Origin of the sequence: Pedobacter petrophilus (assembly GCF_009674725.1) — a bacterium.
In the GTDB taxonomy this organism is placed as follows: domain Bacteria; phylum Bacteroidota; class Bacteroidia; order Sphingobacteriales; family Sphingobacteriaceae; genus Pedobacter; species Pedobacter petrophilus.
Genome location: NZ_WKKH01000012.1, coordinates 1 through 57671 on the forward strand (window position 1 = coordinate 1; position 57671 = coordinate 57671).

Sequence of the window (57671 nt, forward strand, 5' to 3'; positions counted from 1 at the left end):
GGACCTTATTAAATTAACTCGGCTAAGGGGGGCTTTTTAAAGTGGTGAAGAGGGGTCAATTTGAAGCGGTTTATCCAAATATTGCATCAGCAGATAATAAAAAAGCAGTACCATAAGATACGCCCATTTAAAGTCACCTAAACTAATATCCAGGTGCCATGCACGTTGGACTAGCAATCTCAAAGTTTCTGGAAAGCTTAAAATGGCCTGTTTGTAAGTGGACCATATTAGTATCATATAGAGCAGCATCACTGCATAGTTCACTACGCCATAAGCGATGAGGAATGTATGCTTTGAGAAAAGATTTTTCATCCCCGCAGACTTATTATCTTGGTTCGTTTTGAATGCTAGTTTTAATGCTCCCCTTGCTTTGGCAAGCAAGTTTGGAGTTGATGTGAGGTCTGACAGTACCCAATACCCATCGAGCCTGATGAACGGATTTAGTTCCAAAATGGCTTTAGAAGCTATGATAACATGAGCAAGTAAGAATGTTGGATTACCTGTTACGCTATATATCAGAAGCAATGCAAAAGCATATAAATATTCGCAAAAGATTCCTCCAAGATTGGCCATAATCCGTTTATTTCGGGAAGCTTGCCAAATATTACTAATATCTGCGAATGCTACCGGTATTACGGCGTAAATTCCAAAGCCTATCGCTCCATGGCGGATGTTGTATCGCCTGCAAGCTGCAATATGCCCCAACTCATGTACCAACATGGTCATGCAGATCAATAAACTTAACATACTGAAATTGGGAGTTATTACTTTCAAATGCTCGACAAAAAAGTATTTGATAGTGAACACACTAAACATCAACATAAAAGATAGAAGTGTATAGAAAAGTATCGGTTTAAAAAAATAAGTAAAAGGAGCAGAAAGTTTTCCAGCGACATTAGCCGGTATAATGTTGATTCTTGCCTTCAGGTAACTTTGCCCAGAAGTTTTGTTTGTAATCGGATCTTCATTTAGTAAGATGCCATATCCACCCAAATTTTGGTTGACCAAAGTTGTGAATTCATCTAGGTTTAGGGATACATTGAGATTCTTATTAAAACTTGTGCAAGCTTCTTCAATGGATCTTTCATTGCGTAGAATATCCAACAGTTCGATGGTATTGCCATCCACCAGGATGTTCCGGCCACCCGCGGTATTGACCACAAAACGATGATCGTCATAATTACTGATATTGATCGCTGATATTAACATTAGTTTACCGCGGCCAAAAGGTTCAAAACTGTTGCAGTAGTAAATATGCTATTATGATCATCCACTATTACCCCTGTGCCAAAGGACCCATGCTTCCATTCATTCACTTCTTCTGGATCAACCACATCTGGATCTGGAATCCTCAATATATAGTCGGATGCCCACCTTCCATCCTCGAATTGTTCACTTAAAAGCCAGTTGATGCCTGCTGATATTTCAACATTATAATTTTCTTTCAATTCCATAAGTGACCTTAATGCTAATGCAGTATAAAAAGCACTAGGTTTGTCTGTGGCAGGATTAGCCCAGTAATCCTGTCCTGTTTCTTTTTTAGACATTATCCAGGCGCAACCTAGTTTTTTCTGATTGAAGCCTTCGCTGCTAAGCGCCCGTACTGCATATGAGGTTGCATAGATGTCACTCGACCACCAGTATGATTTCCAACTGCCATCAGCCTGTTGAGTGTTCATTAAATGATTTGATGTTCTGGTATATGCTTCATTTAAATGGTTCATGGATTTTAAAGCATAACCTGCAGCAGCAGAAACACAGTTTTTTTCTTTAATCCAACCATTAACGTTATGGTGTTCGGAAAGGTGAAGAAGTTTTCTCAGTCCGTTTGCATCTGTATATGTTCTCCAACTTCCTTCATGTTCAAAACTCAACCAATTTGAATGGTCGTAAGGGATACCCACTAAAGCTGAATACAGAGATAAAAAATTGGCACTGTCACCATCCATAAATATATTCTCATTGAACGAGGCATGTTGATGATTAGTAAAATATTCAGATAATGCCGTAGTGATGTTTTTACCTAAACCCTGTTCTGCCAGCATGCAGCCTACGTAGGCACTAACCCAAATTGTTCCAAATCCGGCAGTAGTTAGGAAATCGGATAAAAGACCATTCGACTCTTGCTGGTTTTTAAGATAAGCTAATGATAAGTTGGTGGCCTTAGGAACAGTATTCTCTAATCCTACAATTTTTTCACTATTGTCAGCTTTGGCCTGTGTTTTGATGAGAAGGTAATTAATTTCCAGCAGCCGGTCTTTACACCGATGCTGTTCTTTTAGAAGATATTGGGAAAGCGAATCAAGATTTAAGGTAGTTGCAATTTCTATAGCATTCTGATAATGATCAATAGCATTCTTTATGCTGATCTGAGCCAATTCCGTCAGAAATAAATATTTATAAGCTAATGGTGAATGTAAAGAAATACTAATTTTTCTTTCACTTAAAATACGTTCCAGTTCACTAATAATATAGGTTCTTTGTCCCCTATCATAATCAGCTTTAAAATCGTCAAGATCGTCAAGGTACTGAAACGCGATATGGATTTCATTTACCAGTGTCTTCAGAAGAGCGTCATATTTATTATCATCCCCTAAAGAAGATAATGCATCTACTATGCTTAAGGCCATAGCAGACTTTCCTTTAGCTAAAGACTGAAAAGTATGTTGATCTATGAAGATACTTTTTTCAGATATTTTTTTTTCAAGTGCATATGATTCCAAATAGGAATGCTTGTGCAAAGCAAAAGACGTCCAGAATTTATCTTGTCTGTTAAATAGATAAGCCAAACCTTTTATATTTTCTTCAAAAGAGGAAAGCCGGACAAAGAAATTCCTAAAATCTAAATCTCCTCCATCGGCTATCGAATCCAAAGAAAGCAGGAACTTAAAGTACCCATAAGATGTGTCCTTAAGTGCTATAAGCTGTTCTTTACTTACCTTAGGGTATAACGGAACCAGATACTCAGCTATATTAATGTAGAACTCATGGTTTTTCTTAATTTCTCTGGTCGTTTGTTCAATCATAAAATAAGGGATGAGAGCGTTAATCAGGATTGCAATTTAGATGGTTAGAGGGATTATGACAACAACCTGAGGTTATAACTAAAAAAAGTTAAATCCATTGCAAGGTCAAAAAGCTGCTAATGTTAATTTGAGATTATCCACGCAATTTTCGGCTTGGGTATCATACTTCAAATTTCAGAAATGAAAAGATTTTGATATTTTTATTTTTAAAACCTGGTCAACGTATTCCTGGCTTATAAGAACCGTCAGCTGATCTGTTTTCTTAACCAGTTGTCTTTTTTTGTGCAGGAGAATAAAAAAAGTTGCCCAACCTTTGGATCGACATTGAATGATCCGGATTCCTGATCGGTGTAGAAAGTTACTTTTTTGGCTGAGGTGGTATATACATCCAAATTTTCTTTAGGCATGACCGTCCAGGCGTTCTTTCTGACCGGGTAATCATCATCTTTGATATCGACACTAGTAAAAGATGCCTTAACAATTTTCAGCTGCTTTTGTGCGAATGTAGTGCTTACTGAGAAAAGGAGTAAGGATAGAATAGCGAATTTCATTTTCAATTGGTTTAGGGTTCAGGCTTAAAACAAAAACGCCCGAAAACTTCCGGAGGTTGCATTGAATCAATAATATAACTGCCTGTCTAAAAACAAGATGACCGAGCAGATTTAAAAACAATCCAAAGCCATTTTTAAAACATGCGACCAGTACGGTTTCGAATTTTACAGTAATATTCTTTAAATCCCCCTTTAAACAAAAAAAGCTACCCCCATGGGCAGCTTCAACTTATCTGATTTTATTTTCTACTTTGCTAAAACCATTGCATTTTGTTCCACTTCCATAATGCTTTCAGAAGCATAAGATTCCGATTTTAGGCTGGCAAAATCAGCTAATTTTACGTTTTTCATGTTGCTTGCGATCATTGTACTTTGATTAGCAGTACCATTTAATTTTAATACCGCATCATCCTTAACGATGTTATATAAACTGCCTGCTGTAGTTTTAATCCTCGCTGTAGCACTCTGGCTCAAGAATAACTGCAGGTATTTTACATCGAAATTATTGCTGGTGACCACAACTGATTGACCGTAAGCTTCAATCCTTTCTAAATCCTTCACGGTAATATTAAGTATGACCTGACTGGTTTCTTCTGAATTGATAAACAAGGTTTTTCCATCAGTTGATACAGAGGTTTTCGCAGCTTCATAGTTGCTCTCGCTTTCTATATTTTGTTTGTCACCTTGTGTCAAGATGATTTTCACGTTCCCCGCTCACCCAGATCCTGTTGAATTTTGATAATGAAGAAGTTTTTGTTTCTGCTTTAACTGGCTCAGCGGCAAAAGTTGCCATTGCTGATGAAGTAAATAATACTGCTGTTAATGCTGCTGCGAATAATGTTCTTGTTAAGGTTTTCATATCTTTTATTTTTTAAATTTTTGCTGTTGTTTTGTTATTAAGACGCAGCTTCCCGACAAACGTTGCAGGCAAAAACCCTGTATTATACCATCGTTAGTAACCACTAGACCAACGCCGGTAATTTCTAGACGAACTGTTGCGAGTTCTCTAACTAGATTTGCATAAATCTATCAATTGTGGCAATACAAGTTTTTTATTGGCTTTTCAAGGATGTGGAATGTTCATTTTATTTGCCTGTTCATGTATCATGAACAGGGTGATTTGTTGAACACATCAGGCTATACTTGTCAGGGTACATTTTGGGGCAGTAAGTTAAATTTATACCCTGTAGAGTATAATCATGAATAATTAGTTGTTTACATTTGTAAACATTTTAACTGCAATAACCTCATGAAATTTAAAACGCTTCTCACATTGCTTATATTTAATGGCTTGGGTTGCCTTTTTGCCCAGGCGAATGGAGCGCAAACTCCTGCATCCCCTTATTTTTTGATACCCTACCGGGTAAAAAATCTCTGGGGTTTTTCTGATCAGCAAGGAAATATCAAGATCAAGCCTGTCTATTCGGCTGTCGGAAAGATTAGTTATTACTGGACAGATGGAAAAGAATTCAAAAGCTTGATGGAGGTTGTTAAAGAGAATCGCAGGTTTGTCATCAACCACCTCAATGAAACGGTCGTCCCCCCTGAGAAGGAATTTGACAGTTTTCTTTTCGATTCTTATAGCTATGAGACTATTATAGCTACGAAGAAAGGTAAAAAAGCGCTTTATTATGATGGAAAAGAACTGCTTTCATGTGCTTATGATGATATTGAAAGGATTCAGAATCTGAGCTTTAAAATGCGAACAGGTAACCTTGTTGGTCTTGTTAATTCTACTGGTAAGGTTATCATACCTCAAAAATTTTACTCCGTTTATGCTCAAAGAATAGAGGATGAGAATGTTACCTGGGGAGCCAGCATCGACCTGAAGGGGAAGAAAGAATCTTTTACAGAGATAAACATTAGAGATACTGTGCCGAACACGCATGACCTTGGTAGCGTGAGCCTAAATTCGACGCTATCCCTAATTACTTCAGGTGGATATCTGAATCTGGATAGTACTATAAAGGCATTGTCTGTGTTTTATCAGGATGCTAAGCCAGACGGAAATTACAGCTTTTTAATTCACATCTCAAAAAATGGAAAAAAAGGGCTTTATAATGCCATTACCAAAAAGGTTATTATCCCCGTTGACTATGAGCTTATCAATATAGACCGCGGACTTAACGCGGAGATAATTATCCTGGTCAAGAAAAATTTTTATGGCTTTTTTAATGATTGGGGAAAAATGATTGTCCCTCCTGTTATAGAAGCAGTGTATGAAAAGCGGTTGCCATTGACCTTGGTGAAGGATGGGCTGGTTGGTATGCTGACCGAATCCGTTCATTACATAAAACCAAAATACAAAAAAATGGCTTACGTTGCTACTCTGCGTGATTTCAATGCTGGGAAGATTTTCAACCTCTATGAAATTGAAACAGCAACTGGACAAAAAGGCTTTGTCGGAAACAATGGACTCGAGTATTTTCAAAATTGAATGTACTGACTTAAGAGTTTATATCTTTGACACCCCCGAAAAATCGGCCTAGCATTTTACTTTTAATTTGTTTGAGTTTAGGGAAGTGCACAGAGCACATCGCCCCCCTAATTATGTTTCCAATTTTCGTTTACGCTAAAACCATGAGAGCAAAGTTTAAATAAGGGCATGTTCTGTTTATTTAGCTCCCGAAAGCACATTCAATCGCCAATCTTAGAGAAATTTTGGTTTAAGCTAAAGCATTCGCAAGTTTCCTTAGTTCGAAAAGTTAATTTTCTTTTTGAACGCTTTTTTAATTCCGATCACTATCACTCCGTTAGCATCCTTTGCCCCATAAAGTGCTGCCGCTTCCGCATCTTCGAGTATATCTATCTTTTCAATCCAGTCTGGGGAAATCTGGCTGAGCCTGACAGGATCGATCGTACAGCTTATATTTCCGCTGGACAAAATATAAAGTGGCTGTCGTGAATTAGAAATAAAGGAGACGCCCCCGAGCATGACATGTGTAACCTTTTTTAAACGAATGACCATGCTATCGCTAAGACCCGCTTCTGCTGGAGAAAAACCGGGGAGAAGAAAAGTATAAGTAGATAACGTGTCGTGGTCATTTATCCTAAACTCAAAACGGCCAGCTGAGTCTGTTATCGCCAATACGTTCTCAAATCCCTTTTTCCGGAGTTTTACCCCTACCAAAGCAATACCTTTCAAATCATCAACCACACTCCCGTTTAAAATAGTATTCAAAGGAGGGACTACGCTTGAAGATTCTCTTGATGAAGGCAGCATTTTTGGCGCTTGATCGCTTCTGATTACTGGAGATTTAGCATTTTGAGCCTGAGCAGAACTGATCATTACTGCGGCCAAAGCCACTGGCATCATCCAGTACCAGTTATTTGTGGAGGGGAGAGCGAGGTTTCTATTAAGCTGGCTGGAAAGCAATCTCCCACATACCTCGCTGGTTTTATGCTGAAAAAAATGGAATAGTTCCTCATCTGATTTACCGGTCAGATCTACAATACTTTTTTCACATTTGTTACAAAAATGCTCGCCGTTTTCTTTTTCAATTTCACTCCATTGCTGTGTGCAGGGTTTGGTTAACATCAGTTGCAACTTTTTCATATTTACCGTTTATAGCAGGATGATCGGAGATTGATAATTCCATAAAACACATCAGCAAAAATAAGAACGATCATCAAGTGAGCAGTATAGTAAAAGCCCCGTTTACACCCCTTTAATAGATAGGAGTAATTGTGCCCCGGGCTTTGTTTCATTTTATTAAGACAAACACAATGAGCCGTACAAGCAAATCAATTGAGCTATGTTTAACTCTGATAAACAAATGGTTTTTTGAACACGGGTTTATCTATACCATTTAGGGTACATTAACCGCAATAGGTCGGCTGAAATCCCACTTATCAAGTTATTCATCTTGATCGAACTGACCGACATCTATGTCGGTCAGTTATGATGCAATACCTTCAAATCACCTAAATAAGCCTAGCTAGGCCTTCGTTTTTTCTCGGGACTTGAACAAAGAAACTAGGCCTTCAAGCCAGATAAGTTGAATCAGGTAATGAAGTATTTATGGCATTCCTCTGTTCAAATTCCGTAATAGCATAGTACGTTCTGACTGTATTACCTGGAGGATTTATGCCACCCAAGAGCCGGTACAAGAAGTATGTGTAAATTTTTTATTGTATCATTGAACTTCTCACTTATCGGAAAGGAAATCAAGTAAGATTTTATTAAAAAGCCCAGGGTTTTTCAGTGGTAGATAATGATCCTCACCTGCTATGATTTCTACTCTCGAACTTTTGATAAGCGCATGGATCAATAGGGTATGTTCGGTTTTTATCACATCAGATTCTCCAGCGAGGATAGGTGTAGGCATGTTTATCCTATCCAGGTCATCGGCATTTATCTGCGGTTCCTGCAATACCAATTGAGTGAGTCGCAATTGGTTATTAGATCCTGCATCATTAAGATTCATCAGGCTATCTCTACGTTTTTCAAACATTCGGACAATATCTTCCTTTATCGCCCTAGTGCCCGGAAAAATATTTGCACCCATCAGTACCATTTTATCTATTTTTTCAGGGTGTTTTAAGGCAAACTCAATGGCTGTATTTCCCCCATCACTCCAACCCAGTAAACTCGCTTTTTGGATATGGATGGAATCCATTACCGCCTTTAAGTCATCCGCAAAAAGCCTATAGCTATAGGCCCTTGTATTTCTATTGATGCTGTTGCCATGTCCCCGGGTATCCATGGCAATGACCTGATAATGCGCAGATAGCGGCCCTATCTGGTTTCTGAACGAGCTGATACTCTCGCTGTTTCCATGTAGCAGAATGAGTGGACTACCTTATCCGTATGTCTCATAGTAGATTTCTCCGTCTGCTACCTTGATGCGCTTTCCGTTGTTGTTTCCATACAATGCCCTGGATATCTCCGGATCAACTTTCGTTATTTCATCCTGGTTTTCCTCTTTTTGTTCTTCTTCCACAACTTTTTTTGCTTTCATGGTTGACACTTCTATGCCAATAAGCAAATGGGAACTGGAAACTTTTTGCCATGACGCTTCACTTTTCATCCTGTAAAGGCTTGAGCGCAGTGTGGTGGGGAATGAAGGTATAAAAAATGTCTGCCTGCTCGTATCTCCGGGTAAAGACTGGAGTTCAAGAATGGACAAGGAGACCGCAATTTCTTTTCTTCCCTTTATCTCTATCTGATAAGGGCGCAAATCTATGGTCTGAACCTTTGGCATTCCCTGCTCAGATGAGCCAGACACATCGAACACTACATCTTTATCCAGCAAAGAGTGATCGGGAATTCCATTTTTAATTCCGTATACATTCAATCTAAGCTTTATCCTTTTAAAATGTCTTCTGTTAATGCCGAAGTTAAGTTTCCTTAAGTAAACATCCGGGTCTATTTTGAGAATGGACGCCTGTTCACGGCCCTTTTCGTCACTAAATTTAGGTATTGTTTTGTACATCGCAGGAAAGAAAACAAGACTAGCCGACCAGCGTCCATAGCTTTTCATTTTTCTTGGCTCAGCCTTTATCTTTACCGTTTTAAGCTGCTGCTGTAGTTCTTTTAAAATAATGGTCTTGTTCCCGTTCAAAAATTGCTTGAGATCCATCTTTACCGTGCGGAAACCAATTGCGGAAAAAATGAGAGAATCTGTCTTTGAGATTTCATCTTGGCGGTAGCTCAGGATATAATGTCCTAAAGAATCAGAAACAGTACCAATAGCCTTGTTTTTAATGCCAATACTGACAAAAGGAACTGGCAGCCCGGTGAGTGCGTTTATAGTTTTTCCAGGTAATTCTTCGCCCTGGGCACGAACTTTAATTGCAAAAATAAAAAAAGAAGCGAGGATAAAAAGGACAGAAATTTTTAATGTCGAATACCGGGAAGTGATATTTTTTTGCATATTGAAGGACGTTTCAATAAAGATGAGATATAGGGTACAAAGGTTGCAAGCATATGAATTATTAGCATGTTGTATTCCAAAAATACGCTGCGGGAAAGTGTTGTTTAAATAGAATCCTAAAAAAGCAGAATAGCCATGAAAACTATATTGAAACTGACCTTGATTTTTATAATCCTTATCATCAACAATAGTAAAGCACAAAATGTAAAGAAAACAAATTCCAGTGAGATCACCCCAAATGTGACAACCAGCGATAGGAGTAGTAAAGATGAGCTCTATATTGGAAAAAAATTTTATTCAGACGACGAGCTCAACACTTATACTTTTATAACCTCAAAAAAAATCAATGATGAGGATAGTTTAACATATTCGATTTATAAAAAAAACGGTACGGAACGCTATTCATTCAGCATAGAAAAGCTAGTTTCAAATGAGGATAAGGAATTGTATCAAATTTTGGACTTGTTTTTATTTACCCATTACAAACCTGAAAATCATCGGGTTAAAATATTAGATACTACAAATGGGTATTCAGTTTTATTGGTAAAAAAAATGAAATTTTAAAAAAATGGCAATTTGACTTAGATAGTAGCAAAGTAAATAATATTTGGGCAGGCAAATATAAATGCAATTTTCTTCGGATCAGGGAAGAGTCTGCAGATCCACGTGCTTATGCAATGATTGTGATCACCATCAAAGGCAACAACGCAACATTTCAATTAGAGGGCTATAATGAGGTCATAAATAAAAAATCACTGGTTTTAAGTAGCGGCCCAAACAAAATCATTTTATATGAAAAAAATCAAAAAGAATCCAAATTTACCATCACAAAGAGTAATAATAAATTAATACTAACCAGTGATTTGCTAAATAAAATCACTGGTGAAGTTGAAACGTATAAATTGGAAAAGAATTAGCTTGTAGCCAGCATAGGTCAAAAAATTACTCCAGACTCAACTAACCAAGCTTAATAATATTGTATGAGCATAGCTATTTCTTAAATGCCTTAAAAAATGATAATAGCTTCGTCATCTCCTTAAAAAGTGAAAAAACATATATAACAGCAATCCGCCTTTTAGTCCATCCAATAATCATTTAACCCTCTAAAAACAATGTCTCGCAATCAATATATTACAAGGCTTTTAGTTATAAGTTTATTTATATTAACTCACAATCTAACATATGCTCAAATAGATAAACCCTTTAAAAATGATTGGGCTAGAGATGAATTGAGAGGTAAGGTTAAACAAATTGATCATTACACCGATAAAAAGCTTCAAAAAAGAATAACCTATAACTTATCTGGATTTCAGACGAAATACCAATCTTACAGTCAAAGTATGCCACAAGAGGTTTTCTCTTCTTATGAATCATTTTATGATACCAAAGGAAATTTAATTAAGGATATTGGAGGTGATTTCACCACTATTAATAAATACGATGAACTAGGAAATCTAATCGAGAATAGAGTCCTTATGACAGGTAATCAGAAAACACGCAGCCTGCAAACTTTTCAATATGCAAATCGAAATATAACCTATTCTAAGCAGACTAATTTTTTGTATAACAGTATTGAAATTGATTTTATAAATGAGATCGAATATTTATATAATGAAAAAAAGCTCCTGATTGAAGAAATAGTAACTTTTACAAGAGCAAATAAGCTACTTTTAAACGAAAAGATTTTATATGGTTATGACAATTTAAACCGCCGGAGGAGTAAAACGAAGTTTAATGGAAGAGGCGATACCACACAGAGATTTGAATATGATAGCGTAGGGCGAACAATATTAATGGGTTCAAGATTTCCTAATAAAATTCAACGAACTAGTTCATCGGATTATAATGAATATTACAAATACGATAAAAATGGTAACCGAGTTGAGATATCCAACTTTAGCACCAAAGGAATTCCAATTTATAAAGGTGAATATAAATTTGATGTGAGTGGAAACTGCATTAGTCATGCACATTACATGAAGAATCAACTTACCGGAGAAACTACTTATTTATATGATAGCAATGGGTGGCTAACTGAAGAGATCGGGTATACTTATGGTGAGCTAAAAGAAAAGATTTTATATACCAGGGATAACCATGGGAATATTATAAAAAGAATACATTTTGATGGAAAACAGAAACAGACCTTATTGCTAGAATATCGTATTATTTATTATTAATAAACAAGAAAAACTTATGTAGGAATGGTCGGAAGAGAAAGCAAATAACATTTCCAAATTTCAGTCAAATAAGAAAACATAGAAATTATGGGCAGGAACACGAGAAGCGACAAATAGGACGGGAGTGTCACCTGAGCTGTGTCAGATTCTAAATTAATGCTTCTCTGTCATGGTTATATAGGTTATTTTTGGAACATCCCTTGTCTTTATCGGTTCACTTATAAACACCATCTCTAATTAATAATCTACGTTTACAACTTGTAAACCATGTTTATTGCCAAAACCTCTAATTAAACTCTAATAGTTAGCCTAGCTATTAGTACCAACATAAATTCGGCTTAACAGGACTTTTGTATCGTGAAGGATTTAAAGATATTGTTCAGTGTATCCATGCAAAGCACTGTCCATCCAGATTGCTCTCAAGGTCAAGGATTATTTCGATCTAATTTAAATTCTTGTTCGCAGCAAGCATTATCGTTATCAGATTTATACGCATACAAAAACCAAAAAAACTTTTGTATTGCTATCGGATCATCTTCGGCTCTTATCGGATCATATCGGCTCACAAGTGCTGATTTTTTTATTAAATTTGTATATGAGCAAAGTTAATGTGCATACGCAAATCCTGGGCCTGAACTGGAAACTAATCGGTTTGATAAGCGATATCGACAGATTTGATGCGGCTTGGCAGGCGATCGAACGTAAAGAGGGGCAAACCTTAAAAGAATTGAAGTACATTGCTACAGTTAGTAGTGTTGGAGCCTCTACACGTATCGAAGGATCAAAACTTAGTGACCAGGAAGTTGATGTTCTCTTAAGAAACATGGATATATCTAAACTCGAAGATCGAGATCAGCAGGAAGTTGTTGGGTATTTCGAGGTATTGGATGCGATCGACGAAAGCCATCAGTATATGAATATTTCAGAGACCGAACTGAAAAACCTGCACAACCAGCTTTTGAGGTATAGCGAAAAAGACAAATGGCATAAAGGAAATTATAAGCAACATACGAATTCAGTAGAGATGACATTGCCTGATGGGAGCAAACAGATCATTTTTCAGACAACCCCTCCGGGTTTTGCGACAGAGGATGCGATGCGAGCATTGATTGATTGGTATGAAAGCGATAAGGACACCCACTCATTGGTGAAAAGTGCATTATTCTGTTATGAGTTTCTATCTATACACCCATTTCAGGACGGGAATGGAAGACTGAGCCGTCTGCTAGCTACCTTGCTTTTGCGCAAAAATGGATATCAATGGATAAGATATGTAAGTTTTGAGCACGAGATCGAAAGTAAAAAAACAGAGTATTATGGTGTACTTAGGTCTTGCCAAGCGTTAAGGCCAAATGAAGATATATCTGCATGGGTATCCTTTTTCTTGGAAAGTCTTAAAAATATCCAAGAAGCATTGATGCGTAAACTTGAAAGTCGAAACGTCATCCAATCACTATCACCAAAAGACAAGATACTGATTGCTATCATTGAAAGCAATCCTGGGATCAAAACCGGCGATCTAGCCGTAAAAACCGGTTCATCTGGTTCAACTATAAAAAGGATGGTTGAGAAATTGATTAAACAAAAACTTATAGAACGTCATGGGGTTGGACCTGGATCTTATTATACGCTATTGTGATCGGATCAGAATCGGCTCGTATCGGTCCATATCGGATCATAATCTAACCACTTGCCCTTCAAAAAGCGAAATCTCAATCTTGATCGAACTGACCGACATCAATGTCGGTCAGTTGTGATACCATATTTAAAATTTTCTTAATCTGATTGTTACTTCAATCAAATACATCAGAAATGATTGAAATAACAAACAATTAGATTAAGTTGACAAGACAAATTACAACTGATTTCCGTTTACATTGCCAGCAATCTACCTAAAGAGCTTCATAACTTTCACATCACCAGTATCCTCTTCATCCTTATTCCGTTCTAACAGTTTCTCCTGTAATGCAGACATCTCAGTACTAACCTTCGTATCGATCACCTTCGCATAATGTTGGGTTGTTTTCAGGCTATTGTGCCCAAGCATCTGGGATACAGTCTCAATCGGAACACCATTTGAAAGCGTAATAGTGGTTGCAAAAGTGTGCCTGGCAAGATGATACGTAAGCACCTTAGTGATGGTACAAAGATCTGCGATCTCTTTGAGGTACCCATTCATTCGCTGGTTGGTGAGCATTGGCAACGCCACTTTTCTCCATCGGCATATCCTGTGGTTTTTATACCTGTCAAGAATTACTTTTGCCTCATCCAACAAGGGGATGTGACAGGGTGTTTCCGTTTTCTGTCTTTTAATGAAAATCCATAAATTACCGTCATCACCTTTTGAAATCTGATCCAATCGAAGCTGCTTCACGTCTATATAAGAAAGGCCGGTATAGCAACTGAAAATAAAGATGTCGCGAACGATGTTTAATCTTTCAAGCGGAAACTCCCTGTTTTTAATTCGATTCAACTCTTCCATATTCAGAAAAGTCCTTGCCTTAGCTTTAGCAGTATTTCGATAATTTAAAAATGGATTCCCGACTATCCACCCGGCGCCAAGGCAATACAGCATGATTTTTTTCAGGTGAACAATATATTTCCTGGCAGACATTGCATTATTTCCTCGATCTATTCTAAGAAATAGCTCATAATCGGTGATAAATTTAAAATCAACCTTTTTGATGTTGATGTCCTGAACCTCATATTTGAGCTGAAGAAATTGTTTAACATGCCTGATGGAACTCTGATAGGATTGAAATGTGCTATAGCTATACCCTTTACCAATTAGTTTTTCTAGATTATCATTGTGTTTTTGATAAATTTTAAGGAGCGTGTAGTTTGATGAATTCTTTCCGGTAAGATGATCCCTCAGCACAAGTGTGGTTACCTCTTCCTCTTTTTCAATAAGAGCTGTGTGAAACCGACAGACTTTCGAGGCGAGCGTATCAAGGTAATCGTTAAGCTCTTTGATTTCGTCTTTTTGACCGATTCCCCGACCTTTAATCGTGGACCAGTAGGTTGGAATAATTTCCCTGCCGACTGAATACTCCGAATGTTTTCCGTTCACGGTAATCCGCAAATAAATGGGCATCACCTCGCCCTTCAATAATTTTTTTGATCTTTTCAAATAGAAAAAAGATGGAAATTGTAACTCATAATGATACATTTAAAAATTAAACAAATGTACATTTGAGCCAGTGAGTCATTAAGATGTTCGTCAATCGAACAAACTATAAATCAATCATTTACGATGATAAACTCGAACATTCCAAAATGTTCTGGTTTCGACTTTTCCATTAATCTACTGGCCGTTAATGCTTTACAAAAATTAGTCAATTTCCGACTCACTAAACTAGTCATTCAGAATGAACAACCATGGGTCTTAATGTGTTATTAAACCAGAACAAAGTCTTGAAAATCAACGATTTGCGCGACAATGTTCTGGTTTTAATCTAAGGAAGTGGTCCCGACGAGAATCGAACTCATATCTAAAGTTTAGGAAACTTCTATTCTATCCGTTGAACTACGGGACCGATACTAATATGGATGAATAAATTAGTGAGGCAAATATAACAAAAGTTTTTAGCTGTAAAAGTCTATTATTCTCTTGAATTTTTTGGCTTATCTGTATGGAGTTACGTTCTTAATCAACAGCATTTATCCGGATTTTGTGGTCAAAAATGCCATCTCTAATATACCATAATGAAGATAGCGTAGCAAGAAAGGGATATCCTGCTACGCTATCTGATCTGAACCCTGGTTTAACGAATAATGCTGCCTTCGTTAAACTTTTCTACCGGGGCTACAAAAGTAAGTTTACCTTCGGCATTCTCTGCCATTAAAATCATCCCCTGAGATACAATACCCTTGATTTCGCGAGGGGCTAGATTAACAATCATGCTTACCTGTTTACCCACAATATCTTCTGGTTTATAATGCTCAGCAATGCCCGAAACAACTGTTCGTTCATCTATCCCGGTATTAACGGTAAGCTTTAACAGTTTTTTTGTTTTTTCTACTTTTTCTGCAGCAACAATTGTGGCTACGCGGATATCCATTGCAGAGAAATCATCAAAATTGATGTTTTCTTTTGCTGGTGTAGCTACAGCATTATTTGTTGCATTTGCTGATTTGCTCTGGTTCAGTTTTTCGATCTGAAAATCGATTTCTGCATCTTCAATTTTCTCGAATAATAAAACGGCATCACCGATTTCATGACCGCGTTTTAATAAATCTACAGCGCCCGCATCATCCCAATCGTGACCACCGTTTTTAAGCATATTCATTAGTTTCTCTGCTGTAAAAGGCAGGAACGGTTCGATTAGCACCTGAATATTAGCGGCGATTTGAAGGGAAAGGTGTAAAATGGTACGAACCCGGTCTTCATCTGTTTTAATTAATTTCCAGGGCTCTGTTTCGGCCAGGTATTTATTGCCTAAACGGGCCACGTTCATTACTTCTGATAAAGCTTCTCTAAATCTATAGTGCTCTATCGAAGCAGAAATCTTTGCCGGATAGCTGGCTAACTCCTCTATTACGGCCTGATCTACTGGGGTAATTTCCATACAGGTAGGTACCACGCCATTGAAGTATTTATGGGTAAGCACCATTACACGGTTAATAAAATTACCTAAGATAGCCACCAGTTCATTGTTATTTCTGGCCTGAAAATCTTTCCAGGTAAAATCATTGTCTTTGGTTTCTGGGGCGGTTGCCGTAAGTACATAACGTAAAACATCTTGTTTTCCTTCAAACTCGCGCAGGTATTCGTTTAACCAAACCGCCCAGTTTTTTGAAGTCGATATTTTCTGACCTTCGAGATTTAAAAACTCGTTTGCCGGAACATTATCTGCCAGGGTATAATCGCCATGCGCCATGAGCATAGCAGGGAAGATGATGCAATGGAAAACGATATTATCTTTCCCTATAAAATGCACCAGTTTAGTTTCATCACTTTTCCAATATTCTTCCCAGCCACATTTATCGCTCTCGTAATTGCTGATGTAATATTCTTCGGCCTTTGGATTCCAGACATCTAATTTGGCATAATTGCAAAGTTCTTTAGTAGCCGAGATATAGCCAATTGGCGCATCAAACCAAACATATAATACCTTTCCTACGGCATCGCGAAGGGGAACACGCACCCCCCAATCTAAATCGCGGGTCATGGCACGGGGCTGTAAACCGGCATTTAACCAGCTTTGGCATTGCCCGTAAACATTTGGGCGCCATTCTTTATGGCTTTCTATATAAGTTCTTAACCTTTCCTCGTATTTATCCAGCGGCAGGAACCAGTTTTTAGTCTCTTTTAAGATGGGCTGATCACCAGAAAGGGTAGATTTTGGATTAATCAGATCGGTTGCATTTAGGGTTGAACCACAGTTTTCGCACTGATCTCCATAAGCATTTTCGTTACCACATTTCGGGCAGGTACCGGTAATGTATCGATCGGCAAGAAACTGTTTTGCCGAAGGATCATAATATTGTTCTGTAACTTCTTCTGTAAAAACGCCTTTATCGTAAAGTGTTTTAAAGAAATCTGATGCGGTTTGGTGGTGCGTATGTGATGAAGTACGGTGGTAAATATCAAAAGAAACCCCAAACTCTTTAAAAGAATCGCCAATAATTTTATGGTATTTATCTACCACTTCTTGTGGCGTAATCCCTTCTCTCTTGGCTTTTAACGTAATTGGCACGCCATTTTCATCAGATCCGCAAATGAACTTTACATCGCGCTTGTTCGATCTCAGGTAACGGACATAAATATCTGCAGGAATGTACACACCAGCCAGGTGCCCGATATGAACAGGCCCATTGGTATAGGGAAGTGCTGCCGTTACGGTATATCTTTTTATTTTACTATTATCCAAAACAATTTTTATTAATTTGGCAAAGATAAGTGTTTTGAAGATGATTAAGCAGCCCCCGTATTTAAAAAAAGGAGATAAGATTGCCCTGGTTTGTCCGGCGAAGAAATTACCGAAGTCTATTGATAAAGCCATAGCGCTTTTAACTAACTGGGGGCTGGAAGTAATTATTGGTAAAAGTGTTTATGCAGATTACCATCAATTTGCAGGAACAGATGAGCTGAGGGCTTCAGATATTCAACAATTTTTGGATGATCCTGCTATTAAAGCCATTATTGCAGGGAGGGGTGGCTATGGTACGCTGCGGATTATTGATGAACTAGACTTTACACAATTTAACTTACAGCCTAAATGGGTGGTTGGTTTCAGCGATATTACTGTTTTACTCTCTCATATTATTTCGCAGAGCGGGATGCAATGCCTGCATGGGCAGATGCCTTATACCTTTGAAGAAAGTACACCTGAAGCTTTGGTTTCTTTGCAAAAGGCGTTATTTGGAGAAAAACAGCATTATACATACGAGAGTGAATTTACCAATCGTTCTGGAGAGACGGAAGGGATATTGATTGGCGGAAATTTAACGCTTCTGACCGTGCTGCAAGGCTCTGCCTCGGAAATGGATTTCGATGATAAAATTCTTTTCCTGGAGGATGTTGGTGAACACGAATACAGCATAGACAGGATGTTGCGCATGCTGAAGCGTGCGGGCAAGCTTGCAAACTTAAAAGGACTAATTATTGGTGCTTTTAATGAAATTGAGGAAGAAAAAATCTCTTTCGGACAAACTGCCGAAGAGGTGATCTGGGATATTGTGGAGGAATATGATTATCCGGTTTGCTTCAATTTTCCAACCGGACATATTGAAAATAATTTAAGTATGGTTTTAGGTGCACGGGTAGCCTTAAAAATTGAAACAAATAACGTTCACTTTAAATATTTATAACATGGCAATTTTTGATAATTTGGGTAAATACCGCAACACAGGCTTGCTATTAATGCGCATTGGCCTTGGCATTATGTTCATTGTTCACGGCTTCCCTAAGCTGGCTGGCGGCCCTGCCGGCTGGGAGCAACTGGGTGGAAGCATGAAGGTAGTAGGGGTAAACTTTTTACCCGTGTTTTGGGGATTTATGGCCGCCGTAGCTGAAACATTTGGTGGCTTTTTATTAATTGTGGGCTTGTTCTTTAGACCGGCCTGTATTTCGCTTGTATTTACCATGATTATTGCAGCTTTAGTTCACTTTGGTAAGGGTGATGGCTTAGGCGAAGCAAGTCATGCCATTGAGTTAGGTATCGTATTTCTGGGCTTAATTTTTATTGGCCCAGGAAAGTATAGTGTGGATAAGAAGTAAAGAAAATATTCTAAACGCAAAAAGCCAGCAAATGCTGGCTTTTTGCGTTTAGAATGGCTGCTAATCAAATCAACCTATACTATTTTATTAATACCCTGGATTCTGTTGTCCGGCTAATACCGGGTTAGCCTGAGTTTCTACCGTTGGGATTGGCCAGATAAACCTAAAGCTTGTTGCAGCACCTGTATATGGTATAGCGGCAATTGATCTTGCGCCTGTATACCCTGCAGCTGCATTATAGGCAGAAAATGCCACAGTAGAACTTGTTTTGGCAGGAACACCATTAGGACCGTATAAATTTTCTTTAGCCAGACGGTGAATATCCATCCAACGTTTACCTTCGCCTAAAAACTCTATTCTTCTTTCGTTAATGATGCCTTGGATTAGACTCGCTGCAGTTGGGAAACTGGCAGCAGTATACCGATCTGCGGCGAGAACTGATCTGTTTCTAACCGCATTTAATAAGGCTAAAGACTGAGTGGCATTTCCTGTTCTGGCATAAGCCTCAGAAACGTTTAGCAATACTTCTGCATACCTGATAATTGGATTTGCATCTGTCCAGGTTGCGGGATCTTTATATTTAGAACTGAAGTAATATTTAGCCGCAACTCCGGTTGCAGCATCAGTTGTAGCTAATAACGTTCTGCGGGTATCTGTTGCTTTCCATGATGGATCATTCCAGATAATTGGAGAGATTACTGCTAAAGCCCTGCCAGGAGCTTTTGAATACATGGTACTTAATGATCCATTGGTTCCTGCGCTACGGATTGTGGAGTTTTCAATGGAGAAGATTGATTCTGTGTTACCGTAATTCGCACCTACACTTGCGAACGGTCCATCAGGAGTAGCTGTCAAAGCATACCCACCAAGTGCGGCTGGTGCTGTGAATGTAGCAGCAGCTGCTGCTGTTCCTAACTTTGCACCTTCGGTAATTACACCCGCATAATCGCCCATATGTAGTTTGACTCTGGTTTTTAAAGCTACCGCCGCTCCTTTTGTTCCTCTGGTGATTCTAAGAGATGCCGATGATTGCGCAGCTAAATTAGTTTCAGCGAAATCAAGATCTGAAAGGATTAAATCATATCCTTGTTTAACTGTACCACGTCCTTCATTTTTAAATTGATCTACCAGTTCTGGCGTGTTAATGCCTACTGTTCTAAGTACTACACCCTGATGTGTTGCACCTGTAGTTTCGTTATAGGGACGGGCGAAATGAATTAACAATTCATGATAACTTAATGCTCTTAAGAAACGGCATTCGGCTTCACCCGCAGTGGCAACATCAGCAGTAATTGTACCTGCAGCAGCAGCTTCCTTTAATTTAGTAATTACGATGTTAGCACGGTTAATTGTAGCATACAAACTTGTCCACAAAGCGGTGTTGTTTGCGGTAGTGGCGTCATAGCTATTTTCATAGGTTACCAGGAAGAATGAAGGGATGGCCATCATGTCTTCACCTCTCATATCGCCCTGAATGGTATTGGCCGCTCCAAATGGATAGCCCCGGTTACTGCCATCTGTATACGGGCTTGATTGAGCAGCACTATATACTCCAGTAATTGCTAAAGCGGCACGTTGCGGATTTGAATAAGCATCATCTTCAGCAAAAGTATTATCTGGTACAATTTCTGTATATTTTTTGCATGATCCTGCAAATAACATTAAGCCTAACAAGGGCAATACCCAGGCTTTTTTATTTTTGAAATATCTATTTTTCATCATTAATATCTTTAGTCAGTTAAAATCTTACGTTAGCGCCGAACGTAAAAGTACGCTGTTGAGGGTTTCCGTTGAAGTCTGTTCCGTATCCTGCAGTGGCCGAAGCTGTTGTATTTGTTTCCGGATCTAACCCTTTATAACCCGTAATTACAAATAAATTTTGCGCTGAAGCATATATTCTAATACCGCTAACTTTTAATTTGCTTACAATATTTTCTGGTACTTTATAACCTAATGCAACATTATCAAGTCTTAAGAATTTACCATCCTCAAGGAAACGTGTTGTAGCATCTCCATCTCTGTTGATGAATGTAGATCTTCCAAACCATTGTCTTGGCGTAACACCATCACCTGGATTAGATACACTTTGCCATCTACCTAAAATTTCGGCACCGTTATTTACGAAGTTTTGGTTTAATTGATCAACACGTGTTCTGTTGTAAATTTTGTTTCCGCCCTGGAATCTTAAAAATACATTTAAATCAAATCCTTTGTAAGTGAATGTATTGTTAAATCCTCCAAACCATTTTGGAAGTGAACTACCTAACACTTTTTTATCTGCTGAGGCAGATAGCGTTGCAGTAGCACCAGTCGCACCTGGGTTCGCGGGATCGTAAACATTATACGTTTGATTACTTACATTACCCTGGATAATCTGACCATTTCCTTTCACATATAGGGGATTACCATTCGCTGGATTAACACCGCCATATTCATAACCATAGAAAGCATTTAACGATTCTCCTACACGAATAATGTTGTAAGTGCTAATCTGATCCTGACCTTCTCTTAAAGATTCTACAATATTCTTTTGAGTAGTAAATGTAAAGTTTGCATTATAACTGAAATCTTTGGTTTTTACTACCTCTCCGCCGAGTGAAAATTCAAAGCCAGAATTTACAATATTACCAACGTTTTGAGTGATGGTATTCGAAGGAACGCCTAATGATGGTGCAGTTGGTGCATTCTGAACCAGACCATCAGTATTTTGTCTGAAATAATCTGCTGCGAAATTAACTTTGCCCGCAAATAAACCTAACTCTAAACCAACATCAACTTTCTTTTGAGATTCCCATTGTAAATTATAGTTACCAATGTTACTAAATCCAATACCTGGCTGAGCACCATAAACGGCTGCATTATATTGGCCTAAATATCTAAAATTTCCAATATTCACATTTCCTACTTCAGCATATGATCCACGGATACGCAGATCTGAAATAAAACCTAAAGCGGAAGAGTTTTTAAGGAATGATTCTTCAGAAATACGGTAAGCTGCTGATACACCCGGAAAATACCCTACGCGATTTGCTGCCGGTAGATTTGAATTTTTATCAGAACGAATAGATCCGCCAATGTAATATTTGTTCTTATAGTTATAGTTAACGCGTGCTAAATAAGACTCTAAGGCAGTTCTAGCTAACCCTCCGGATGCAGTCGGTGTTACGAAAGTTCCACTTATGATATTTTGGTTCCAATAGATATCTGTTAAATTGGAAACAGATGCTTGATAAAAAGATGTTCTATCATTTTGAAACTCCTGTACCAATGTTACACTTAGATTGTGTGCATCTGCAAAGCTTTTGTTATATGATAAGACGTTTTGAAGATCCAACCTGATACTTGGAGTAAATGCCTGAGACATGCTTCCATTACTACTTACCCCATCTCCTGCACGAGGATCTGTGTAACTAAAATCATCTACATTCTGATTATCAACACCTACCTGGGTTCTAAATTTCAAACCATCGAAAAGATTAACCTCTGCATAAGCCGTTGCCAATAAACGATAGGTTTGAGATCTTCTGATGTTATTATCCAATACGAAACGTTGGTTACCAATGTTATCGGAAATTGTAATTAAGTTATTTCCTCTGCCTAAAGCCGTTCTGTTTGGTGCAATATTGTAACCTGTTACATTTGCATCATCATAAACAGGCACGTTAGGTAACATACGTAAACCGCCGAAGATATTTCCTGACAATGTATTACTCCCTGTTTGAGGACCTGTGTTATCCTGATAAGTAAAACCAGATGTTAAACCGAAGCTAAACACTTTGTTCACTTTTTGATCAAAATTGGCTTTCAAAGAATATCTTTTTAAGGAGTTAGAGATGATTACACCCTCCTGATCGCTATATCCTAATGAGAAATAATATTTTGCTTTTTCTGTACCGCCAGATGCAGATACATTGTGGTTTTGCTGAGTAGCTGTTCTAAAAAGAAAGTCCTGCCAATCTGTATCTACAATTCCTCCTTGTCCATCAGGCATAGAGAAAGCCTGAGGTGCATTTCCTGCAGCAACCAAACGCTCATTTGCAACTTCAATAAATTCCGTAGCATTTAACTGATCATATTTTTTAGACACCTTACCTACCGCATAATAACCATCATAAGTGAAAGTAGCTTGTCCGGCTTTACCTTTTTTAGTAGTAATTAAGATAACACCACCTGCAGCTCTTGATCCGTAAATAGCTGTTGATGCTCCATCTTTTAATACTTCGAATGATTCAATATCATTCGGATTAATATCGGCCAATGCATTTGAAGAGGTGAAACCGCCCACATCACCTGAGAAGATTGGAACCCCATCAACAACATATAATGGTCCCTGGCCGGAAGTGATTGTATTTGTACCACGAATACGAACCTGAGCTGGTTGACCTAATAATCCATTTGCAGTAATTACCTGAACACCGGCTGCTTTACCTGCTAAAGCCTTATCAAATGAAGGGATAGCTCTATCTGTAAATTCCTGAGCAGATACACTTGATTGAGAACCTGTAACATCTTTTCTGTTTACCGATCCATAACCCACTACTACAACATCAGATAGCGATCTTGCATCGTTAGTTAAAATTACATTGAGCACATTTGAATTGGTAACAACACGAGATACAGGGGAATATCCTATAGATGAGAATTCGATACTTGCACCTGTTGTAGCCCTGATAACGAATTTGCCATCCGCAGCTGTAGTGGTTCCACCAGCTGCACCTTTAATTTTTACACTTACACCAGGGAGTGGTAAACCATCTTCCTTGCCTGTAACTGTTCCAGTGATTGTTCTGTCTTGAGCCATAGCACTCCCTGCTAGCAACAAGAACATGAACAAACTTTGTAAAAGTTTTTTCATAAATTAGTTTAGTTTAGTTAATAATTCCTCTAATATATGACTTGAAACCTGTAATGCAAATTTTACAAACAAATTTAAATTTGTTCATAAAACACAAGAAAGCCCAATGAGGTTAACATTTTATGGCAGAAACTCATAATAACGCTCCTTTGCGAGTTTTTAAGGATAAATCAGCGCTTATATGGCTATTTTTTTAACTGAAAAGATACAATTACATTAAAACGAGATAATAGAAATAAGTGTTATGTAAAGGCCGGAGGAAAGGAAATCATTGCATTATGATCTTCATTCTCGTTTTATTACACAAAAAGATTATTGAAAACCAGATTAAAGCAATGAAATAAAATGATTCCAAAGATCTTTAGCTATTTGTTAATTATAAAAATTTTCCAAAAAAAAAGAGGCTGTTAAAAAAACAGCCTCTTTAAAAGGATAAAGCAAACTTAGACTATGGGTTTTGTGGACCAATATTCGGATTAGCATTAATTTCATCACGGGGAATCAGAAATAGAAATCTTGGATCACCAGCTGGAATCTGCAGCACGTTAGCTACTGAAGTTGCAACAAAATTTGGAACATTTGTAATTGTTCTATCCAAGGGTAAGTTTAAGCGCTTAAGATCTAAGTATCTAAAACCTTCACCCCAAAGTTCAACTCTACGGTTCACCATTATCTCGTCAACTAAAGCAGTACCCGTTTTTGCACTCTTAACTGCACTTAAATCTCTTTTGGAAACTAAAGTAAACAAAGCTGTTTGTGCCAAACCATCTTGTCCGCTTCTGGCGTAAGCTTCAGCCAGGATCAAATGCATTTCAGCACTCCTCATCCATGGCACATCACCCAAAGAAGGGTCGCCTACAACTTTAACAGAGAATTTTCTGGTCATGAAATTTCTTCTCACGAAAGTGGTTAAAGGCAAAGGGAAGTTTGTTGCAGTTGGTGCAGGCTCCCACATTTTCTTTCTTACATCTGTTGCAGAAATTAAATTATACAAATTTGAATTGATCATTTTCGGCGTTGCACGCTGATAACTGGAATTTGCGTTATAGGCAATTTGTGCATAGAATGATCCAAAAGTATCACCTTGTTCAGTTGTAGGATTAGATCCCCACATGTACTCTGACAAATTAATATTATTAAAACCGGTTTGATAGTCTGCCTGACTCATTAACGGAAATGCATTGCCATCAACAACTTCTCTGGCGTATTTTATAGCATTAGTATAATCTCCCATTGTTAGCGCTACTCTAGCTCTAAGTCCTTTTGAAACCCAAATACCTGCATGCGTTTTATTTGGAACAGTAGTTGCATTTAAAGCGATAGCAGCATCTAAATCGGCTAGAATTGCTGCATAAACTGTTTCCACACTCACCCTTGGCATCTTAGTATCTGTAGATTTTAAAGGTAATGGAACTGCAAGCTGGTTATTAGGCTTAGCTGCCGGATTGTATCTTGTGCCATAAAATTGCACCAAATAAGAATAGGCATATGCCCTTAAGGTTAAAGCCTCAGCTTTAATTCTTGCTTTTTCAGCAGGAGTACCATCAGCAGCATCAATATTATCGATAATGTAATTTGCATTGCCAATCATCCTGAAGAATGTACGGTAATAATAGAGGTTACTAGCTGCGTTATCAGTACGGGCAGCCACATAATTACCTTCACCGGTTGAAGTAAACCAAGTTGCTGCGGCCTGATGTAAATCTTCACCCATAAAGTCTATGCCCAGAAGAATCCCGGCAACACCTGGTTTTCCCTGCGCGTTGGAAGTTGTCTCGGAAGTTCTTTCAAACATATAGCGGTAAATACCATTTAAGGCTACACTTGCGTTTGCTGTTGTTGAAAATATCGATGTATTATCAACCCTATCCGTTGGTGTTGTTTGAAGAGAATCCTTTTTACAGCCCGATCCACCTAAAATCATAGTGGCGAAAATCGCTGAGTAAAATATCTTTTTCATATCTGTTTTGATATTAATAATTAAAAATTAAAAAGAAGCATTTAATCCTACACTCAAAATTCTCGCTTGTGGGTATACATTTGCATTCGTACCGTCAAACGATTCTGATGGGTTTAAACCTTTTCTTTTTGAGAATAAGTGGAGGTTTTCTGCGGTTACAAATAATCTGGCATTGTTTACATCAATTTTGCTCAACCATTTTTTAGGTAAACTGTACGATAAATTGATGTTGCGGATAGCCAGATAAGATGCATCAATTAACCACCTGGTGGATGTTGCGTTGATGTTCGTAGAATTACCAAAATCAGCTCTTGGGATATTGCTTGTCGTGTTGGTTTGCGTCCATGCATTTAACAGATCTTTATGCAATGCTGTTCCATATGAGCTGGTACTCATTAAACCCTGGTAGTTACTATCAAAGAATTTACCACCGATCTGGTAGTTAACCAATACCGATAACGACAAGTTTTTGTATGAGAATGAGTTAGTAAAAGAGCCCATTAGATCAGGAATAGCAGATCCTGAACGATCAAAGACAGCATTTGACTGGTTAGTTGTGTATTCAACACCATTAACTATCCTCTTATTAACAGCCGCAATTGTTTGTGCGGGATCCGGAACATATAAAGCTGCACCATCTGCAGGATCTACACCAGCATATTGCCTTAACCAGAACTGATAATAATCATAACCAACTTCTCTTCTTTTTGTACCACTTACGATAGTAGGTGTTTCTACAGGGAGCTTAGTTACTTTATTTTTAAGGATTGTCCAGTTAGTGATCAAATTCCAGTTGAAGTTTTCTGTTCTAACAATATCAGCACCTAACATTAATTCTACACCTGAATTGTACATAGCACCAACATTCTGGTTAATTCTTGTTACAGGATCAGATAGTGGCTGAGGTACACTAAATAACAAATCGTTTACTGTTTTTTTGAAGTATTCGAACTCGCCGTAGACTCTTCGTTTCAGGAACGAAAAGCTAAGACCAGAGTTGAAAGTATTTTGAGATTCCCATTTCAAAAGTGGGTTTGCAGCAGAGGTTAAAAGTGCGCCTGGTTCCAATCCACTATTATAGCCTAAATCGTAAAAGGCTCTATCTGGATAATAATCATTATTACCTGCATTAGTACCTGTGGTGAATAATATTGCATTATTACCTACCTCACCATAAGATACTTTTACCCTTAAATCATCAAGCCAGGAAACATCTTTTAAGAAATCTTTATTAACAGACCATGATCCACCTAATGAATAGAAGGTTCCCCATCTGGAATCTGGTGAAAATCTGGAAGAACCATCACGTCTTAAAGATGCATCGAAAAAATATTTCTCTTTATAATTATAACTTGCTTTTGAAAAATAAGACTCTATCTTATCATTATCAGCCTGTCCGCCTGAGCTATTTGCTGTTACAAAATTGGCAAATTCTGTATTACCCTGTAAAATCAAACCTGTTCTACTTGCACTGAAAACCCGATAATTGTAATCATAATTTTCATGCCCGGCCAAAACCGAGATTGTATGATCACCCAGTGTTTTATTGTAATTTAAAATTTGATTGAAAGTATATGATCTGATGGTATTATTACTTTGCGATTTATAACCATTTTGAGTTACACCATCTCCAACAGTAGGATTCTGATAAGTACTTCCATTATTATTTCTTAAATCGATACTAAATGTAGGCGTAAATGTAAAGTCCTTCAGAAATTTAATCTCTACGTAAGTTCTTGCACTAACCTGATTTCTTCTTGTAAGGTATTCATTTAGTAAAGTCTCATAAACTACATGTCTGGCAGGAGACGCTCCTTGAGGACGGGCAACCGCACCTGGATGGTTTCCATAATCATACCATTGCTCACCTGTTAAATTGTTCATAATTGGCTGGCCGGCAGCATCAAAAGCATGAACCGGGTAAATTGGACCAATACCTCTGGTAAATGAAAATGCATTAATGAAGCTTGCACCGCTACCCGTAAAAGAGTCATTTGCTGTATTTGCCGTAGTCATCGATCCTGCAACATTCAAACCAGTTTTTAACCAAGTTTTAACTTGAGTATTTACATTAACACGTGCATTAAACCGTTGATAATCTGATTTAATATTAAAACCCTGATCATTTAAATATCCCATTGAAACAAAGAAATCTGATTTTTCCGTTTTTCCTGAAAAATTTAAATTTGCATCTGTTCTTTTTCCTTGTCTTGACATGGCATCATACCAATCGAAGTCATCATATAATAATGATGCATTAGGATTAAGTTTCCCATTGGCACCTACAACCTGGCCACCTGGTACATTGAATGGATTATAAACTAAGTTAGTAAAAACATCAGCTGAAGCTGCCGTTGATGCTGCAGCATCTGATAAAGCTGGAGATGCATTATACATCAGGTTATTTTTAATCCCTTGCCAAACTAAAGGATAATATTCTTGCGCATTTACACGCTCATACTCCGGAATACCCCTTTCCGAGAATCCCTGAACAATGCTAGCATTGATTGTTGGTTGTGATGATTTACCTCTTTTAGTTGTAATAATTACAACACCATTTGCTCCTCTTGAACCATACAAAGCTGAAGACGATGCATCCTTTAATACAGAGATGCTTTCGATATCATTTTGGTTGATATCGCCGATACTACCATCATATACTGAACCATCAACAACGTATAACGGTGTATTAGATGCTGAAAATGAGCCAAAGCCACGAATCCTAATGGTTGGAGTGCTTCCTGGCTGACCATTAGACGCACCAACACTAATACCAGGAGCTGACCCCTGTAATGCTGCTACTGCATTTGTTACCGTTCTGCTCTCCAGATCTTTAGCACTTAAAGTGGCTATTGAACCTGTAATTGCTTCTTTCTTTTGCGTACCATAAGCAACAACAACTACATCTGACAATGCCTGAGAATCACTCGCCAGGCCAACGTTAATGATAGCTGAAGATGTTACATTAATTGTTTTAGTTACAAAGCCTAAATAAGAAAATTGTAAGCTTTGTGCTGAAGATGAAGCTCTAATTGAATACTTACCATCTGTACCTGTCACGGCAACATTTTGTGTGCCGAGCGCTTTAACGCTAACGCCCGGAAGAGGAAGACCATCATCCGAAGACGTTACTGTTCCACTGATTGTTCGGTCTTGAGCTGCGGCACTGAATGCGACAAACAAAAGCACGAACAAACTTTGTAAAAGTTTTTTCATGAATTTAAATTAGTTTGTTTGATTAGTTGAATTAAATCGCAATTTATAATATCTCTGAAAGTTATGCAACGGCTCCAAACAAATAAAAGCATTTAGCGTCTACCTGAACAGGCATTTTACATTAAAATGATAATTTTATTAAAAGATTTCCTCAATGCTTAAATTTTACGTAGAATATTACCTTAACACCTAATTTATCTCACAAAAAAGCGCCAACTTTCTGGTGAAAGTTGGCGCTTTGCATGGCTATAGTTTCTAAGCTATTTATTAAGGTTGGGATTATTAATAACCTCTGCCTGTGGTATGGGAAAGGTTAGTTCGTCAGCATCGTAAGCGAATGTGTCTCCTGCAAAAAACAAGTGATTCGTACCTCTGGTAATTGAATGCTTATTACGTTTCATTGCCAAATAAACTTTTCCTTCTCCCCAGAGTTCAATACGGGTTTGCTTATATATCTCTTCTTTTAAAGCCGTACCACTTAATGCATCAACAAAGTTAGGATTAGCAACACGTTCCGTTAACAGCTTCTTAATTTCAGTTCTGGCAAGTGCATCTTGATTTAATCTCGCTTTTGCCTCCGCATTTAAAAGAATCATTTCTTCTACACGCATATATACATAATCGGTGATTACTGTTCTCTGCCCACCTTCAATCCTTGCAGGATCGAAGAATTTTCCTGTTGGTAAAAGGCCACCGTAGTCTGCATTATCGTCAAACTGTTCTTTACGAGCATCGTCTGCAGGGATAGAGGCGTATAACTTATCATCTATAAATTTAGGGTCTCCAGCCCATGCGTAGCTATAAGTAAAGATATCAATTTGTCCCCACCACGAAACTAAGTCTAGGTTACTTGAAATCTGAAGATCGGCTCCCCACATCCAATTCGCGCTATTAGGTAGATTGTTAAATCCATCAGTAGTTACATTTGCTTTGGCTAGTACAGGAAATTTAGGAATGACCTGGTCTGTTAATGACACTACTTGTGCCAAGTCTGCAGTAGTACCTCTTGCTGCATAAACATAGGCCAATAAGCCTTTAGCAACATCAGCATTTATTTCGCCTTTACTTCCTCTGCCATAATCAGCCAACAATATTGCTGCATCTGTTAAATCTTTGATCATTTGATCGAAGATTACAGCAGAAGTTGCCAATGGCTGGTTAGTAGTTTTCGCATCTGTATAAAGTGGAAGAATTTTCTCACTTCCAGTACCATAACCCTGTGCAGCATAAAATTGAGTCAAGTAAAAATATGCATAAGCCCTCATTGCTTTTGCCTGCCCCATACTGTATGCCAAATTTTTATTGGTGAAGGTTGCATTATTACCACCTAAAATATCAATTAATGAATTGGCGCTAAAAATAATCTGATAATAGTAACGCCAAGGAATATACGCAGCATTTTGAGTAAAATCTTTCGTGGCCTGATACCTGATTACAGTGCTATACCAACCGTAATTAAGTGATCCAAGCGCCATATCTGAAGCTAACATATCTGAAAAGATATCGTAACCCTTTTGGCCAAAATCATCATGACCAGTTGTACCACCTGTTCCCGTATTATACATACTCGAGTATAACCCCCTTGTATATGCGTTCAAAACTGATGGATCTCGTAAAGCTTCTTCACTGATCTGTTCCGGAGAAACTTTTTCACTTGGTTTTTCATCCAAGAAACTTTTCTTACACCCACTTGCTAACATCAAAAGTGCAAATGCGATATATATGTATTTAGTATTTTTCATTTTAGTAAGTTTATATTAAAGCTTAACTCTTAAACCAGCAGAAATAGTAGACAAAGGGGAGTATCTGTAAGTATCACTACCTCCGGTTTCAGTACTGTTAGCTGGTTCTGCAGTCATAGGATTTAATCCTGCACGTGCTGTACCTAAATACAAGTTATCGCCAGAAACCCAAACACTTAAACCTGCTAAACCTAATTTGCCTGTAATTTTTGTAGGGAAAGTATAACCTAAGCGCACATTATTGAGCGAAAAATAATCAGCTTTTGTAATGAAACGAGATGATGACGAATTTACATTTGCATCCTGATTGTTCGAAATTCTTGGAACAATTCCATCTCCAGGCTGACTTGGGGATTGCCATCTGTTTAGAATATCCTTGTGCCAGTTATTATTTGCAATCAAACCATTGCCCATTAAACCTGCATAAGCACCGTCATAAACATAACCACCCAAACTATAAAGCATTTGAACACTTAAATCAAATCCTTTATAACCTGTACTCAAATTAATTGCGCCCCTTACATCAGGAATTGCAGACCGGCCATCATATTGCTGAGTAGCATTTTGATAGGTTTTAGTCGTTGTTTTCTTCAGCTGACCTTCCTTATCTGGGTTAGCAGCCAAATAAGAACCTAATGAACCAATATACTCACCCGCTTGATTTTCTAACAAGCCACCATCTGGAACACCATTGTTGTTCGCATCGAGATAATAAGCTTCCCAGGTAGATTTACCATCAGCAGCATCTACTCCCGTATATTTACGCACGTAAAAATCATAGATAGAGTGGCCGACAGACCATGCATAGTTACCTTGAACATCAATTGGTTTTGCTAAACCAGTTGATGGATCAATTGGCATTGCCGTCATTTTGTTTGAGAAAATCTCACCGTTGATTCCTAAATCTAAATAAAAATCTTTCTTTTTAAAAATGTGACCAGTAAGATCAAACTCTAAACCTTGGTTTCTTAATGAACCACCATTTACCTTAACTATCGCATACCCGCTTGATGGGCCAATTCTTCTGTCAAAAATTAAATCATCCGTATTCTTCAAATAATAATCAACAGAACCTGTTAAATAAGTACCTAAGTTAAATTCAACTCCGGTTTGGAACATTTTTGAAGTTTCCCAAGTTAAATCAGGATTACCCACTAAATCAATTGAAAGTCCTGGTTGGTCATTTACGTTATCAATATTAAATGTGTTATATCCTGGATAATAACCAACACCTCCTTGATCACCAATTAAACCGTAACTTGCTTTTAATTTTAATGAGCTGAAGATATTTTGAGATTTCATGAATTCTTCACTCGAGATCAACCAACCTGCGCCTACAGATCCAAATGTGCCCCATCTATTGGTTTTGAATCTTGAAGAACCATCTCTTCTTAAACTTCCTGATAAGAAATATTTCTTTTGATAATCGTAATTAATCTGACCAAAATAACTCTCTAATTTATATTGCTCACTATAAGAGTTGCTTGGATTAGATACAGCACCATTATTCAAATCTTCAGAATCATTTAGAACCAGATTGTATCTTGAAGCTTGTAATGTTTTTAATTTCCAATCCGTTACCTCGTGGGCAGCTAAAGCTTCAAAGCTGTTCTCTCCGAAAGTTTTCTTATACCTTAATAGATTTAAAAGGTTATAAGACATTAAAGTAGTATTTTCTAAATAAATAGCACCGCCCTGAGAGGCCGCAGAACCATAATATTTATTATTTCTAGTAATACTTTCGTTATTATAATATTGTAAACCGAATGTATTTTCGAAAGTTAAACCGGGGATGATTTTAGCCGTTAATGAAACGTTTCCATTTAATTCATTTCTGTCGTCTCTATCTGTATTATACTGGGTATCAGCTATAGCATTTGTTAATGAACCAAATCTTCTACCTGCATTCCCATAATCGTATTGATTTCCGCCGAAGATGGGGTCTTGTACAATAGCACCACCAGCATCTCTTAAAAATAATGGATAAATTGGAGGAATGTTGTCTACAAACCAGAAAACACTTCCAGAATCTGATGTTTGACCACCAAAGTTTCTTTTTGAATTGGTGTAGCCCAAATTCATGCCGCCAACTAACCAAGGTTTAACTTCATGAGTTAAATTTAGTCTTGCATTTAGACGTTTGTAATTTGATTTAATAGAATAGCCAATATCATCTAAATAGCCTAAAGATGTGAAGTAGCTTGTTTTTTCTGCACTTCCGCCTAATCTAACGTTTACTTCGGTACGAGCTGAACTTTGAAATGCATAATCTTCCCAGTTTTCAGGATCAAATTTTCTAGTAACGCCAGATCTAACTTGTCTTGTAACAGGATCAATTAAATTAGCGCCTGTAGAATTCCAAATATTAGAAGCTGCAGGTAAGCCACCGCCTGTTGGACCAAAAATTCGCACATTTGCATAAGTAATCGCAGCCGCATCTGTTAAAGGAGTTGCTAAACCCCTGCCTTGATTATATAATCCTTCCCATGCCAGACCAATAAATTCTTCCGGGGATTTAATTACATCATAACGTGGCAACAGCGCCATGTTAGTTCCAAAATTTACATCACCCTCAATGAAAGAACTTTTACCTCTTCCTGATTTCGTTGTAATTAAGACCACACCATTTGATCCTCTTGAACCATAAATAGCGGTCGCAGCAGCATCTTTTAGTATAGTTGTAGATTCGATATCATTAATATTTACGGAATTTAAACTTCCATAAAATGGCACCCCATCTACAACATATAATGGATCGCGATTTCCTGATACCGAACCAATACCTCTAATACGAACTTTTGCTTCGGTGCCTGGCTGGCCGCTTTGTGTAATTACACGCACCCCTGAAACCTCGCCAGCTAATGCTTGCGATAAGTTTGATACCCTCTTTTTTTCTAGTTGTGCTGCATCAACAGTTTTTGCTGAACCGGTAAATGCTTGTTTTGTAGTAGTACCATAACCAACAACCACAACATCGGTTAATGTTGTAGCGTCTGCTACCAAAACAATATTAATTACAGCATTTGCAGATATGGTCTGCTCTTTAGTTACATATCCAATATAGCTAAATTCTAATGTGTTAGACCCGGAAGGAACACTTACAGAATATTTACCATTTGAATCTGTCACGGCACCTGCTGAAGCGCCTTTAACTTTTACAGTTACACCAGGAATGGGTAATTTGTCATCCTGTGAGGTAACTGTACCAGTAATTGTTCTGTCTTGAGCCATTGCAGAGCATGCAATAAGCAAAAGTACGAACAAACTTTGTAGAAGTTTTTTCATGAAATTTAAGTTAGTAGATTGATAAAATTGTTAAGGGAACAAATCTAATGTTGTTGATATATTAATTAACATTTTTTAACAACTCAAAAGAATAAATGACACTCAGATGGCAAACGTAGTATTAGTCACACATTTTAGATGATAATACAAGATGACTCTTTTGATAAAAATAAGGATTATCCACTTTCAAATTATAATTACTTACCTTAATTCATAAAAAAAAGCCATCCAAAATTAATTGGATGGCTTTTTTTATTTTTTTTACTTTCTTAGTTCGCAGCAACTGCTACTATAATTGAACCGAAATTACCGCTAATTGTTCCTTGTGAAGTGGTATTGATTTTTAATGGCAGTGCGTACGTTGAACCCGTTACATAATTATTTGTATTGATAGGGATAACAAAGTTAACACCGGCCTGACCAGCTGGAATAACAACAGTGGTTGGTATAGTATACCAAGCTGCTGGAATTAAGGTAAAAGATCTACTGGCTTGAGTATTATGTAAAGTAAGCGCAGCTGCGTCGATACCAATTCCAACTGTAACATCAGATGGTGCTGGTTTACCAGTACCGCTATAGTTAACACGAATATTTAAAGGTGATGCGGTTCCTTTTGCCAGTGTAAGCTGATAACGTGCTAATTTTACGCTTGCAGTTAACGAACCTGAAGCGATGTAATCAGGATTATCAAATTCTATAATTGCGCCAGCACTGTTTGGTGCATCTGGTCCGATAAGTGGATCAGACTTCAGGCAAGAGCTTAATGTCAATACGACAAATAATATGGCTATGTTTTGAAATATTCTTTTCATTTCTTTTCGTTTAAATTTAAATAGTTATGCTATTTAGCCCAGAATATTTTAGTTGAATACTTATTGATATCCGTTGGCACATTTGCAGCGTTATAAGTAAATTCTGTACTCGGATATAGTAATCTGGTTGGTAATCTATCAGGTGCAGTTGAAACCCCGGCAATAGAAACAATTGTCTGCGCAGGGGTAGCAGCACTGATATCAGGGTTACTTACCGGATAACCTGTTCTTCTAAAGTCATTCCATGCTTCATCTCCAAAAATTAAATTTAATGCGATGTACTTTTGAGTAATAATAGCTTCCAGTTGTTGTGCCTGACTCGTTGCTAAACCGTAATTTGCAATATATCTGGTTGCATTTGCAGCCTGATAAGCAGTTGCATCAGCAACAGGGTCTTTCCCGGCAGAAACTGCACCTGTATTGTTTTTATACAAGTATCTAAAAGATGCCTGAATACCGGAGTTAAACAAAGATTGCGGAGAACCCGTAATTACGCCAGTTAATGCAGCTTCCGCTTGTAGAAAATAACTGTCTGCAGCCAAGATAACAGGTTGGGCAGCATCCGGACCTTTGAAAATTCCAATTGCTTCAAAAGCAGTTGCACTTGTTCCTCTAAACCAGGAGTTTGGAGTAGCACCACGTCCGGCCGTTGCCAATTGATTGCCTAACTGATTTGTTGCTGTTGCTGTGCCTGATTTATAAACCACATTTGCACGTGCCGGGTCAGTTAACTTTGTTCCATTATAGAAACTCATAATGAAAGGTGTTGGAACATAATTGGAACCAGCGGCAACAGCAGCACCTGCAGCAGAATATACGAAACCATTCCATCCGGGATTCTGTTTACCAATAATTTTTGTATACCCGGGATTAATAGAAGCATCCTCTCCTAAAAAACCTGCAGTGTCAAAATTTCTATTGGAGAACGCTACCTTATTTCCAGCACGTAAAATCAATCTGAGTTTAAGTGTATTCGCGAATTGAATCCATCTTGTAATTTCTACGGTAGTTGTAGTGCTTGAACCAAACATTACATCTGCACTTTTAAAATTACTTGCAGCAACAGGGTTAGCTTTGAATAGTACAATTGCAGCATCACAAAGGTCTGCTAGTGATTTATAAATATCAGTAGCTTTATCATATTTTGGCGTAACACTGGCTGCGCCTTTCAAGGCGTCAGTATATGGTATATCTCCATATTGATCAACTAATCTTTGAAAAGTGTAGGCTTTCATCAGTTTTGCCGCTGCATTAAACTGAGCGTAGCCAGCTTTACCTTCTGTGTTATCTATTACGTATTGGAAATCAGTTGCGATATCATAACTATTGTTCCATAATCTTTGCCAATCTGTTGAAGCATAATCATAAGAAATGATCGCACCCCAACCACTCACACCTCCGCCATTTGCTACATAGCCCACTACTTGTGATCCATAAAAATTAAATGACGCTGTTGTTGTTGCATTCGCAGGATTTGGAGCTGTTCCCTCAAGTGGTGCCTGACCCCAGGTTAAATTTGCAGCAGCCGTCATCGCCTGAGGAAGTACTAATTCTGGTGTACCTGAAATAGGTTGATTGGTATTTGTATTGACATCAAGGTATTTCTTGCATGATGATAACGAAAGACCAACACTGGCTGCAAGAAATAATATAAATATTTTTTTCATGATTTCTGTATTAAAAAGTAAGTGATAACGTAGCACCATAATAACGGGATGGTGGCGTTTCTGTTCCATTTAAACCAACCCCATTACCACTACTAGAAGTTGTATTACTGTTGTATTCTGGATCTGTATATACATTAGTTTTAGGAAGGAAGATGAATAAGTTACGTCCTTGTGCACTAATTCTAGCCGCCTGAATAAATTTAGATTTAGCTAAAAGTGATTTAGGAAAATCATAACCTAATGTAATTTCTCTTATTTTCCAGAAGTTACCAGATGTAATGTAATTTTCGTCAATACTCGTTCTAGGGCCACCAATGGTCCAATAACCCGGACCACCATCTTTAATGGTAATGTTAGTATTTTGAACATAAGTATTGGTTGTTGGATCAAGATAAGATGAGTTAGGAATCACAAAACGCTCCCTATTGTAAGCTACCGTATTGATACCTGCACCGCTAAAATCTAAACTACCTGAACCAATACCGTTATAAACGGAGTAACCACCTCTGTATTCTGCTAAAGCTGTCAAAGTAATCCCTTTAAAGGTTGCGCTTAAGTTAATACCAAAAATATCAGTAGGTGCGGCGTTTCCAAAAACTGATAACGTAGATGTTCCAGAAGGATAACCGGTAACGCGGTCTACGATAATTCTTCCGTCATTATCCCTATTATAAGATCTTCCTTGGAGAACTGGAAAAGGTTGACCAGCAATACCATATGAACCTGCATTCGTGGTATTTGATAGATTTATACTCGAGATTCCGGCTAGTAATTCATCAACCATATTTTTATAATGAGAATAGTTAGCCGCAACAGTTACTGTCCAGTTAGATGTTCTTACAGGAACAAATGCTAAAGTAGTCTCAATACCTTTACTACTGGTTTGACCTGCATTTAACAAGTAATTACTATAACCAGAAGAATTTGCAACGGCTGCCGTTACGGTTTGATTTTTTGTTTTTGTACTGTAGTAAGTAAAACTTGCATTAATTCTATCTTTCAGGAATGACATATCTGTACCCGCTTCGAAGGAATAAGAAAACTCTGGTGTAATACTAGGTGATACTAAGCTATTACCTACGGTAAAACCACCAATTCCATTATAAGGAAAACCAGAGTTTTGGTTAAAGGTAGCATCTAAGCGATAGGCGCCTAAAGTATTTTCAGCACCGCCCACGTTAACTAGACCTACTTTAGATAAACCAGCTCTTAATTTGATGAAATCAATTGCCTTGATTTCTTTCAATGCTGGAATTGCATCTGTTGGCACGAAAGAGATGTTACCTGCCGGATAGAAGAATGATCTGTTCGCTGCAGATAGACGGGAATCCCAGTCATTTCGTGCTGTTGCACTTAAAAACAAATAATTTTTGAAGCTCACGTTTAATAACCCATAAATAGCCTGCTGACGCGCTAAATAATTGGTTTCCGTTGCTGTTGGTGTATTGGTACTATTACTTAGATTGAATAATCCCGGCTGAACCAATCCACTTACTGCTGACTCCATTGTTTTAGTGCGATCTTGGCGCATAAATGCAGCCGCAATCAAATTAAAATTGAAATCATTTACAGTTTTCTTAAATGATGCCTGAAATTCATTCGTAATTCGACCTGTATAAATAGATCCATCGGTTACAGCGCCAACAACATCTGTTCTTTTGTAAGCTCCGATTTCTGGCCGGGTTTTGATATAATCATTAAATTTATAAATGTCTGAATAAGACTTTCTTGTATTATTTCTAGAGTTATAACCGACACGGTAAGTCAAATCAACCCAAGTTGCAGGGCTATATTTCAAATCCCAACTACCTGTTAAATAATCATTTCTAACATTTTCGCGGAAATTGTCAATACTAAAATAAGGGTTGGTATAATAAGCATTTGGGTAGCCAGCCGGATCAGCGAAAGGATCATTTTTCCAATCTTTAAAAGATGTGATCGGCAAATTTCCCGGACTTTGTAACATCTGATCGTAAAAACCAGTTGAGGTGGTTTGATCATAGCGATTTTGAGCATAACTTACAGCAAAAGAAGTCGATAAATTTTTAAGTAAATTTCTAGTCCCATTAAAACGAACATTTGCCTTATTAAACCTGTCCTTTGGAAGTGTACCACTTACATCAACATATTGGCCAGAAATAAATAGTGTTCCTTTTTCATCACCAGAAGATAGAGATAAATCACTCTGGCTGGTTAATCCGTTGTCCCAGAAGTCATATTTATCGTTACCCCATTCATAAGGGCTTGTTCTTACCGTACCGTCTGCTAATGGCAAACCAATTTCTCTTGGCACGCCATCAAAAGCAGGTCCAAACTGTTGGTTTTCATAACCTAAATAAATCTTCAGATCATTATCAGAGCCACCACCAAATTGTTGTTGTAATTTAGGAAAGAATGCAACCTGCTCAACGGTTACACTTTGTTGTGCCTTAATTTCCAGTTTACCTTGTTTACCTTTTTTAGTAGTAATAATTAAGGCACCATTTGATGCATCAGATCCGTAAAGTGCAGCACCACTGGCGCCATTTAAAACGGTTACATTGTCTATATCTTCCGGATTCAAATTACTTAAAACAGCATTTGGAACGATTACCGCATCCAAAACTATAAGCGCCTGGTTATTTCCCGTTAATGATCTTTGTCCCCTTAATACTACTCTAAAGTTTGGATTGGTTCCACCAGATACTCCATTGATTTGCAAACCAGCAACTTTACCAAGCAATCCGCTTGCGATATTAGTAGGTTTCGCGCCGATTAATTGATCAGACTTAATGGTAGTGTTAACTGTACCTAACGACCTTTTACTTGCCGTTAAGCCTGCCGCAACAACAATAACTTCATCAAGAGAAGCAGCATCACCTGCCAGGGCAACATTTACTGTACTTGAATTACCCAAGTTTCTACTTTGAGTTACAAAACCAATAAATGAAAAGTTTAATGTGTTTGATCCAGATGGAACTCTCAATGAGTATCTACCATTTGCATCTGTTATGGTACCAATTTGAGCACCTTGTACTTTAACACTTACTCCGGGAATTGGTAATTTGTCTTCCGTTGAAGTAACTGTACCAGTGATTGTTCTATCCTGCGCATATGTAGCCGTAGCCATGCACAGGAATATGAACAAACTTTGTAGAAGTTTTTTCATAATTTAAAAAATAGGTTAGTTAATGATTAATGATTCTTCTAATTTAAGTTTTGATCAGCATGAAAAAAAACATTTTTTAACATTTTTTAACAACCTGGCGAAGTAATAACATAACCACCTAACAATCAGTATTTTAAAATTTAAATACCACTGATTTTAAGATCTTCTTTTGAACTAAATCGTTAAAGCAAGTGCCTAAATAGTATCCATAAATTATGATATTGATAGAAATTGACTTATAAATAAGTCAGTAAACGCAGATTTCTTGAGTAAAATATATTTTTTTGAGCGATTAACTCTCTTCCAATCAGAAGTAACACTAATAGTTTAACAAAAAAAATAAAATGCTTTAGAATTACTTACAATTAGAACATGAATGATATTAAATATATGGATGAGCGAGTGAATTTACCTTATATTAATAATTCGCAAGGTTTTCTATTCCAGATAACTATTAAATCTTGATTAATAAGCTTTAATAATAAGCAGTGAGAATATTTAGTAATATTATGGCTATTTCTAGCCCATATGTCTAAACCTAAGTTTATATTAATGTTACTGCTAAATACCACAATAAAATCAGCTTTAAATTATTTATAATTTTTCTATAAAAAAGGCGGATACTCAAAAAGTACCCGCCTTCATTTACTTTAAAAAAGCTAATTAAAATTTATCCCAGAATAATTTTGTGGTTACAACATCTCCTCCAATTGCACCAGAAGCCTGACTGTAATTAGTGCCATTTAATTGCTGTTCATTGCTTGGATAGTTAAGTCTGTTAGGAAAACCAGATTTAGCTCCTACTGGCGCAGTAATTTTTGGAAAATCCAATCTTCTTAATTCTGTCCAACCATTAAAAGGCCTGTTATAAAGAGCGATCCATTTTTGGACACCTATTTTTTCTCTCCAGGTACCAGATGCAGTTGTATAAGAAACCAGTGGATTTGCCAGATAATTGGATGCTTCTGTAGCAGTACCTCCCCAATATAAAATTGATGCCGTAATCGCATTATTGTAATGCGTTTCTGCATTACCGCTAACAGCATACCCTCTTTCAGCGGCTTCTGCTCTATTAAATTCAGTTTCTACATAATCCATCAGCAAGGTTTGCGCATCAGGAGCATAAACTTTAGGTCCAGGTTTAGAAAAAGCAGATATGGTATTAACCTGCCCAACTATACCACCAACATAAGCGCCGTTTGCATTGGTACCAAAATACTGTGGTAAACGAGGATCTGCCAGCGCTAACAATTTGTCTACCAAATCTTTTGCGGCCACATAATCACCACGCCCACCCGTAACAATATCAACATAAAGTGGGTTTTGGTTTGGTGCACCTGCCAGATATTTAAAAGCTGCATTATCCCCATCGGAAGAAATTGCACCTGCATCTGATGCTTCTACAGCAGTTTTGGCAATCGTATTGTCTGCATCTGCTAAAATTAAAGCTTGCTGCATCCGCAAAGAGTTACCAAATTTTATCCATTTTGAAACATCCCCTTGAAAAATAAGGTCCTCATTTGCAGAAAACCCAGCACTTGCCGTATTGAGTTGGGCAATGTCGGTATTTAGCCTTTTTAATAGATCTAACGAAATCGTCTTCGCATCATCATATTTCGGAAAAAGATTTTGTTGATCTAGCGCCTGGCTATAAGGTACGTTGCCAAAAGTATTAACCAGTGTACTAAACGCCAACACTTGCATGATATCAATAATTGCCAGTTGATTCGATTTTATACCAGCATTTAACGTAGTATTAGCCTTTATAATGGTTGATGATTGGGTTAAATTTTGGAGTACTTCTCTATACATCGTAGTCCACCAGGCTTGAGGAATATTTCTGGTACCGAAGTCGTATTGGGCTTCATCCTGATACGTTACCATTGCCCATTGACTTGTAGTGAATCTGAAAACATTGTTGTTAACACTAGCACTCGTAACAACATCGCTGTAAGATTTGGTTGCATATGAAAACAAAGTCGCAGCAGGAACTTCCGATGGCCTTTTGGTATCGATATTAAGTGATGTAATATCCTTTTTACAAGCTGCAAAAGAAACAAGCATTGCAAAAAATATGATTGATTTTTTCATTTTATTGTTGATTTAATTAGAATGATAGCTTTGCATTGATCCCTATTGTCCTGGTTGTTGGATATGCACCACTTTGTATCCCTTGCGCATTTCCGGAAGACAAATTCTCTTCCGGATCTGAATAAGGAAGATTTTTATGTATAATCCATAAATTTCTGCCAAAAACAGAAAGATCAATCCCTTTGACAGGGCCCCATTTTGAAATCATATCTTTAGGAAAAGAGTACGTTAATGTAGCTTCTCTTAATTTTACATAACTGGCATCGTATGAAAATGCAGATTGAGGAAGGGTAGGAGAATTGGCATCTATCACTACGCGTTTAGTATTAACCTGACCGTCTTCTGTTACACCATCTAAAATAACGCCTCCGCTATTTCCACTATTGGTTACCGGATTCCTTACCGGATTACCCAGATCGTTTAAACCCACGGTATTTGGTAAAATACCAGTATAGGTAGCATAAAATTGGTCTAATGACCAAACATTGCCTCCAGAACGGATGTCGATTAAGAAGCCTAAGGATACGTTTTTATATTTAAAGCTATTATATATACCCCCAATCCATTTTGGGTTAATATTGCCAATAACATTAGTTGTACTTGATGTTAATTGATAATATCCATCTGCACCGATAACTTTTTGTCCGTTTGCGTTATAGACATAATCTTTGCCCTGAATGGTACCATATGGCTCACCTAAAGTAGCATTAACACTTATACCAGCCTGAAAACTAGCTAATTGTAAATTTTTACTATCATTATACAATTCCAAAACCTTACTGTTATTTTTTGTCCAATTGATGTTAATGTTCCAAGAAAAATTTTGTGTTTTAATCGGCGAACCATACAATGAAACCTCGACACCATTATTTCTTATAACGCCGGCATTAACATAGGTATTGGTAAATCCTGTTGCAGCAGAAACCGCAACCGGTATAATTTGATTTTTCGTTTTGGTTAGGTAATATGAAGCATCAAAACCAATGCGGTTATCCAAAAATGCCATATCTAAACCAATCTCACTGCTTTCTGTCTTTTCGGGTTTCAATGAAGGATTATTTGTAGTAAAAGGATATGCAAATAAAATGCTTGATCCAAATAGATTTTGAGAGGTATAAACATTTTTGGTACTTCCCCAAGGCGCATCGTTTCCAACTGTAGCATAGTTGACACGTAGTTTTCCAGATGAAATCCAGTCAACTTTATCTTTTAGTTGTTTAGAGAACAACCAGCTGCCAGCAACCGAATAATAGTTATATGCATTTCCGCCTTCCGGAAGTGTAGAAGATTTATCTCTTCTAAAAGTACCTTCCAAGGTTAAAAACTCATTATAAGTCAGGGTAGCTCCACCAAAAAATCCGTCAACTTCTCTAGGCTGATAGTTTTCTATAGGGGCTGCTACGGCACCAACAGAATTAGAAATACTATAAAGCCCTGGCACAATGAGTCCACCATTTGTTGTTGAAAAAACGCTGTTCAACAAACTCTTTCTGATATTACCTCCAAGCAATGCCTTCAAATTAAGGTCCTTCGTTACATTTTTATCAAAGTTTGCGATAAGGTCAAAATTTGTTTCGTTGAACGACCTGTCCGTGCGGGCATAAGAAGCTGCTCCCTGACTTCCTACGGCAACCCTTTCTTCCTGAAATTCATTGTAGGTATCTAAAGAAACACGTCCGAGAATATTTAGCCAATCAGTTGCCTTATAATTTAAAGACGCATTCCCAAAAATCCTGCTCCTTGTATCATTTTGATAATTCTGGTACCTTGTCCAATAATAATTATCCGTATATTTAGGCACCAGACCTTCAGGCGAAGAAGGGTCAGCCCAATTCCATGAAACATTTTGCTTATTTCTAAAATAAGCATCCTTTTGAGCCATCATATCAACATTGGTTTGATACCATTGCCTAAAATTTTGGTTTACATTTAACCCACTATATCCTGACCCATATCTTCCTAAACCCTCAACTTTTGAGTAATTCGCAAGTGCCGATGCGGTTAACCGATCGGTAATTTGGTATGTAGAACCAAAATTCAATATATTTTTAATAATTTTACTATTGGGTAACGTTCCCCTGTCATCACTTCTGGTATAGCCCAGCTTGATTGTCCCTTTATCAGATGCGCCATCAAACATTATATTATTGTTATTAGAAATTGCCGTTTCATAAAATGTTGATGGATTATTTGCAGCAGCAACCCACGGCGTTTTTTTCTTATAATTAGGAGAGTATGGGTCAAAGGCATCCCATTGATACACCAGTAGGTTTGGGTCAAATTTAGCCCCGTAAGATGCATCTTCAGAAGTGGGAACAACCTTTTCTTTAACACCATTACCTTGAACATCAATCAATAAGAAGCCATCTCCACTTTCGTATCCACTTGAATACCCAGCACCATATTCAGTTTGATACTCGGGAAAAGTTGATTTGTCAATTGTTCCAATAGTTAAACCACTATTAACCGTTATCCCCATCCCTTTACTCTTCCTGCTTTTTGTAGTAATCATAATTACACCATTGGCTCCTCTGGAGCCATAAAGCGCACTTGCTGCAGCCCCCTTAAGAACGTTAACCGATTCTATATCGTCAGGATTGATATCTGCTGCCGCGTTTCCATAATCATAACCACCCCTCCCTGTTCTCTGGTTAGTAGAATTATTGTTTGAATTGTCGACCGGAACACCATCAACTACAAATAATGCCTGATTATTCCCCGTTAAAGACTTACTACCTCTGATTACGACATTGGTTGATCCACCAATTGCATTGCCTTGAATAATCTGCAAACCAGATACTTTACCTGATAGAGCAGACGCCGCATTTGATGACCGTGTTTGTGTAAGTTCTTCGCCTTTCACCTGCTGCGCCGCATAAGATAATGTATTTTTCTTCCTAACCTGGCCCAAAGCTGTTACCACAACTTCATCCAAAGCATTAGCATTTGAAGATAAGACAGCATTGATTACATTTGAACTTCCAATAGGCTTAGATTGTGTAGCAAAACCAATTGATGAGAATTCTAATGTTTTGCCTTCTGCTGACACTTTAATGGCGTATTTTCCATTAGCATCAGTAGATGTGCCGCCTGCGGCACCTGAAATTTTTACGCTTACGCCTGGAATTGGCAGCTTGTCTTCGGAAGAGGTTACTGTTCCTGTAATTGTTCGATCCTGTGCCCATACGAATGTCGTAAAAAACACACAGATGAACAAACTCGGTAGGAGTTTTTTCATAGTCTAGATAGGTTAGTTAACTGTAGTATAATAAAGACCCTAAAATAGCGTAACTTAATGCTAAGCGCAAGTTTTTTTTAAAAAATTTAAACAAAACTTAACTTAAACTTCCTGAAAGCAGTATAAAAATGAAAGTGTAATGCTAAAAATACTTTAAAATCCCATTAGAATAATACATTTATCGCTGTTTTTGCCAATTTTAATACTTACAAAACACAATATTGCTAAAAAGAGTCTTCCCACCTTCCCAAAAGTTCCTGAAAAGCGGATCATTTGCTAAATAAACCACAGTTCCGCGGCCGAAATCCTGAACACCAATCAATAAACCAGATTTTAGCTCTTCGCGAACTCGTTTTCCTACCACTCCAGCCATTAAACTTTTTTCATTTACCGTCCCAACGTTCCAGCCTTCGGTAAATGGTTGGTATATTTTTCTATCCGTTTTTAAGGTATAATACATTTTACCGATACCATACGAAAAAGGATGTGAAGCATCCAGATTCACCTTATATATAGCCCCCGGAATTGAAGTTTCGTAATCATCTTTGTCCTTATCCTTAAAGAGTAATTTGCTTGGTATTGGTTTTTCATCCTTTTTAACCGCAATTTCCTTCTTTTTAATGTTAAATCCTTTTTTATCCAGTACGCTTTCAACCGCATCTTCCATCAGGATCAGCTTTCCACCTTTATTTAACCAGGCCGTTAGGCCATCACCAATGAAGGCATTATAGCTTCCGTCTGGGAGGATAAGCATATTTACTTTATTAATATCCAGGTTATTGATGTCTTTAGCCGTTATAATGCTTGGAGTAAGATTTAAATCGTGCTCCAAATAAAACCAAACTTCTCCAAAAGCTAAAGATGAAACTTCATTTCCGGAAACGATAGCTACTTTTGGTTGCTTTAAAATTGGATAAACGTTTGATCCAAAGTCTTTTCCTTTCTCTACAAAGCCACTGGTAATTCCTAAAACAGGCTTGCCCAGCTGTTTGGTAACAGATACAACTTTAGCTCTCAAAGTTTTAACAGTCCGTTCATTTTCCGTTCTTAATACAATCAATGTTCCGGCAGGATATTCTTTTCCTGAAACGGTGAATGGCTGATCGGCCTGACGAACTTTAATGTTTTCCTGTTGAAGTTTATTTAAAACCTGCGCGTCTTCTGCTGATCCCCAGGAGAATAACCAGGCTAAAGGTTTTTCAATATCATTTGATGCATCACCCGTAATTGCAAGATCCGGATATTTACCCTTAAAGCTTTCTTTGCTTGCATAACTTTTTAAACCAAATACATATGGTAAAGCCCATGCAGTAATATCATAAGTATTAGAGTCGGTAACCAAAGTTTGCGGCTCTAATAAAACATTTGCCAAAACAGCACGAGGTTGTAGTGTATTTACAATCAGATCATTCCTTCCAATCGTGAAGCTTTCTTCTTTTTGCGTATCGTAATCATAACCTTTCCCGGATTTTTCCCCTCCGTAAGCAAATTCAATCTTATTCTTTTTCAGTAATTCAGCTAACTTCTGCTGACGAGACACATTACTGGCCTTGATAACAAAGGTTCTATAAACCCCGGGAGAAGTAGTCAATTCCTGCTGAAAATACTTTTTATATTCTTCCAGCAGCTTATTGTGATTTTGCGATGAAACCTCGACAGTTGACATCCCTGTGGTGAAATGATGCGCAATACGATCTTTCAAAGTTAAGGTATCACCATCATTGGTTACTACTGCTAAACCGGCCCTGATTCCTCCCTGCTCGTAAGTCATTCCAATAGCGCCATTATATAAAGGATAGGTATCGCCGTAGGATGGATATAATAAATCGAAACGCTCCTTTGTAAAATACTGCCAACCTTCCGCATCGAAATATTTTGCATTATTTTTTCCCACCACCACTTGAAAACTCTTTTGCCAAGGGGTAATATCCTGATGAACGGGCTCCGCAGCAGGCGCAAAATAATAGGGTTCATTATAACTTTGCTCATGAAAATCTACATGCACCTGTGGCATCCAATTATTATACAATGCTAACCTTTGCTGACTTTCTACCTGTGTTTGCCAGGCCCAGTCACGGTTTAAATCAAAATAATAATGATTTGGCCTGCCGCCCGGCCAAGGCTCGATGTGTTCTCTTGATGTAGGATCAGCATTTGGCGCTTTACCTACTACACTATTGAAATAGTTTACATAACGGTCTCTTCCATCTGGATTTAAACAAGGATCAATTACTACAACAGTATTTTTTAACCATGCACTTGCCTCTTTATTTGTACCGGAAGCCAGGGTATAAAGCATTTTCATTGAAGTTTCAGTAGAATTAGCTTCGTTTCCGTGTACGTTATAACTTAGCCAGGTAATAACAGGCTGATTGCTTAAATCAATATTTGTATTGCCTCCAGATGTCAGCTTTAAATTATTTGTCCGAATCTGTTCTATTTTAAGAATATTTTCTTCTGATGAAATTACGGCAACTAATAAAGGTCTTCCCTCATTGGTTTTTCCATATTCAATTAATTTAATGTTTTTGGGAGAAGCTAAAGCTGTTTGCCTGAAATAATCAACTACTATATAGTGTGGCGTAAAGTGCGATCCGAGTTCATAACCTAAAAATTCATCAGGCGACTTTACCTGAGCATTAGAAACAACAGTTGCGGCAATTAAAAACAGACAGAACGCTATGCTTTTTTTCATAAAACAATTAAATTTTATCTAATGTAGTAATTTTGCTTTTTGTTGATGCTAAACATTAATTTTACAGCATATTTTTTACGAAGAACATGATTAAAACTGAGGAATTATACCAACACTTTCTAAAAAGCCCTGTAATATCTACTGATACTAGAAATATTATTCCCGGTTCTATCTTTTTCGCGTTAAAAGGTGAAAATTTTAATGCAAATGTATTTGCCGCTCAAGCTATTGAGAAAGGTGCGGCTTATGCTGTTGTTGATGAAGCGGCTCATGCAACCAGCGAGAAATGCTTATTGGTGGATGATGTTTTATCTGCACTTCAAAACCTGGCCCGCCATCACCGCGGGCAGTTAAACATTCCGGTAATAGGCTTAACCGGAAGTAACGGTAAAACAACGAGCAAAGAATTAGTTAATGCAGTATTATCCGAGCGATATCAAACCTTCGCCACTTTTGGCAACCTCAATAACCATATTGGTGTTCCACTTTCTATTTTAGCCATAACCAGCCAGGTAGAAATTGCCATTATTGAAATGGGAGCGAATCACCAGAAAGAAATTGAATTGCTTTGTACTATTGCACAACCTACTCATGGGATTATTACTAATGTAGGCATGGCGCATCTGGATGGCTTTGGAGGATTTGAAGGCGTTAAAAAAGGTAAAGCAGAACTTTATGCTTACCTGAAAGCACACCATGGCTATACCTTTATTAACAGGGATAATGCTTTCCTGATGGAAATGAGCTTAAATGCCGGCTTAAATAAACTGCTTTATTATGGAACTGAAAATGGCAATACCATTAAGGGCGCGTTAAAAAGCAGCGATCCTTTTATTGAGGTAGAATGGACTAATCATGAAACTTCTTCTGTGGTAAAAACGAATTTAACAGGAAGCTACAACTTCGAAAATATACTGGCAGCCATTTGTATCGGAGATTTTTTTGATATGCAGCCTGAAGAAATCAATACCGGTTTAGCGAATTATGAGCCAAAAAACAACCGTTCACAGTTAACCAAAACAGATCATAATACCGTGATTTGCGATTTCTACAACGCAAATCCCAGCAGCATGACTGCTGCGTTAAATAACATTTCTGCATTATCTGCTGATCAAAAGACTGCTGTATTAGGAGATATGTTTGAACTTGGCCCCGAATCTGCTGCACAGCATGAATTAATTGCCAAACAGGCAACGGAAAGTGGCCTGGATCAAATTATTTTTATTGGAAAATACTTTTATGCCTTTAAAGATCAGCTGAACGGGATATTTTTTGAAACCCCGGCAGAAGCAGCGAATTATCTTCAACAGCATCTAATCAAAAACAATTTGGTTTTATTAAAAGGATCCAGGGGAATGAAACTTGAAAATCTGCTGCAGTATTTATAAACAACTGGAAATTGCTTAAATAATTAAACGATTAATTAAGGTGATGGTAAATAAAAAGGCGTTATACATTTCTGCATAACGCCAATAGTTTGTTTGTTTATTTTCTTTAAAAAGTACAGCTTATTTTGCCATACACGTACCGGCCGCTAAAGCCAAACTGACTTACTGCCCTTGGATATAAAAACCTTCCGTTTGATGTATTGTCTAACCCGCCAGAGTAATTGCTTGTAGGTGAACTATTGAAATTTGATGCATTATTTCTGGGATCGATGTACAACTTGTCTGGATAAATATCGAAGATATTGTTGGCCCCAACCGTTACCGACCAAACTTTACTCGCGGCATAGCTTACTGAAAAATCAGAAACCCATTTTGGAGAAAAGGTCTGATCAAGCTGCGTTGGTAAACCATTTGCCGGGATATTCGGATCAATGGCATTTAAATAAGTCACCTCTCCAAAACGAACTGTTCTGGCTACAAATGATAATTTATCTACGTTGTAAGTTGCCGTTATATTTAATTTATTTTTAGGTACGGAACTCTCAAAACGTGAGCGCTCCAAGCGGTCAAAAAGTTTTGCCTTCAATGTTGGGTCGCTTTCTATTCGGTCAGATCCCTGAACGCTTCTTACTACCGTTTTATTCACATTCCCGGCAACGCTTAAAATTAGGCTGCTTTTGGCACCCAGGGTGAATTTATTGGTTAGTACCACATCGATACCTGCAGTATTGGTGGTAATGGCATTGGTAAAGAACTGCACGCTGTTAATTTGAGCAGTTGGGTCTACAGTGTTTAAAATCTGGTTAACTACCCCCGTCGGAACTAAAACACCGCCGGAACGTTCTCTTGCATATTGACTGGAGAATACAATCCGATCACTGATATCAATGTTATAAGCATCGACAGTAAATGTAAATGTTTTAGCAATCCGACCAGCCAAACCGATGCTTCCTGATTTTGAAATCTCTGGCTTAAGCTCGCCTACACCAAACTGACCCACAATTGGATTACTGTTGTTTACCGTTAATACCTGCGTAGCAACTGTTCCTACAAACTGCGTGCTTTCATTATTAAAATATTGCTGGTGTAAAGACGGGGCTCTAAATCCTGTTGCATAAGCACCACGTAAAGCAACATCGCCAATCAGCTTAACCTTACCTGTAAATTTATAAGAGAAGTTGGATCCAAAATCGCTGTAGTTTTCATACCGGCCGGCTGCACCTAAAGTTACCCTGGGGCCAAATTCTGCTTCAAAATCTGCATAGGCACCCACATTGTTCCTGGATTGATCTAAAGCATTCCCTGGCTTAAAACCTGGAAAAACCTGTGCTCCGGATGCTGTTGGTGAAGTTCCGATCAACCGGCCACCGTTTGCATAAGACAATAATTCGCCTTCTTTGATCTGGTAATTATCTACCCTGAACTCCGCACCGAAGGCCGTATTCAATGAACTTAAAAATCCACCATCAATAATGTGCTTTTTATTGATATCAAAATTGGTTGTATTTTGTCTGAAAACTAACTCTCCGGCATAAAATGATGTCGGACTTGTTCCGGTGGGTAGCGAAGCATTCACCGTGTAGTTAATATCAAACTTGATGTTATTTTCTCCGCTCGTATTACTTAAATCATAATCCCAGGTACCCGCTTTTCCCCTCAAACCTACAGAAAGAGAATAATCATTAATTTTTGTATCAATTAAAGGAAGAAATCCATTGGGATAAATTGATAAGTCGATTTGTGTGGTTTGGGTAGGCAGGCGATAGAAACCTGCTGCACTTCCGGTTTTATGGGTAAAGCCTGCAGCATAATAGAGTTGAGTGGTTTTACCGAAATTAAACTGGCCATTTAAGAAAGCACCGCCGTTTTTAGAATCTGAATTACCAACGCGCATGTTATTCCTATCTAAGCCGTTAGCTGAAGCTCTTGCATCATCTGCTGCTTTCAAATTAGCAAAACGTGCCTGAAATGCAGCTTCGGTTTCGGCAGCACCTCTTGTTGGACTAGCCGAGTACAATAGCGGGCGGGTATCTAAACCACCGCGATTGGTAAAATCGCGCTGCAGGTATTGTGCAGCTAAATTGATGAAGCCTTTATCATTTTTGAATGCCCAGCCTTTACTAAAGTCTGCCTGAAAGGTTCGCCCGTCGCTAAATTCTCTTCCCAAAGCTTTGGAATCAGACTGCCCGAAAGATGTGGAGAAACTATAAGGCGTAACTTTCTTTAACACAATATTGATTACCCCTGCAATAGCATCAGAGCCGTATTGCGCCGCAGCACCATCGCGTAAAACCTCAATTCTTTCTATCGCAGATACTGGAATAGAATTTAAATCTGTACCTACTGAGCCACGTCCGAAAGTACCATTAATGTTTACGAGCGCTGTAGTATGTCTTCGTTTCCCGTTCACCAAAACCAATACCTGATCTGGCCCAAGCCCACGCAGGGATGCCGGATCTATATGATCTGTTCCATCTGCAACAGTTTGTCTGTTTGAACTAAAGGACGGCGCTACGAAGTTCAAAATCTGCGTCAAATCTGTTTGAGCGAAAACCTTTACATCTTTCGATGAAATTAAATCGACTGGCACAACACTTTCAATATTTGTTCTCGGTGTGGATCTGGAACCGATTACAACAACATCACCCAAATCTGATTTGGTTTCTGATAAAGAAAAATCTAGTGTTTTAACTGTATTTTCAATAGCAACTTCCTGTTCTGCATTTACATATCCGGTAAAGGTAACCCTAACTTTATAGGTACCTGCAGCAGGAAATTTTAAGATGTACATACCATTGCCATCAGTCGAGGTGCCAATCTTCTGGCCCACCACCTGTACACTGGCACCCGGGATAGCAACACCTGTTGAATCAGATACCTTTCCCTGCAAACTTTGTGCAAATAATTGGCTGGAGATAATGAGAAAAAAAATTGGGAGGGAGATTTTGAGTAATGTTTTTATCATAAGTCATTGATTTAGTTGGTAAAACAATGATAACGATTTTATTACAATAACGATTATCTAAGCCATTATTTCTTCTATAACCAGCAGAAATACAAATTAAAGACTATAATACCGCAGCATAACCCCATAAAAACAAGTAAAAAACGGAAATTTAAGATTTTTAGCCCAAGAAAAGCAGATTATTGAGTCTCTTCTACTAAAATACCTAAATCTACCACTTCAACCACTGGATTATCTCTCATGTTTTGCTCAATTTCTATACTAAACTTTCCGTTTTTTGGAAAATGATAGTTTGTTTGCATGGGGAGCACATAGCTGAAGATGTTTCCTGAGCCACTTCCAAGCCATTCACCATCATTCTTGGCTAATTTATATTGATAACGTTTTGTTACTGTATTCTTTCCATCTTTGAAATGAGCCAGAATATAAATATTGGAATATTTGTAATCAGCTGTGTGCCTTAGCTTAAAATAGATATTATAAGGCCTGGTACTGTCTTTTATTTCAAAGGAGTTAACCATATGGTTTCTATATGTCCATTTCCGTTCCGGAACTTTAACATTAGAATCGATAATACTGGAAGTGCAACCCACAAAAAGGGATGCACCAAGGAGGAAAACAAGTAGATAAGCTTGTTTTTTATTCAGCAGCAGGTTTATTCTCTGAACCATTATCTTTTCTGCGGTTATTATTTTTCCTGCGGTTGTTTCTATTTTTATTCTTGCTTTGCTCTGGCTTTACACCGTCTACAGGGGCTTCACCATCTGCTTTAACTTCTGGTTTTTGAGGCTTAGGGTTATTGTTTTGTGGCTTTGGTCCATTAACATGCTGTGGTTTCTGTACCGCTTGCTGTGGCTTAGCACCTGCATTTTGTTGCACTTTAGGTCCGTTTTGCGGAGCCCTGTTAGTGGCCTGTTGAGGTTTAGGATTTGCTTGCGGACTTTTCTCGCCTGCAGGAATTCTTTCCCTTCTGTTCTGACTGCTATTTGTTTTACTTTTTTGATTACGGTTTTGATTGCTTTTACCTTTAGAACGTTCATCTAAACGGGTAAGACTATCCTGACCAACTACATTTTCATAATCAAAAGATTTTTCAACGACTACAGGAGCAGCCATTTGAACAGCTTCTTCTTTTAAGTTCGGCGCTTTTTTACCGGCCTTATTCATTACCATGATTTCTTTTACACGGGCTGCTTTAACCGGAATCCAGTTTTCATCACCCTGGTAACTAAACCACATAATCTTCTTAAAAATATCTGTCTTTTGATGCCTTGCGTAACCCGCTTCAGTATCCAGGTTTTCAATACGATCCGGGATATCTTTTAGCGCATCCAGGTAAGTATCCAACTCATAATTTAAACAGCATTTCAGCTTACCGCACTGACCGGCAAGTTTCAAGGTATTTAAAGATAGGTTCTGGTATCGGGCTGCAGCTGTAGAAACCGTTTTAAAGTTGGTAAGCCAGGTAGAACAGCAGAGTTCGCGTCCGCAAGAACCAATTCCACCCAAACGGCCAGCTTCCTGGCGCATTCCAATCTGGCGCATCTCTATCCTGATGCGGAAATTTTCCGCCATCTTTTTAATCAATTCACGAAAATCTACCCGGCCGTCTGCCGTATAAAAAAAAGTAGCCTTGGTCTTGTCTGCCTGATAATCAACATCGCTGATTTTCATCGATAAACGAAGATCCAGAGCAAGCTTACGGGCCTTATGCATGGTTTCCCATTCCATCTCTTTAGCAGCATTCCATTTCTCTACATCAGCCTCGGTAGCCTTACGATAAATCTTTTTTACTACCTGATCCAGCGGCGTTTTTCTGCGCTTCATTTGAACCCTAACCAGTTCGCCGGTAAGCGAAACATGGCCTACATCAAAACCACCTGTTGGCCCTTCAACAGCCACCAACTCGCCGATTTCCAGGTATATGTTATCGGTATTTAAGAAAAACTCCTTTCTGGAGCCTTTGAATTTTACTTCTGTAACCTGAAAAGGTTTATAATTTGAGGGCATATCCAAATTGGATAGCCAATCGTGAACTTCCATTGTCTGGCATCCACCGGTGCCGCATGAGCCATTACTTTTGCATCCATTAGGGGTGCAACCACCACCTGTTGAACAACTTCCACATCCCATAACTAATTGTATATATATTGAGTCCCCGCGGGGAGCGTTTTAAACTTGATAATTTTTACCAATTGTAAAGATACATCTAAAAAGAGAATTTTTGGGTTTGCATTCCGTTCAATATGGTAATGCGCCTTTTCCAATTCGCTGATTATGGCTTCCGCCATTGGTAGACTGAGTACATGTGTACTTAATTTTTTTGCCGTTTCTAAGGTTAGGGGAGGTAATTTTACTAATTCTTCTGCCCCGCTTATAATTAAACAGCATTCACGTAAATAATTTACGCCATACTTTAAAAAATTCTTTTGATTCTCTCTTCCCCATTTTGCAGCTACATCTGTAAAATCGATCAGATCGGGCACTTTGTTTCCAAAACCCATCCGCAGCCAGGCGGTGAAGGTACCTGAACTATCACTTTGGGTATCTGCAGCCAAAGCTTTTGCCTCGATTAAATTTCCATCAGCGAGGAAAGAATAATCAATCGCCTGATGCTCGGTTAATCCACTATTTTCTAGCAGGTATCCGGATATTTCCTCGCCACTTAATTTTGGAATCTTAACAATTTGAGTCCGGGAGAGAATTGTGGTTAAAATCTGATCCTGGCTTTGTGCAATTAAGACAAAGAGTGTATTTGCAGGTGGCTCCTCAATTAATTTCAGTAAGGCGTTTCCTGCTTTATCTAAATACTCCGGCAGCCACATAATTAAAACCTTCGTTTCTGCCTCGAAAGCTTTATAACTGAGTTTTTTTATAATATCGTGGCATTCTGCAATTGGAATATTGGCTTGTTTATTTGCTGCATCAAGTTTTGAACGCCATATATCCATGTCGAAATAAGGGTCTTGCAAAAACATGTTTCGCCATTCTTCTAAAACATCTACAGCTACTTTTGTGCTGGCGGAAGCAAAGAAGGGATAAGAGAAATGCAAATCCGGATGGATCAATCGCTCGTATTTTCTACAGCTTGAACAATCGCCGCAACTATCATGATCACCTTTATTTAAGCAGTTTACGTACTGTGCATAAGCAACGGCCAAAGCCACAGCTCCGGAACCAGCGGGCGACAAAAAAAGTTGCGCATGGCTCATCCGGTTTTCTTTAACCGTTTGTACCAATTGTTGCTTCACTTTTTCCTGTCCGATGATATCTCTAAACTGCATTTGGTGCAAAATAAGAAATAGATACGAGATTAGCACATTTGAGATAATGAACTTACTTATAGAACACTCTTTTTTGACTTACATTCTCCTGAATATTGAGCCGAACAAACCTCGCAGGTTTTAAAAACCTGCGAGGTTTAGTGATTATTTCAAAATCCTTACCTTTGCTGCTTTTAATATTTATGGCTCGGATTTTAGCTTTTGATTATGGCACCAAGCGGATCGGCATTGCCGTTACCGATCCTTTGCAGATTATTGCAACAGGATTGGATACCGTACACCCAAAGGATGCGATTGAATACATTAAAAAATACCTGCTTACTGAACAGGTGGAGGCCTTTGTACTTGGCGATCCGAAACAAATGAATGGAACAGATTCTGATTCTAAACAACATGTTAAAGGTTTTTCCACACTATTGAAAAAAGCCTTCCCTACCATTCCGCAGCATTGGGTTGATGAGCGTTTTACTTCAAAAATGGCGCATCAGGCGATTATGCAAAGTGGCTTAAAAAAGATGGACAGGAGAGATAAAGATCGAGTAGATGCGATCGCAGCAACCATCATTTTACAATATTTTATGGAAACCAACCGTTTATAACCGAATACATGAGCCTCATAAACGACGATTTACAAGATTTACTGATCCACTATTGCGAGCCTGAAAATCAGCTGCTACAACAAATAGACCGCGAAACAAACCTGAAGGTTTTGATGCCGAGAATGATTTCAGGCCATTATCAGGGAAGGGTTTTGAGTATGATCAGTAAAATGGTTTCGCCAAAACGCATTCTTGAAATCGGAACTTTTACCGGTTACGCAACCTTATGCCTGGCAGAGGGATTAACCGGTGATGGCATTCTTTATACCTTGGATATTAATGTTGAACTGGAAGATATGGTTCGAAATCATTTTGCTCAATCAACATACAACAGCCAAATCCATTACATTTTAGGTGATGCTACCAAAACGGTAAATGATTTAAACGAAACATTTGATATCGTTTTTATCGATGCGGACAAGAAAAACAACGGCACCTATTATGATTTAATTTTTGATCGCGTTCGCCCTGGCGGAATAATCATTGTGGATAATGTACTATGGAGTGGAAAAGTTCTTCAGGATAAACAAGATAAAGACACTAGAAATATTACTAGTTTTAATGATAAAATAGCTCAAGATGAGCGTGTTGAAAAATTAATTTTACCCGTTAGAGATGGCCTGTTTGTAATTAGAAAAAAATAAAACAGCCTTTATTGCTTTGTATAAAGCAATGTATAAAATGAATAAATAATGAGAATACTTACTTTTTGCTTCATCCTTTTAAGTGGATTTATTGCCAAAGCCCAGGAAACAGAAAATTACATCACCGAGCATTTAGATTATGCGCAGGGATTAATGCAGGACCATAAGATACCTGCAAGTGTTATTTTAGCCGTAGCCATTCATGAATCAGCTGCCGGAAACAGTAAAATAGCACAGCATTTAAATAACCATTTTGGTGTTAAAGGCCCGAATGATAATACAGAAATCCACTCTTCTTACCGCGATTACGATAGCGATGAAGCATCTTATAATCATTTTGTAGAGATTATGGAAACCCGGCCGCAGTTTAATAGCCTGTTTGATAAATATGATCAATACGATTACAAAGGCTGGGCGAGGGGAATTGCAAGATCGGGTTATGCACAAAGCCGAACCTGGGCCAGCCAGGTAATTGCCCTGGTGAAAAAATACGAACTTTACAGATATGATGATCGCCCTGCCGATTATGTTGAACCTGTTTACGCCAAACCTGTTTATCACCGAAAAAAGAGACATTTTAATTCCGCAAGATACACGGTAAAATCTGGCGACAATTTAAATCTGATTGCTAAAAGGAAGGGCACAACTGCTAAAGCCATCATGAAAAAGAATGGCTTGAAAAGTTCGAAATTAAAACCCGGTCAGAAACTAAGATTGTAATTGTTCCGCTAAGTCTCCGCAATTTTCATCAAAATCATCCTTACTTAACCATCACAATGAAATTCAATTATCTCTATTTAGCCTTTGCCGTGCTTTTTTTAAGTTCTTGCGGAACGCGTAAATATTCGAAGAATAATAAGCAGATCGAAAAAGCGGCAAACAAAGCCAATAACAATTCTTATAAAAGCTACAATACGTTAAGCTATATTGATGAATTTAAGGGCGTTGCTATTGAAGAGATGAATTCTGATGGAATTCCGGCCAGCATAACCCTGGCGCAGGGAATTTTAGAATCGGGCAGTGGAAACAGTGATTTAGCGAAATATGCCAACAATCACTTTGGCATTAAGTGTACTTCAGAGTGGAAGGGGAAGAACTATTTCCGCGATGATGATCAAAAAAATGATTGCTTTAGGGTGTATAAAGATGCCCGCGAATCGTTCAGAGACCATTCTGAGTTTTTAAAAAGGAAACGCTACAGCTTTTTATTCCAATTGGATAGAAACG

At 38.0% G+C, this 57671-nt stretch carries 37 protein-coding genes and 1 tRNA gene (1 of these 38 running past the window's edge); 11 read left to right on the forward strand and 27 right to left on the reverse strand.

Annotated elements, in window-relative coordinates; all coding sequences use genetic code 11:
• Nucleotides 1–36 precede the first annotated feature (36 nt).
• The 5 genes from GJU39_RS09660 to GJU39_RS23850 all read right to left on the reverse strand — a co-directional run bounded on the left by GJU39_RS09660 (nt 37) and on the right by GJU39_RS23850 (nt 4436).
• Nucleotides 37–1209 (reverse strand): zinc metalloprotease, encoded by a 1173-nt coding sequence (locus GJU39_RS09660; protein WP_154280589.1) that lies wholly within the window; start codon nt 1207–1209, stop codon nt 37–39.
• A complete protein-coding gene (locus GJU39_RS09665; RefSeq protein WP_154280590.1) occupies nt 1209–3026 on the reverse strand; it encodes a prenyltransferase/squalene oxidase repeat-containing protein in 1818 nt (605 codons plus the stop codon). The genes GJU39_RS09660 and GJU39_RS09665 overlap by 1 nt, the downstream gene beginning before the upstream one ends.
• Nucleotides 3027–3271: 245 nt before the next feature.
• Nucleotides 3272–3577, reverse strand: coding sequence for a hypothetical protein (locus GJU39_RS09670; RefSeq protein ID WP_154280591.1), 306 nt, complete (start codon nt 3575–3577; stop codon nt 3272–3274).
• Nucleotides 3578–3823: 246 nt separating this feature from the next.
• Nucleotides 3824–4270 carry a GIN domain-containing protein gene (locus GJU39_RS09675; protein ID WP_245227769.1) on the reverse strand — a complete coding sequence of 149 codons (447 nt, stop codon included), beginning with the start codon at nt 4268–4270 and terminating at the stop codon, nt 3824–3826.
• On the reverse strand, nt 4257–4436 hold the full coding sequence (locus GJU39_RS23850; RefSeq protein WP_245227771.1) for a hypothetical protein: 180 nt from the start codon (nt 4434–4436) through the stop codon (nt 4257–4259). The genes GJU39_RS09675 and GJU39_RS23850 overlap by 14 nt, the downstream gene beginning before the upstream one ends.
• A gap of 390 nt (nt 4437–4826) precedes the next feature.
• On the opposite strand from GJU39_RS23850, the gene GJU39_RS09680 reads away from it, so the two are divergent.
• On the forward strand, nt 4827–6014 hold the full coding sequence (locus GJU39_RS09680) for a WG repeat-containing protein (protein ID WP_154280592.1): 1188 nt from the start codon (nt 4827–4829) through the stop codon (nt 6012–6014).
• 255 nt (nt 6015–6269) lie between these two features.
• Here the strand turns inward: GJU39_RS09680 and GJU39_RS09685 are convergent, their stop codons facing one another.
• From GJU39_RS09685 to GJU39_RS09695, 3 genes are all read right to left on the reverse strand, one after another.
• On the reverse strand, nt 6270–7133 hold the full coding sequence (locus tag GJU39_RS09685) for a hypothetical protein (protein ID WP_154280593.1): 864 nt from the start codon (nt 7131–7133) through the stop codon (nt 6270–6272).
• Between the two features lie 592 nt (nt 7134–7725).
• Entirely contained in the window at nt 7726–8367 is a 642-nt protein-coding gene (locus tag GJU39_RS09690; RefSeq protein ID WP_342448193.1) for an alpha/beta fold hydrolase, read from the reverse strand.
• Between the two features lie 12 nt (nt 8368–8379).
• The gene (locus GJU39_RS09695; protein ID WP_154280595.1) at nt 8380–9453 is read right to left on the reverse strand and encodes a carboxypeptidase-like regulatory domain-containing protein; all 1074 of its coding nucleotides are present in this window, start codon (nt 9451–9453) and stop codon (nt 8380–8382) included.
• A 135-nt stretch (nt 9454–9588) separates the two neighbouring features.
• Between GJU39_RS09695 and GJU39_RS09700 the strand changes: the two genes are divergently transcribed.
• From GJU39_RS09700 to GJU39_RS09710, 3 genes are all read left to right on the forward strand, one after another.
• Nucleotides 9589–10017, forward strand: coding sequence for a hypothetical protein (locus tag GJU39_RS09700; protein ID WP_154280596.1), 429 nt, complete (start codon nt 9589–9591; stop codon nt 10015–10017).
• A 548-nt stretch (nt 10018–10565) separates the two neighbouring features.
• The gene (locus GJU39_RS09705) at nt 10566–11633 is read left to right on the forward strand and encodes a hypothetical protein (protein ID WP_154280597.1); all 1068 of its coding nucleotides are present in this window, start codon (nt 10566–10568) and stop codon (nt 11631–11633) included.
• A 595-nt stretch (nt 11634–12228) separates the two neighbouring features.
• Nucleotides 12229–13272 (forward strand): Fic family protein, encoded by a 1044-nt coding sequence (locus tag GJU39_RS09710; RefSeq protein ID WP_154280598.1) that lies wholly within the window; start codon nt 12229–12231, stop codon nt 13270–13272.
• A 249-nt stretch (nt 13273–13521) separates the two neighbouring features.
• On the opposite strand, the gene GJU39_RS09715 is transcribed toward GJU39_RS09710, so the two are convergent.
• The 3 genes from GJU39_RS09715 to metG all read right to left on the reverse strand — a co-directional run bounded on the left by GJU39_RS09715 (nt 13522) and on the right by metG (nt 17506).
• Nucleotides 13522–14763: a site-specific integrase gene (locus GJU39_RS09715; RefSeq protein WP_245227773.1), complete on the reverse strand. Its 1242-nt coding sequence runs from the start codon at nt 14761–14763 to the stop codon at nt 13522–13524.
• A gap of 334 nt (nt 14764–15097) precedes the next feature.
• A tRNA-Arg gene (locus GJU39_RS09720) sits at nt 15098–15169 on the reverse strand.
• Nucleotides 15170–15397: 228 nt separating this feature from the next.
• A complete protein-coding gene (gene metG / locus GJU39_RS09725) occupies nt 15398–17506 on the reverse strand; it encodes a methionine--tRNA ligase (protein ID WP_154280600.1) in 2109 nt (702 codons plus the stop codon).
• Between the two features lie 40 nt (nt 17507–17546).
• Between metG and GJU39_RS09730 the strand changes: the two genes are divergently transcribed.
• Both GJU39_RS09730 and GJU39_RS09735 read left to right on the forward strand, forming a co-directional pair.
• A complete protein-coding gene (locus GJU39_RS09730; protein WP_154280601.1) occupies nt 17547–18446 on the forward strand; it encodes a S66 peptidase family protein in 900 nt (299 codons plus the stop codon).
• A 1-nt stretch (nt 18447) separates the two neighbouring features.
• The gene (locus GJU39_RS09735) at nt 18448–18855 is read left to right on the forward strand and encodes a DoxX family protein (RefSeq protein ID WP_154280602.1); all 408 of its coding nucleotides are present in this window, start codon (nt 18448–18450) and stop codon (nt 18853–18855) included.
• A gap of 87 nt (nt 18856–18942) precedes the next feature.
• On the opposite strand, the gene GJU39_RS09740 is transcribed toward GJU39_RS09735, so the two are convergent.
• The 12 genes from GJU39_RS09740 to GJU39_RS09795 all read right to left on the reverse strand — a co-directional run bounded on the left by GJU39_RS09740 (nt 18943) and on the right by GJU39_RS09795 (nt 47564).
• Entirely contained in the window at nt 18943–20577 is a 1635-nt protein-coding gene (locus GJU39_RS09740; protein WP_209437624.1) for a RagB/SusD family nutrient uptake outer membrane protein, read from the reverse strand.
• A 16-nt stretch (nt 20578–20593) separates the two neighbouring features.
• A complete protein-coding gene (locus GJU39_RS09745) occupies nt 20594–23710 on the reverse strand; it encodes a SusC/RagA family TonB-linked outer membrane protein (protein ID WP_209437625.1) in 3117 nt (1038 codons plus the stop codon).
• 448 nt (nt 23711–24158) lie between these two features.
• Complete coding sequence (locus GJU39_RS09750; protein WP_154280603.1) at nt 24159–25670, reverse strand: RagB/SusD family nutrient uptake outer membrane protein; 1512 nt, start codon at nt 25668–25670, stop codon at nt 24159–24161.
• A 27-nt stretch (nt 25671–25697) separates the two neighbouring features.
• On the reverse strand, nt 25698–28886 hold the full coding sequence (locus tag GJU39_RS09755; protein WP_154280604.1) for a SusC/RagA family TonB-linked outer membrane protein: 3189 nt from the start codon (nt 28884–28886) through the stop codon (nt 25698–25700).
• A gap of 260 nt (nt 28887–29146) precedes the next feature.
• The gene (locus tag GJU39_RS09760) at nt 29147–30628 is read right to left on the reverse strand and encodes a RagB/SusD family nutrient uptake outer membrane protein (RefSeq protein ID WP_154280605.1); all 1482 of its coding nucleotides are present in this window, start codon (nt 30626–30628) and stop codon (nt 29147–29149) included.
• A 15-nt stretch (nt 30629–30643) separates the two neighbouring features.
• Complete coding sequence (locus GJU39_RS09765) at nt 30644–33913, reverse strand: SusC/RagA family TonB-linked outer membrane protein (RefSeq protein ID WP_154280606.1); 3270 nt, start codon at nt 33911–33913, stop codon at nt 30644–30646.
• A 269-nt stretch (nt 33914–34182) separates the two neighbouring features.
• Entirely contained in the window at nt 34183–34725 is a 543-nt protein-coding gene (locus GJU39_RS09770; protein ID WP_154280607.1) for a DUF1735 domain-containing protein, read from the reverse strand.
• 29 nt (nt 34726–34754) lie between these two features.
• Entirely contained in the window at nt 34755–36392 is a 1638-nt protein-coding gene (locus tag GJU39_RS09775; protein ID WP_167515671.1) for a SusD/RagB family nutrient-binding outer membrane lipoprotein, read from the reverse strand.
• 10 nt (nt 36393–36402) lie between these two features.
• Nucleotides 36403–39540 (reverse strand): SusC/RagA family TonB-linked outer membrane protein, encoded by a 3138-nt coding sequence (locus GJU39_RS09780; RefSeq protein WP_245227775.1) that lies wholly within the window; start codon nt 39538–39540, stop codon nt 36403–36405.
• A 663-nt stretch (nt 39541–40203) separates the two neighbouring features.
• Complete coding sequence (locus GJU39_RS09785) at nt 40204–41631, reverse strand: SusD/RagB family nutrient-binding outer membrane lipoprotein (RefSeq protein WP_154280609.1); 1428 nt, start codon at nt 41629–41631, stop codon at nt 40204–40206.
• A 16-nt stretch (nt 41632–41647) separates the two neighbouring features.
• Nucleotides 41648–44869 (reverse strand): SusC/RagA family TonB-linked outer membrane protein, encoded by a 3222-nt coding sequence (locus tag GJU39_RS09790; RefSeq protein WP_154280610.1) that lies wholly within the window; start codon nt 44867–44869, stop codon nt 41648–41650.
• Nucleotides 44870–45068: 199 nt separating this feature from the next.
• Nucleotides 45069–47564: a M14 metallopeptidase family protein gene (locus GJU39_RS09795; RefSeq protein WP_154280611.1), complete on the reverse strand. Its 2496-nt coding sequence runs from the start codon at nt 47562–47564 to the stop codon at nt 45069–45071.
• 86 nt (nt 47565–47650) lie between these two features.
• Between GJU39_RS09795 and GJU39_RS09800 the strand changes: the two genes are divergently transcribed.
• Nucleotides 47651–48952: a UDP-N-acetylmuramoyl-tripeptide--D-alanyl-D-alanine ligase gene (locus GJU39_RS09800; protein ID WP_154280612.1), complete on the forward strand. Its 1302-nt coding sequence runs from the start codon at nt 47651–47653 to the stop codon at nt 48950–48952.
• Between the two features lie 106 nt (nt 48953–49058).
• On the opposite strand, the gene GJU39_RS09805 is transcribed toward GJU39_RS09800, so the two are convergent.
• The 4 genes from GJU39_RS09805 to GJU39_RS09820 all read right to left on the reverse strand — a co-directional run bounded on the left by GJU39_RS09805 (nt 49059) and on the right by GJU39_RS09820 (nt 55201).
• Nucleotides 49059–51917, reverse strand: a complete 2859-nt coding sequence (locus GJU39_RS09805) for a TonB-dependent receptor (RefSeq protein WP_154280613.1) — start codon at nt 51915–51917, stop codon at nt 49059–49061.
• Between the two features lie 179 nt (nt 51918–52096).
• A complete protein-coding gene (locus GJU39_RS09810) occupies nt 52097–52588 on the reverse strand; it encodes a gliding motility lipoprotein GldH (protein WP_154280614.1) in 492 nt (163 codons plus the stop codon).
• On the reverse strand, nt 52557–54050 hold the full coding sequence (ricT, locus tag GJU39_RS09815; RefSeq protein WP_154280615.1) for a PSP1 domain-containing protein: 1494 nt from the start codon (nt 54048–54050) through the stop codon (nt 52557–52559). The genes GJU39_RS09810 and ricT overlap by 32 nt, the downstream gene beginning before the upstream one ends.
• A gap of 2 nt (nt 54051–54052) precedes the next feature.
• On the reverse strand, nt 54053–55201 hold the full coding sequence (locus GJU39_RS09820; RefSeq protein ID WP_154280616.1) for a DNA polymerase III subunit: 1149 nt from the start codon (nt 55199–55201) through the stop codon (nt 54053–54055).
• A gap of 182 nt (nt 55202–55383) precedes the next feature.
• Between GJU39_RS09820 and ruvX the strand changes: the two genes are divergently transcribed.
• The 4 genes in view from ruvX to GJU39_RS09840 are tightly spaced (at most 56 nt apart) and all read left to right on the forward strand, a layout consistent with a single transcriptional unit that may run on beyond the window.
• Nucleotides 55384–55800 (forward strand): Holliday junction resolvase RuvX, encoded by a 417-nt coding sequence (gene ruvX / locus GJU39_RS09825; RefSeq protein ID WP_154280617.1) that lies wholly within the window; start codon nt 55384–55386, stop codon nt 55798–55800.
• Nucleotides 55801–55808: 8 nt separating this feature from the next.
• Nucleotides 55809–56444, forward strand: coding sequence for an O-methyltransferase (locus tag GJU39_RS09830; protein ID WP_154280618.1), 636 nt, complete (start codon nt 55809–55811; stop codon nt 56442–56444).
• A gap of 48 nt (nt 56445–56492) precedes the next feature.
• Nucleotides 56493–57164: a glucosaminidase domain and LysM peptidoglycan-binding domain-containing protein gene (locus GJU39_RS09835; protein WP_154280619.1), complete on the forward strand. Its 672-nt coding sequence runs from the start codon at nt 56493–56495 to the stop codon at nt 57162–57164.
• Nucleotides 57165–57220: 56 nt separating this feature from the next.
• Nucleotides 57221–57671 carry the 5' portion of a glucosaminidase domain-containing protein gene (locus tag GJU39_RS09840; protein ID WP_154280620.1) on the forward strand. It continues 386 nt past the right edge of the window, so the window shows 451 of its 837 coding nt (coding positions 1–451); its start codon is at nt 57221–57223; the stop codon falls past the right edge of the window.

What these genes read in the sequence shown, in the direction of transcription:
- GJU39_RS09660 (WP_154280589.1), bottom strand. Translation starts at nt 1,209, where the DNA reads ATGTTAATATCAGCGATCAATATCAGTAATTATGACGATCATCGTTTT.
- GJU39_RS09665 (WP_154280590.1), bottom strand. Translation starts at nt 3,026, where the DNA reads ATGATTGAACAAACGACCAGAGAAATTAAGAAAAACCATGAGTTCTAC.
- GJU39_RS09670 (WP_154280591.1), bottom strand. Translation starts at nt 3,577, where the DNA reads ATGAAATTCGCTATTCTATCCTTACTCCTTTTCTCAGTAAGCACTACA.
- GJU39_RS23850 (WP_245227771.1), bottom strand. Translation starts at nt 4,436, where the DNA reads ATGAAAACCTTAACAAGAACATTATTCGCAGCAGCATTAACAGCAGTA.
- GJU39_RS09680 (WP_154280592.1), top strand. Translation starts at nt 4,827, where the DNA reads ATGAAATTTAAAACGCTTCTCACATTGCTTATATTTAATGGCTTGGGT.
- GJU39_RS09685 (WP_154280593.1), bottom strand. Translation starts at nt 7,133, where the DNA reads ATGAAAAAGTTGCAACTGATGTTAACCAAACCCTGCACACAGCAATGG.
- GJU39_RS09695 (WP_154280595.1), bottom strand. Translation starts at nt 9,453, where the DNA reads ATGCAAAAAAATATCACTTCCCGGTATTCGACATTAAAAATTTCTGTC.
- GJU39_RS09700 (WP_154280596.1), top strand. Translation starts at nt 9,589, where the DNA reads ATGAAAACTATATTGAAACTGACCTTGATTTTTATAATCCTTATCATC.
- GJU39_RS09705 (WP_154280597.1), top strand. Translation starts at nt 10,566, where the DNA reads ATGTCTCGCAATCAATATATTACAAGGCTTTTAGTTATAAGTTTATTT.
- GJU39_RS09710 (WP_154280598.1), top strand. Translation starts at nt 12,229, where the DNA reads ATGAGCAAAGTTAATGTGCATACGCAAATCCTGGGCCTGAACTGGAAA.
- GJU39_RS09730 (WP_154280601.1), top strand. Translation starts at nt 17,547, where the DNA reads ATGATTAAGCAGCCCCCGTATTTAAAAAAAGGAGATAAGATTGCCCTG.
- GJU39_RS09735 (WP_154280602.1), top strand. Translation starts at nt 18,448, where the DNA reads ATGGCAATTTTTGATAATTTGGGTAAATACCGCAACACAGGCTTGCTA.
- GJU39_RS09740 (WP_209437624.1), bottom strand. Translation starts at nt 20,577, where the DNA reads ATGATGAAAAATAGATATTTCAAAAATAAAAAAGCCTGGGTATTGCCC.
- GJU39_RS09745 (WP_209437625.1), bottom strand. Translation starts at nt 23,710, where the DNA reads ATGAAAAAACTTTTACAAAGTTTGTTCATGTTCTTGTTGCTAGCAGGG.
- GJU39_RS09750 (WP_154280603.1), bottom strand. Translation starts at nt 25,670, where the DNA reads ATGAAAAAGATATTTTACTCAGCGATTTTCGCCACTATGATTTTAGGT.
- GJU39_RS09755 (WP_154280604.1), bottom strand. Translation starts at nt 28,886, where the DNA reads ATGAAAAAACTTTTACAAAGTTTGTTCGTGCTTTTGTTTGTCGCATTC.
- GJU39_RS09760 (WP_154280605.1), bottom strand. Translation starts at nt 30,628, where the DNA reads ATGAAAAATACTAAATACATATATATCGCATTTGCACTTTTGATGTTA.
- GJU39_RS09765 (WP_154280606.1), bottom strand. Translation starts at nt 33,913, where the DNA reads ATGAAAAAACTTCTACAAAGTTTGTTCGTACTTTTGCTTATTGCATGC.
- GJU39_RS09770 (WP_154280607.1), bottom strand. Translation starts at nt 34,725, where the DNA reads ATGAAAAGAATATTTCAAAACATAGCCATATTATTTGTCGTATTGACA.
- GJU39_RS09775 (WP_167515671.1), bottom strand. Translation starts at nt 36,392, where the DNA reads ATGAAAAAAATATTTATATTATTTCTTGCAGCCAGTGTTGGTCTTTCG.
- GJU39_RS09780 (WP_245227775.1), bottom strand. Translation starts at nt 39,540, where the DNA reads ATGAAAAAACTTCTACAAAGTTTGTTCATATTCCTGTGCATGGCTACG.
- GJU39_RS09785 (WP_154280609.1), bottom strand. Translation starts at nt 41,631, where the DNA reads ATGAAAAAATCAATCATATTTTTTGCAATGCTTGTTTCTTTTGCAGCT.
- GJU39_RS09790 (WP_154280610.1), bottom strand. Translation starts at nt 44,869, where the DNA reads ATGAAAAAACTCCTACCGAGTTTGTTCATCTGTGTGTTTTTTACGACA.
- GJU39_RS09795 (WP_154280611.1), bottom strand. Translation starts at nt 47,564, where the DNA reads ATGAAAAAAAGCATAGCGTTCTGTCTGTTTTTAATTGCCGCAACTGTT.
- GJU39_RS09800 (WP_154280612.1), top strand. Translation starts at nt 47,651, where the DNA reads ATGATTAAAACTGAGGAATTATACCAACACTTTCTAAAAAGCCCTGTA.
- GJU39_RS09805 (WP_154280613.1), bottom strand. Translation starts at nt 51,917, where the DNA reads ATGATAAAAACATTACTCAAAATCTCCCTCCCAATTTTTTTTCTCATT.
- GJU39_RS09810 (WP_154280614.1), bottom strand. Translation starts at nt 52,588, where the DNA reads ATGGTTCAGAGAATAAACCTGCTGCTGAATAAAAAACAAGCTTATCTA.
- ricT (WP_154280615.1), bottom strand. Translation starts at nt 54,050, where the DNA reads ATGGGATGTGGAAGTTGTTCAACAGGTGGTGGTTGCACCCCTAATGGA.
- GJU39_RS09820 (WP_154280616.1), bottom strand. Translation starts at nt 55,201, where the DNA reads ATGCAGTTTAGAGATATCATCGGACAGGAAAAAGTGAAGCAACAATTG.
- ruvX (WP_154280617.1), top strand. Translation starts at nt 55,384, where the DNA reads ATGGCTCGGATTTTAGCTTTTGATTATGGCACCAAGCGGATCGGCATT.
- GJU39_RS09830 (WP_154280618.1), top strand. Translation starts at nt 55,809, where the DNA reads ATGAGCCTCATAAACGACGATTTACAAGATTTACTGATCCACTATTGC.
- GJU39_RS09835 (WP_154280619.1), top strand. Translation starts at nt 56,493, where the DNA reads ATGAGAATACTTACTTTTTGCTTCATCCTTTTAAGTGGATTTATTGCC.